The sequence below is a fragment of the Leucobacter chromiisoli genome (genome assembly GCF_016522505.1).
Taxonomy (GTDB): Bacteria; Actinomycetota; Actinomycetes; order Actinomycetales; family Microbacteriaceae; genus Leucobacter; species Leucobacter chromiisoli.
Window position 1 is genome coordinate 1 of sequence record NZ_JAEHOH010000005.1, and the last position, 57,464, is coordinate 57,464.

Annotated in this window: 53 protein-coding genes and 1 tRNA gene (1 of these 54 running past the window's edge); 16 read left to right on the forward strand and 38 right to left on the reverse strand. The window is 71.4% G+C overall.

Annotated features, from left to right (window positions below; all coding sequences use genetic code 11):
* The first annotated feature begins 90 nt into the window (after positions 1–90).
* The 4 genes from JD276_RS03690 (at position 91) to JD276_RS03705 (ending at position 3,342) form a co-directional block, all read left to right on the forward strand.
* A complete protein-coding gene (locus JD276_RS03690; protein WP_200114039.1) occupies positions 91–648 on the forward strand; it encodes a dihydrofolate reductase family protein in 558 nt (185 codons plus the stop codon).
* A gap of 90 nt (positions 649–738) precedes the next feature.
* Entirely contained in the window at positions 739–1,860 is a 1,122-nt protein-coding gene (locus tag JD276_RS03695; RefSeq protein ID WP_200114041.1) for a 1-phosphofructokinase family hexose kinase, read from the forward strand.
* Positions 1,857–2,609 (forward strand): 5'/3'-nucleotidase SurE, encoded by a 753-nt coding sequence (surE, locus tag JD276_RS03700; protein WP_200114043.1) that lies wholly within the window; start codon positions 1,857–1,859, stop codon positions 2,607–2,609. Before JD276_RS03695 ends, surE begins: the two co-directional genes overlap by 4 nt.
* An 88-nt stretch (positions 2,610–2,697) precedes the next feature.
* Positions 2,698–3,342: an SDR family oxidoreductase gene (locus JD276_RS03705; protein WP_200114045.1), complete on the forward strand. Its 645-nt coding sequence runs from the start codon at positions 2,698–2,700 to the stop codon at positions 3,340–3,342.
* A 29-nt stretch (positions 3,343–3,371) separates the two neighbouring features.
* Here JD276_RS03705 and JD276_RS03710 read toward each other — a convergent pair whose 3' ends face one another.
* Positions 3,372–3,833, reverse strand: a complete 462-nt coding sequence (locus tag JD276_RS03710) for a peroxiredoxin (RefSeq protein WP_200114047.1) — start codon at positions 3,831–3,833, stop codon at positions 3,372–3,374.
* Positions 3,834–4,108: 275 nt separating this feature from the next.
* On the opposite strand from JD276_RS03710, the gene aceE reads away from it, so the two are divergent.
* The 7 genes from aceE to JD276_RS03745 all read left to right on the forward strand — a co-directional run bounded on the left by aceE (position 4,109) and on the right by JD276_RS03745 (position 12,785).
* Complete coding sequence (aceE, locus tag JD276_RS03715) at positions 4,109–6,835, forward strand: pyruvate dehydrogenase (acetyl-transferring), homodimeric type (RefSeq protein WP_200114049.1); 2,727 nt, start codon at positions 4,109–4,111, stop codon at positions 6,833–6,835.
* Between the two features lie 22 nt (positions 6,836–6,857).
* On the forward strand, positions 6,858–8,057 hold the full coding sequence (locus JD276_RS03720) for a PucR family transcriptional regulator (RefSeq protein ID WP_200114051.1): 1,200 nt from the start codon (positions 6,858–6,860) through the stop codon (positions 8,055–8,057).
* Between the two features lie 99 nt (positions 8,058–8,156).
* Positions 8,157–9,077, forward strand: a complete 921-nt coding sequence (locus JD276_RS03725) for an ACP S-malonyltransferase (protein ID WP_200114052.1) — start codon at positions 8,157–8,159, stop codon at positions 9,075–9,077.
* A gap of 42 nt (positions 9,078–9,119) precedes the next feature.
* Positions 9,120–10,124, forward strand: coding sequence for a beta-ketoacyl-ACP synthase III (locus JD276_RS03730; RefSeq protein ID WP_200114053.1), 1,005 nt, complete (start codon positions 9,120–9,122; stop codon positions 10,122–10,124).
* 74 nt (positions 10,125–10,198) lie between these two features.
* The gene (locus tag JD276_RS03735) at positions 10,199–10,447 is read left to right on the forward strand and encodes an acyl carrier protein (protein ID WP_017794148.1); all 249 of its coding nucleotides are present in this window, start codon (positions 10,199–10,201) and stop codon (positions 10,445–10,447) included.
* A 115-nt stretch (positions 10,448–10,562) separates the two neighbouring features.
* Complete coding sequence (locus JD276_RS03740) at positions 10,563–11,801, forward strand: beta-ketoacyl-[acyl-carrier-protein] synthase family protein (protein WP_200114054.1); 1,239 nt, start codon at positions 10,563–10,565, stop codon at positions 11,799–11,801.
* A 162-nt stretch (positions 11,802–11,963) separates the two neighbouring features.
* Positions 11,964–12,785: a glutamine amidotransferase gene (locus JD276_RS03745; protein WP_200114055.1), complete on the forward strand. Its 822-nt coding sequence runs from the start codon at positions 11,964–11,966 to the stop codon at positions 12,783–12,785.
* Between the two features lie 106 nt (positions 12,786–12,891).
* Here JD276_RS03745 and JD276_RS03750 read toward each other — a convergent pair whose 3' ends face one another.
* The 3 genes from JD276_RS03750 to JD276_RS03760 form a co-directional block, all read right to left on the reverse strand.
* Complete coding sequence (locus JD276_RS03750; RefSeq protein ID WP_200114056.1) at positions 12,892–13,281, reverse strand: hypothetical protein; 390 nt, start codon at positions 13,279–13,281, stop codon at positions 12,892–12,894.
* 137 nt (positions 13,282–13,418) lie between these two features.
* Positions 13,419–13,492, reverse strand: a tRNA-Ile gene (locus JD276_RS03755).
* A 175-nt stretch (positions 13,493–13,667) separates the two neighbouring features.
* The gene (locus JD276_RS03760) at positions 13,668–14,216 is read right to left on the reverse strand and encodes a DUF6328 family protein (protein WP_233615300.1); all 549 of its coding nucleotides are present in this window, start codon (positions 14,214–14,216) and stop codon (positions 13,668–13,670) included.
* A gap of 132 nt (positions 14,217–14,348) precedes the next feature.
* On the opposite strand from JD276_RS03760, the gene JD276_RS03765 reads away from it, so the two are divergent.
* The gene (locus JD276_RS03765) at positions 14,349–14,999 is read left to right on the forward strand and encodes a DNA-3-methyladenine glycosylase (protein WP_200114057.1); all 651 of its coding nucleotides are present in this window, start codon (positions 14,349–14,351) and stop codon (positions 14,997–14,999) included.
* Positions 15,000–15,005: 6 nt separating this feature from the next.
* Here the strand turns inward: JD276_RS03765 and JD276_RS03770 are convergent, their stop codons facing one another.
* From JD276_RS03770 to efp, 12 genes are all read right to left on the reverse strand, one after another.
* On the reverse strand, positions 15,006–16,031 hold the full coding sequence (locus JD276_RS03770) for a DMT family transporter (protein WP_307866430.1): 1,026 nt from the start codon (positions 16,029–16,031) through the stop codon (positions 15,006–15,008).
* A 79-nt stretch (positions 16,032–16,110) separates the two neighbouring features.
* Positions 16,111–17,043, reverse strand: a complete 933-nt coding sequence (gmk, locus tag JD276_RS03775; protein ID WP_233615301.1) for a guanylate kinase — start codon at positions 17,041–17,043, stop codon at positions 16,111–16,113.
* Between the two features lie 36 nt (positions 17,044–17,079).
* Entirely contained in the window at positions 17,080–17,934 is an 855-nt protein-coding gene (pyrF, locus tag JD276_RS03780) for an orotidine-5'-phosphate decarboxylase (protein ID WP_200114059.1), read from the reverse strand.
* On the reverse strand, positions 17,931–21,227 hold the full coding sequence (carB, locus tag JD276_RS03785) for a carbamoyl-phosphate synthase large subunit (RefSeq protein ID WP_200114061.1): 3,297 nt from the start codon (positions 21,225–21,227) through the stop codon (positions 17,931–17,933). Before carB ends, pyrF begins: the two co-directional genes overlap by 4 nt.
* Before the next feature lie 6 nt (positions 21,228–21,233).
* Positions 21,234–22,421 carry a glutamine-hydrolyzing carbamoyl-phosphate synthase small subunit gene (gene carA / locus JD276_RS03790; protein WP_233615310.1) on the reverse strand — a complete coding sequence of 396 codons (1,188 nt, stop codon included), beginning with the start codon at positions 22,419–22,421 and terminating at the stop codon, positions 21,234–21,236.
* 17 nt (positions 22,422–22,438) lie between these two features.
* Positions 22,439–23,038, reverse strand: a complete 600-nt coding sequence (locus JD276_RS03795; RefSeq protein WP_200114064.1) for a PH-like domain-containing protein — start codon at positions 23,036–23,038, stop codon at positions 22,439–22,441.
* A complete protein-coding gene (locus JD276_RS03800) occupies positions 23,035–24,435 on the reverse strand; it encodes a dihydroorotase (protein WP_200114065.1) in 1,401 nt (466 codons plus the stop codon). The genes JD276_RS03795 and JD276_RS03800 overlap by 4 nt, the downstream gene beginning before the upstream one ends.
* Entirely contained in the window at positions 24,432–25,388 is a 957-nt protein-coding gene (locus tag JD276_RS03805) for an aspartate carbamoyltransferase catalytic subunit (RefSeq protein ID WP_200114066.1), read from the reverse strand. Before JD276_RS03805 ends, JD276_RS03800 begins: the two co-directional genes overlap by 4 nt.
* On the reverse strand, positions 25,385–25,912 hold the full coding sequence (pyrR, locus tag JD276_RS03810; RefSeq protein WP_200114067.1) for a bifunctional pyr operon transcriptional regulator/uracil phosphoribosyltransferase PyrR: 528 nt from the start codon (positions 25,910–25,912) through the stop codon (positions 25,385–25,387). Before pyrR ends, JD276_RS03805 begins: the two co-directional genes overlap by 4 nt.
* 76 nt (positions 25,913–25,988) lie before the next feature.
* Positions 25,989–26,195, reverse strand: coding sequence for a helix-turn-helix transcriptional regulator (locus tag JD276_RS03815; protein ID WP_233615302.1), 207 nt, complete (start codon positions 26,193–26,195; stop codon positions 25,989–25,991).
* Positions 26,196–26,337: 142 nt separating this feature from the next.
* Positions 26,338–26,763: a transcription antitermination factor NusB gene (gene nusB / locus JD276_RS03820; RefSeq protein ID WP_200114068.1), complete on the reverse strand. Its 426-nt coding sequence runs from the start codon at positions 26,761–26,763 to the stop codon at positions 26,338–26,340.
* Positions 26,764–26,777: 14 nt separating this feature from the next.
* Complete coding sequence (efp, locus tag JD276_RS03825; RefSeq protein ID WP_200114070.1) at positions 26,778–27,341, reverse strand: elongation factor P; 564 nt, start codon at positions 27,339–27,341, stop codon at positions 26,778–26,780.
* 145 nt (positions 27,342–27,486) lie between these two features.
* Between efp and JD276_RS03830 the strand changes: the two genes are divergently transcribed.
* Complete coding sequence (locus JD276_RS03830; protein ID WP_200114071.1) at positions 27,487–28,050, forward strand: thioesterase family protein; 564 nt, start codon at positions 27,487–27,489, stop codon at positions 28,048–28,050.
* Between the two features lie 30 nt (positions 28,051–28,080).
* On the opposite strand, the gene JD276_RS03835 is transcribed toward JD276_RS03830, so the two are convergent.
* Together JD276_RS03835 and JD276_RS03840 are read right to left on the reverse strand one after the other, a co-directional pair.
* Positions 28,081–29,001 carry a hypothetical protein gene (locus JD276_RS03835; RefSeq protein ID WP_200114072.1) on the reverse strand — a complete coding sequence of 307 codons (921 nt, stop codon included), beginning with the start codon at positions 28,999–29,001 and terminating at the stop codon, positions 28,081–28,083.
* Between the two features lie 28 nt (positions 29,002–29,029).
* Positions 29,030–31,021, reverse strand: coding sequence for a vWA domain-containing protein (locus tag JD276_RS03840; RefSeq protein WP_200114073.1), 1,992 nt, complete (start codon positions 31,019–31,021; stop codon positions 29,030–29,032).
* A 66-nt stretch (positions 31,022–31,087) separates the two neighbouring features.
* Between JD276_RS03840 and JD276_RS03845 the strand changes: the two genes are divergently transcribed.
* Positions 31,088–32,605, forward strand: a complete 1,518-nt coding sequence (locus JD276_RS03845; protein WP_200114074.1) for an AAA family ATPase — start codon at positions 31,088–31,090, stop codon at positions 32,603–32,605.
* Between the two features lie 65 nt (positions 32,606–32,670).
* Here JD276_RS03845 and JD276_RS03850 read toward each other — a convergent pair whose 3' ends face one another.
* The 14 genes from JD276_RS03850 to JD276_RS03910 form a co-directional block, all read right to left on the reverse strand.
* Positions 32,671–33,918: an HNH endonuclease signature motif containing protein gene (locus tag JD276_RS03850; RefSeq protein WP_200114075.1), complete on the reverse strand. Its 1,248-nt coding sequence runs from the start codon at positions 33,916–33,918 to the stop codon at positions 32,671–32,673.
* Positions 33,919–34,504: 586 nt separating this feature from the next.
* Complete coding sequence (locus JD276_RS03855) at positions 34,505–34,726, reverse strand: helix-turn-helix transcriptional regulator (protein ID WP_307866431.1); 222 nt, start codon at positions 34,724–34,726, stop codon at positions 34,505–34,507.
* A 6-nt stretch (positions 34,727–34,732) separates the two neighbouring features.
* Positions 34,733–35,524: an ABC transporter permease gene (locus JD276_RS15835; RefSeq protein ID WP_307866445.1), complete on the reverse strand. Its 792-nt coding sequence runs from the start codon at positions 35,522–35,524 to the stop codon at positions 34,733–34,735.
* A 70-nt stretch (positions 35,525–35,594) separates the two neighbouring features.
* Positions 35,595–36,647 carry an ABC transporter ATP-binding protein gene (locus tag JD276_RS03860; protein WP_307866432.1) on the reverse strand — a complete coding sequence of 351 codons (1,053 nt, stop codon included), beginning with the start codon at positions 36,645–36,647 and terminating at the stop codon, positions 35,595–35,597.
* 90 nt (positions 36,648–36,737) lie between these two features.
* The gene (aroB, locus tag JD276_RS03865; RefSeq protein WP_200114077.1) at positions 36,738–37,829 is read right to left on the reverse strand and encodes a 3-dehydroquinate synthase; all 1,092 of its coding nucleotides are present in this window, start codon (positions 37,827–37,829) and stop codon (positions 36,738–36,740) included.
* Positions 37,826–38,692, reverse strand: coding sequence for a shikimate kinase (locus JD276_RS03870; protein ID WP_200114079.1), 867 nt, complete (start codon positions 38,690–38,692; stop codon positions 37,826–37,828). The genes aroB and JD276_RS03870 overlap by 4 nt, the downstream gene beginning before the upstream one ends.
* Positions 38,689–39,885 (reverse strand): chorismate synthase, encoded by a 1,197-nt coding sequence (gene aroC / locus JD276_RS03875; protein WP_200114086.1) that lies wholly within the window; start codon positions 39,883–39,885, stop codon positions 38,689–38,691. The genes JD276_RS03870 and aroC overlap by 4 nt, the downstream gene beginning before the upstream one ends.
* Positions 39,886–39,976: 91 nt before the next feature.
* Entirely contained in the window at positions 39,977–40,888 is a 912-nt protein-coding gene (locus tag JD276_RS03880; RefSeq protein WP_307866433.1) for a shikimate dehydrogenase family protein, read from the reverse strand.
* A complete protein-coding gene (gene mltG, locus JD276_RS03885) occupies positions 40,858–41,952 on the reverse strand; it encodes an endolytic transglycosylase MltG (protein ID WP_200114088.1) in 1,095 nt (364 codons plus the stop codon). The genes JD276_RS03880 and mltG overlap by 31 nt, the downstream gene beginning before the upstream one ends.
* Entirely contained in the window at positions 41,949–42,446 is a 498-nt protein-coding gene (gene ruvX / locus JD276_RS03890) for a Holliday junction resolvase RuvX (RefSeq protein ID WP_200114090.1), read from the reverse strand. The genes mltG and ruvX overlap by 4 nt, the downstream gene beginning before the upstream one ends.
* Position 42,447: 1 nt before the next feature.
* Complete coding sequence (gene alaS / locus JD276_RS03895; protein WP_200114092.1) at positions 42,448–45,102, reverse strand: alanine--tRNA ligase; 2,655 nt, start codon at positions 45,100–45,102, stop codon at positions 42,448–42,450.
* Between the two features lie 83 nt (positions 45,103–45,185).
* The gene (locus tag JD276_RS03900; protein WP_200114093.1) at positions 45,186–45,407 is read right to left on the reverse strand and encodes a hypothetical protein; all 222 of its coding nucleotides are present in this window, start codon (positions 45,405–45,407) and stop codon (positions 45,186–45,188) included.
* Positions 45,408–45,577: 170 nt separating this feature from the next.
* The gene (rpsD, locus tag JD276_RS03905) at positions 45,578–46,207 is read right to left on the reverse strand and encodes a 30S ribosomal protein S4 (RefSeq protein WP_200114095.1); all 630 of its coding nucleotides are present in this window, start codon (positions 46,205–46,207) and stop codon (positions 45,578–45,580) included.
* Positions 46,208–46,462: 255 nt separating this feature from the next.
* Entirely contained in the window at positions 46,463–47,959 is a 1,497-nt protein-coding gene (locus JD276_RS03910; RefSeq protein ID WP_200114098.1) for a replication-associated recombination protein A, read from the reverse strand.
* Between the two features lie 116 nt (positions 47,960–48,075).
* On the opposite strand from JD276_RS03910, the gene JD276_RS03915 reads away from it, so the two are divergent.
* Together JD276_RS03915 and JD276_RS03920 are read left to right on the forward strand one after the other, a co-directional pair.
* Entirely contained in the window at positions 48,076–49,311 is a 1,236-nt protein-coding gene (locus JD276_RS03915; RefSeq protein ID WP_200114262.1) for a DUF349 domain-containing protein, read from the forward strand.
* Between the two features lie 130 nt (positions 49,312–49,441).
* Positions 49,442–50,020 carry a hypothetical protein gene (locus JD276_RS03920; RefSeq protein ID WP_200114099.1) on the forward strand — a complete coding sequence of 193 codons (579 nt, stop codon included), beginning with the start codon at positions 49,442–49,444 and terminating at the stop codon, positions 50,018–50,020.
* A gap of 238 nt (positions 50,021–50,258) precedes the next feature.
* On the opposite strand, the gene JD276_RS03925 is transcribed toward JD276_RS03920, so the two are convergent.
* The 6 genes from JD276_RS03925 to ruvA form a co-directional block, all read right to left on the reverse strand.
* On the reverse strand, positions 50,259–52,523 hold the full coding sequence (locus tag JD276_RS03925) for a RelA/SpoT family protein (RefSeq protein ID WP_200114100.1): 2,265 nt from the start codon (positions 52,521–52,523) through the stop codon (positions 50,259–50,261).
* Positions 52,524–52,614: 91 nt separating this feature from the next.
* The gene (secF, locus tag JD276_RS03930) at positions 52,615–53,664 is read right to left on the reverse strand and encodes a protein translocase subunit SecF (RefSeq protein ID WP_200114101.1); all 1,050 of its coding nucleotides are present in this window, start codon (positions 53,662–53,664) and stop codon (positions 52,615–52,617) included.
* Positions 53,665–53,666: 2 nt separating this feature from the next.
* Positions 53,667–55,481, reverse strand: a complete 1,815-nt coding sequence (gene secD / locus JD276_RS03935) for a protein translocase subunit SecD (protein ID WP_200114103.1) — start codon at positions 55,479–55,481, stop codon at positions 53,667–53,669.
* A gap of 125 nt (positions 55,482–55,606) precedes the next feature.
* On the reverse strand, positions 55,607–56,023 hold the full coding sequence (yajC, locus tag JD276_RS03940; protein ID WP_307866434.1) for a preprotein translocase subunit YajC: 417 nt from the start codon (positions 56,021–56,023) through the stop codon (positions 55,607–55,609).
* A 60-nt stretch (positions 56,024–56,083) separates the two neighbouring features.
* Positions 56,084–57,082 (reverse strand): Holliday junction branch migration DNA helicase RuvB, encoded by a 999-nt coding sequence (gene ruvB / locus JD276_RS03945; protein WP_200114105.1) that lies wholly within the window; start codon positions 57,080–57,082, stop codon positions 56,084–56,086.
* Positions 57,079–57,464 carry the 3' portion of a Holliday junction branch migration protein RuvA gene (ruvA, locus tag JD276_RS03950; protein WP_200114106.1) on the reverse strand. Its footprint extends 265 nt past the window's final position, so the window shows 386 of its 651 coding nt (coding positions 266–651); its start codon lies off the right edge, out of view; its stop codon occupies positions 57,079–57,081. The genes ruvB and ruvA overlap by 4 nt, the downstream gene beginning before the upstream one ends.

Below are 57,464 nucleotides of genomic sequence, written 5' to 3' on the forward strand. Positions count from 1 at the left end.
CCGCCGGCCCCCCCCCCCCCGCCCCCCCGGCGGCCCCCCCCCCCCCGGGCGCCCCGGGGGGCCCCCCCGCCGCGGACCTACACTCCCCTCATGGGACTCTTGACCTTCGGCATCAATGTCGCCCTGGACGGCTGCGTCGACCATCGGGAGGGGATCGCCGACGACGAGACCCACGCCTTCTTCACCCGTCTCATGGACGAGGCCGGGGCGATGCTGTGGGGGCGCGTCACCTACGAGATGATGGAGGGCTACTGGCCGGCGGTCGCCCGCGGCGACGAGGAGGCGCCGCCGGCGTTGCGCGAGTGGGCCGTGAAGCTGGAGGCCAAGCCGAAGTACGTCGTGTCCTCCACGCGCCGGGACTTCCCCTGGACGGGCAGCCACCGCGTCGCCGGCGATCTGCGCACCGGCGTGCAGGAGCTCAAGGAGGCGACCCCGGCCGGCGTGCTCCTCGGCAGCGTGGGACTCGCAGCCGAACTGGAGCGGTGGGACCTGATCGACGAGTACCGATTCCTCGTCCACCCCAGGATCGTCGGCCACGGCCCCACCCTCTACGAGAGCGGGCTGCCCGGTGCCCGACGGCTCGAGCTGGTGTCGGCGGAGCCGCTCCGCAACGGCGCGATCGCCGTGCACTACCGACGCGCGCGCTGAGTCGCGGAACCCCGCGTCGCGCTTACCCTGCTCGGCCGCCCCGTGGCAAGGGGATATCCGCCCCGATCGCGGTGACCTATGCTCGCGGCCATGAACGAGGTCACGATCTTCGCCCCCTCTCCGACCCTCACCATCACCGTCGAGGAGCGCGGCGACGACGCGGAGATACACCTCCACGCCGGCGGGCAGGGGGTCTGGCAGGCGCGGATGCTGCGACGCCTGGGGATCGGGGTCAGGATGTGCTGCACGCTGACCGGGGAGCCCGGTCCCATCCTGCGCCATCTCCTGGAGGACGAGGGCTTCGCCGTCTCCGGCGTCGAGCGGCCGGGCCGGGCGTCGGCCTACGTGCACGACCGCCGCGGCGGCGAGCGGCGCGTGATCGCCGAGACGGAGGGCGAGCCCCTCAGCCGGCACGATCTCGACGAGCTGTACGGCGCGACGCTGCGCGAGGGTCTGGAGGCCGGGCTCGTCATCCTCAGCGGCCCCTCGGGCGAAGAGTCCCTTCCCGCCGACACGTATCGCCGCCTGGCCTCCGACCTCCGGGAGGGCGGCGCGGTCGTGGTCGTCGACCTCGCGGGCGAGCGCCTCGAGGCCGCCCTGGCGGCCGGTGTCGACGTGCTGAAGGTGAGCCACGAGGAGCTGCTCGACGACGGCCGCATCGACGACGCGTCCTCCGAGAGCGTACGGGCCGCGATGCGAGAACTGCGCTCGGAGGGCGCCGAGACCGTGATCGTCTCGCGGGCGAGCGAGCCGCTGCTCCTCCTGGACGCCGACGGATTCCTCGAGATCGGGAGCCCGAGGATGGCGGCGGTGGAGACCCGTGGCGCGGGCGACTCCCTCACCGCCGGCGTCGCGGCGGGCATGGCGCGCGGCGAAGCCCCTCGCGAGGCGGTTCTCACGGGCGCCGCGGCCGGGGCGCTCAACGTCACGCGGCACGGACTGGGCACCGGGAATTCCGAGACGATCGAGCGTCTCCGCGAGACGCTGAGCGTGCGCGCGCTCGACGACGACTCCGCCGGAGCGGAACCGTCCGAGGGCGCCCGGGTCAGCCCCGAAGGGCTCGCGGCGCTCGCCCGACCCCCGGAAGACGACGCCGGCGGGGACGAGCCCCGGGACGGCGAGACCCGCGAGGATGATCCTTCGGCCGAGGCGGCTGACGCGGCGGAGGCGGATCGAACGGACGGCCAGGAGCGACGGGAGGACCCGCTGTGACCCGCGCACTCATCACCAACGACGACGGCATCGACTCCCCCGGCGTCCTCGCGCTCGCCGTCGCGGCGCGCGAAGCCGGCCTCGAGGTCGTGGTCGCGGCTCCGATCCGGCAGTCGAGCGGCGCGAGCGCCTCGATCATGGCGGCGGAGGAGGGGGGCCGCATCGCGATCGAGCGGCGGGAGCTCGAGGGTCTCGAGGGGGTCGCCGCCTACGCGGTGCGCGGCGGGCCCGGCCTGATCGCGCTCATCGCTGCGCGCGGCGCGTTCGGCGAGCCCGCCGACCTCGTGCTCTCGGGCGTCAACCACGGCGCGAACGTGGGGCGCGCCGTCCTCCACTCCGGCACGGTGGGCGCCGCGCTCACGGGCGGCCTCAACGGCGCGTGGGGCGCGGCGGTGTCGCTCGACGTCGGCATGCACCCCTCGGAGTTCCACTGGGGCGCAGCCGCCGACGTGGCCGTGAGCCTGCTGCCGTTCCTGCTCGAGCGGCCGCGCGGCACCGTGGTCAACGTCAACGTGCCGAACGCTCCGGAGAACCGCGGCGTGGTCGAGGCGTCCCTCGCCCCGTTCGGCATCGTGCAGACGACCCTCACCGAGCAGGGCGCCGACCATGTGCGCCTCGCCGTTGAGGATCTGCCGAACCACCCCGAGGAGGGCAGCGATGCCGCCCTCCTCGCCGCGGGATGGGCGACGCTGAGCGGCCTCGACGCGGTGACGCACGTACCGCTGAGCTACCGCCCGGCCGAGGGCTGAGGCCTCCGGCGCGCGAGCCCGACGCCGCCCCGCGCCGAACCGCTCGGTTCCTGATCCGACGCCCAGCTTGCCGACGTACGATCCCCGCATGTCACGGATCATCATCATCGGCGGGCACGGGAAGATCGCACGGCTCCTGGAGCCCGAACTCGTCCAACGGGGCGACCGGGTCACCGCGGTGATCCGCAACCCGGATCACGCGTCGGACATCGAGAGCACGGGCGCGACCCCGGTCGTCGCCGACGTCGAACGGCTCGACACGGCGGCCATCGCCGAGATACTCGACGGCCATGACGCCGTCATCTGGTCGGCGGGAGCGGGCGGCGGCGATCCGGAGCGCACCTACGCGGTGGATCGGGATGCGGCGGTGCGCACCATGGAGGCCGCCGAGCGGGCCGGGGTGAGGCGCTTCGTCATGGTCTCCTACTTCGGGGCTCGACCCGACCACGGAGTGGACCCCGAGAATTCCTTCTTCCCCTACGCGGAGGCGAAGGCCGAGGCCGACGAGCGGCTGCGGGCCTCGACCCTCGACTGGACGATGCTCGGGCCGAGCAGGCTCACCCACGGCGACGTCACCGGCCGCATCGACGCGGACGCGCCGGAGGCGGACAGCGTGTCGCGCGCGAACGTCGCGCTGACGATCATGTCGGTGCTCGACGACGATTCGACGATCGGCAGGACCATCCGCTTCAACGACGGCGACATCCCTGTCGCCGAGGCGATCCGCCTCTGAGACCGCCCCGCCCGGCCTCCTCGACGAAGCTAGCGGGCGGCGTCGATCGCCGCGCGGTAGGCGGAGAAGTCGCGCGCCTCGCCGGGCGAGGTCTCGAAGGAGGCCAGCACCCTGCGGTTCTCGCCGATCAGCAGGGTCGCGCGCGTCGCGATGCCCCGCTCCTTCACGAACGCGCCGTACGCCTGCGCCACCGCGCCGTGCGGCCAGAAGTCGGAGAGGATCGAGAATCCGTAGTCCTCCTGCTCCGCCCACGCCCTGAGCGCGTGCACCGAGTCGACGGAGATGCCGAGCAGCCGCACCCGGCGGTCCTCGAAGACCGCCAGATTGTCGCGCAGTTCGCAGAGCTCCCCCGTGCAGATGCCGGAGAAGGCGAGCGGGAAGAACACCAGCGCGACGGGCCCCTCGGCCGTCAGCTCGCTCAGCGTCAGCTCCTCCCCGTACTGATCGGAGAGCGTGAAGTCGGGGGCCTGCCTACCTGCTTCGAGCACCAACGAGGGCTCCTTCCCGGCGCGACCGCGCCCGTTTCCGTCGAGTATCCGTCCCCTCCACAGTAGTGAGGAGCGGCGACAATCTCCGGCGGGCAGGGCCGCAGGCCTGGAGCGATACGACACCCCCGACAATGAATCGCCGGAATTCGTCGTGGGTTTTCGATAGTCTGAACGCGGACCCGCGGACCCGCGAGGCCCCGCTTTGTGCTGTTGCCCGCTCGTCGCCCATAGGCGAGGAGCGCGGGCGGAGCACGGATCATGGTGATTGGAGCACAATCGTGGCTGTGAACACACAGGACCCCTACGCGCCGGATCAGGACGATCTGGATCCGCAGGAGACGGCCGAGTGGAAGGAGTCGCTCGACGCGGTCGTCGACGAGCGAGGACCCGGCCGCGGCCGCGAGATCATGACGAGCCTGCTGGCTCGTTCGCGCGAGCTGCACCTGAGCGTTCCGCAGGTTCCCACCACCGACTACGTCAACACCATCGCCTCGGAGAACGAGCCCGACTTCCCCGGCAACGAGGAGCTCGAGCGCCGCTACCGCTCCTGGATCCGCTGGAACGCCGCCATGACCGTGCACCGCGCGCAGCGCCCCGGCATCGGCGTGGGCGGCCACATCTCGACCTACGCCTCCGCCGCCTCGCTGTACGAGATCGGCTTCAACCACTTCTTCCGCGGCCAGGACCACCCGGGCGGCGGCGACCAGATCTTCTTCCAGGGCCACGCCTCTCCCGGCATGTACGCCCGCGCATTCCTCGAGGGCCGGCTCTCGGCCGATCAGCTCGACGGCTTCCGGCAGGAGAAGTCGCACGCCGGCGGCGGCCTCCCCAGCTACCCCCATCCCCGTCTGCTGCCCGACTTCTGGCAGTTCCCCACGGTCTCGATGGGGCTCGGTCCGATCAACGCGATCTACCAGGCGCAGGCCAACAAGTACCTCACCAACCGGGGCATCAAGGACTGCTCCGACCAGCACGTCTGGGCCTTCCTCGGAGACGGCGAGATGGACGAGGTCGAGAGCCGCGGCCAGCTGCAGGTCGCCGCGAACGAGGGCCTCGACAACCTCACCTTCGTGATCAACTGCAACCTGCAGCGCCTCGACGGCCCGGTGCGCGGCAACGGCAAGATCATCCAGGAGCTCGAGAGCTTCTTCCGGGGCGCCGGCTGGAACGTCATCAAGGTCATCTGGGGCCGCGAGTGGGACGACCTGCTGGGCCGCGACGCCGACGGCGCGCTGCTGAACATCATGAACACCACGCCCGACGGCGACTACCAGACCTACAAGGCCGAGAACGGCGCCTTCGTGCGAGAGCACTTCTTCGGTCGGGACGAGCGCGCGCTGAAGCTCGTCGAGGACTACACCGACGACCAGATCTGGGGCCTGCGCCGCGGCGGCCACGACTACCGCAAGGTCTACGCCGCGTTCAAGGCCGCGACCGAGCACACGGGCCGCCCCACCGTGATCCTCGCGAAGACGATCAAGGGCTACGGCCTCGGCCCCCACTTCGAGGGCCGCAACGCGACCCACCAGATGAAGAAGATGACGCTGGAGGATCTGAAGCTCTTCCGCGACACCATGCACATCCCGATCTCGGACGCGCAGCTCGAGGCCGATCCCTACCTGCCCCCCTACTACCACCCCGGGGAGCAGGACGAGGCGATCCAGTACATCCACGAGCGCCGCCGCGCCCTCGGCGGGTACCTCCCCGAGCGCCGCACCACTCACGTGGATCTCGCGCTGCCGGAGGAGAAGAGCTACGCGATCGCGAAGAAGGGCTCGGGCCAGCAGGAGGCGGCGACCACGATGGTCTTCGTGCGCCTGCTCAAGGACCTGATGCGCGACAAGGGCTTCGGCTCGCGCTTCGTGCCCGTCATCCCCGACGAGGCCCGCACCTTCGGCATGGACTCCTACTTCCCCACGTCGAAGATCTACAACCCCAACGGGCAGAACTACATCTCGGTGGACCGCGACCTGCTGCTCGCCTACAAGGAGAGCCCGCAGGGCGTGCTGGTGCACGTCGGCATCAACGAGGCCGGCGCGGCGGCCGCGTTCACGGCGCTCGGCACCTCCTACTCGACGCAGGGCCAGCCGCTGATCCCGATCTACATCTTCTATTCGATGTTCGGCTTCCAGCGCACCGGCGACGCGATCTGGGCCGCCGGCGACCAGATGACCCGCGGGTTCATGATCGGCGCGACCGCCGGCCGCACAACGCTGACGGGCGAGGGCCTCCAGCACGCCGACGGCCACTCGCTCACGCTGGCCTCGACGAACCCCGCGGTGGTGGCCTACGATCCGGCCTACGGGTACGAGATCGGGCACATTGTGCGCTCGGGCATCGAGCGCATGTACGGCGGCGAGCACCCCGATCCCAACGTCATGTACTACCTCACGGTCTACAACGAGCCGATCGTGCACCCGGCGGAGCCCGAGAACGTGGACGTCGAGGGCATCGTGCGCGGCATCCACCGCGTCAAGCCCGCGCTCATGGGCAACCACCGCGCCCAGATCCTCGCGTCGGGCGTCGCGGTGCCCTGGGCCATCGAGGCGCAGGAGCTGCTGCTGCAGGACTGGGACATCGCCGCCGACGTCTGGAGCGTCACGAGCTGGTCCGAGCTGCGCCGCGACGGCGAGAGCGCCGAGCGCCACAACTTCCTGCACCCGGAGGAAGAGGCCCGCACCTCCTATCTCGCCGACAAGCTGCGGGGCGCCGAGGGCCCCGTCGTCGCCGTGAGCGACTGGGAGACCCAGGTGCCGGATCAGATCCGCCCGTTCGTCCCGGGCGACTACTCGGTGCTCGGGGCCGACGGCTTCGGCTTCTCCGACACGCGGGCCGCCGCCCGCCGCTTCTTCGCGATCGACCGCGAGTCGGTCGTGGTGAAGGTGCTGCAGCGCCTCGCGGCGCAGGGCAAGATCGAGGCCGACATCCCCCGCCGGGCCGCCGAGAAGTACCGTCTGCTCGACGTGAACGCCGGCACGACCGGCGGTGCGGGCGGCGAGGCCTAGGGCCCGGGTCGCCGAGCATTCGATGGACCGTTCGAAGGAGCAGGAGCTCGCCTGGCTGCGCACCATCACCGGTGAGCTCGCCACGCAGACGATCACCCGCCTCGACGAGACGCTGCCCTGGTACGGCGACATGCCGCCGGGGCGGCGCTCCGCAGTCGGGCTGGTCGCGCAGACCGGCATCAGCTCGTTCATCCAGTGGTACGAGGATCCGAGCTCCACGCCGTGGATCGCCTCCGACGTGTTCAGCGCCGCGCCGCGCGAGCTGCTGCGCTCGATCAGCCTCCAGGAGACCCTGCAGCTGATCCGCGTGGTGGTCTCGGTCGTCGAGGAGCGCGTCGCCCCGAGGAGCGAGGCGCTCCGGGAGGCCGTGCTGCACTACTCGCGTGACGTCGCGTTCGCCGCAGCCGACGTCTACGCCCGCGCCGCCGAGGCGCGGGGCCTGTGGGACGCCCGGCTCGAGGCGCTCGTCGTCGACTCGATCCTCACGGGCGAGTCCGACGACGAGCTGCCCAGCAGGATCGCCGCGCTCGGCTGGCACGGCGACGGCGAGGCCGCGGTGCTCGTCGGCACCTCCGAGCGGGTCGTCGACGTCGATCACATCCGCCGCACGGCCAGGCACTCGGGCGCCGACGTGCTGATCGGCCTGCAGGGCACTCGCCTGGTGCTGGTGCTCGGGCGCGCCGACGAGCAGCCGAGGGATCCGGGGGCGCCGCAGCCCGAGCCGCTCAGCTTCCTGGAGATCGCGACCCGGCTGGCCGACGGCTTCTCGGACGGCCCGCTCGTGCTCGGGCCGACGGTCGAGAACCTGGTCGAGGCCTCGCGCAGCGCTCGGGCCGCGCTCGCCGGCATCGCCGTCGCGAGGTCGTGGCGCAACGCCCCCCGTCCGGTCCCGGCCGACGACCTCCTGCCCGAGCGCGCGCTCGCCGGCGACGGCCTCGCCAGGCGCACGCTCATCGAGCAGATCTACGAGCCGCTCATGGCGCACTCGAGCGAGCTGATGGAGACGCTGTGGTGCTACCTCGACAACGGCCGCTCGCTCGAGGCCACCGCCCGCGAGCTGTTCGTGCACCCCAACACCGTGCGCTACCGGTTGAAGAAGGTCTCCGAGGTCATCGGCTGGAACGCGACCGGCGCCCGCGAGGCCCTCATCATCCAGTCGGCGCTCATCGTGGGGTCGATCGCCCAGCACGGCCCGCGGAGGAGCGCCAAGCCCAGAAAATAGCCGGATCCGACAAGCCAATCCGGCTTACACAGTCGAAACCGTGCAAAACACGTCCCCCATATCCCGAATCCTTCGCACCGATCTGAGACACTGTAGAGCGTGATTGTTATCGCCTGCCCTGGACAGGGCTCCCAGACCCCCGGATTCCTGAGCGAGTGGCTCGAGGATCCCGCGGCCAGAGACTTCCTCGGTCAGGCCTCCGAGACCCTCGGCGTCGACCTCGTCGCGCACGGCACCGAGAGCGACGCCGAGACGATCCGCGACACCGCGATCGCCCAGCCGCTCATCGTCGCGGCCAGCATCCTCGCTCGGCGCGCGCTCGAGCAGCGCGTCTCGATCGACGCGGCGGGCGTCGCGGGCCACTCGGTGGGCGAGTTCGCCGCCGCGGCCGCCGCGGGCGTGCTGTCCGACGCCGACGCCCTCTCGCTCGTGGGCGTGCGCGGCCGGGCCATGGCGGAGGCAGCGACGGCCGCCGACACCGGTATGTCGGCGGTCGTCGGAGGCGTGGAGGCCGACGTGCTCTCCACGATCGAGGCGCACGGCCTCACCCCGGCCAACCGCAACGGCGGCGGCCAGGTCGTCGCCGCGGGCGCGATCGACAGCCTGGCGGCGCTCGCGGAGGACGCGCCGCGAGGGGCCCGGGTCATCCCGCTGCAGGTCGCCGGCGCCTTCCATACCGAGTACATGGCGAGCGCCGTCCCCGCGCTGCGCGAGGCCGCCGAGCAGGTGAGCGTCTCCGATCCGGTGCGCCCGCTGTGGACCAACGCCGACGGCTCCCGGGTGAGCGACGGCTCGCGATTCCTCGAGCTCCTGGTGTCGCAGATCGCGAATCCCGTGCGCTGGGACGCGTGCATGGAGGGCTTCCGGGAGGCCGGGATCACCGGGCTCATCGAGCTGACGCCGGCCGGTGCGCTGACGGGGATCGCGAAGCGGGCGCTCAAGGGCGTGCCGGCGGTCGCGGTGAAGTCCCCCGCCGACCTCGACGCCGCGGTTCAGCTCATCACCGACTCGGCCGCCTGATCCGGGCCGGTCCCCACGCACGCACGACAGAAGGAACAGCACATGGCGACGCTTGTTCAGCCCACGGGCCCCGCGCACACCAGGATCCTCGCCGTGGGCGCCGCCCGCGGCGACCTCGACGTTCCGAACGACGACCTGGTGGGGCCGATCGACTCGTCCGACGAGTGGATCAGACAGCGCACCGGGATCATTCAGCGGCGTCGCGCGAGCGCCGATGTGCTGGCCGTGGATCTCGCCGTGGGGGCGGGCGAGGAGGCGCTCCGTCGCGCCGGCATCGACCGCTCCGAGGTCGACGGCGTGATCATCTCGACGATCTCGAACGTCGCCGTGACCCCCTCGATGGCCTCCCTCGCGGCTCACCGCCTCGGCCTGACCCCTGCGGCCGCGTTCGACATCTCCGCCGCCTGCGCCGGTTACGTCTACGGCGTCGCCCAGGCCGACGCGCTCGTGCGCGGGGGGATCTGCAGGAACGTGCTCGTGATCGGCGCCGAGAAGCTCTCCGACCTCGTCTCCCCCACCGACCGCTCGATCTCGTTCCTGCTGGCCGACGGCGCGGGCGCCGTCGTGGTCGGCCCGAGCGACCGCACCGGCATCGGCCCCACCGTCTGGGGATCCGATGGCGAGAAGTGGGAGACGATCGGCATGACCTCCTCGTTCGAGCAGTACCGCCACGGGGAGGGCCAGGTCGCGTGGCCGACGCTGCGCCAGGACGGGCAGACCGTCTTCCGCTGGGCCGTCTGGGAGATGGCGAAGGTGGCCCGGCGCACGCTCGAGCTCTCGGGCGTCGAGGCCGGCGATCTGGCCGCGTTCATCCCGCACCAGGCCAACATGCGCATCGTCGACGAGTTCGCGAAGCAGCTGAAGCTGCCGGAGTCGGTCGCCATCGCCCGCGACATCGAGATGCAGGGCAACACCTCCGCGGCGTCCGTGCCGCTGGCGATGCACCAGCTGCTCGAGGATCGACCGGAGCTCTCGGGCGGGCTCGCGCTGACGATCGGCTTCGGAGCCGGCCTCGTCTACGGCGCGCAGGTCATCGAACTGCCGTAGCCGCGGCTTCGTGGCATGCTAAGTCTCTAGGTTTTATCGACGTCACCACCCCAACCCAACACAAGGAGAAACAGATGGCATTCAGCAACGAAGAGGTCCTCGCAGGTCTTGCGGAGCTCATCAACGACGAGACCGGGATCGCGGCCGACGTCGTTGCGCTCGACAAGTCGTTCACCGACGACCTCGACATCGACTCGATCTCGATGATGACCATCGTGGTCAACGCCGAGGAGAAGTTCGACGTGAAGATCCCCGATGAGGAGGTCAAGAACCTCAAGACCGTCGGCGACGCCGTCGACTTCATCGTCAAGGCTCAGGCCTAGGCACCCTGCGGCTGGGGAGAGGGAGCGGACCCCCCTCCCTCCTCCCCCGGCCCACAGATTTTCCCGGCCCGGATCGCCCGAGGCCGCACCTTCCACACACCACGCGGAGCAGGCAATGAATACTCAGAAGATCGTCGTGACCGGCATCGGCGCCTCCTCGCCCATCGGCGGGACCGCAGCCGACAGCTGGCAGGCCCTCCTCGCCGGCGAGTCGGGTATTCGCACACTCGACAACGACTGGGCCGAGCAGTACGGCCTCGCGGTGAACTTCGCCGGCACCGCGAAGGTCGACCCTGCGGAGGTGCTGGAGCGCCCCGTCGCCAAGCGTCTCGACCCCTCGAGCAGGTTCGCCCTCGTCGCCGCGCTCGAGGCGTGGGCCGACGCGGGCCGGCCGGAGGTGCCCGGCGAGCGGCTCGGCGTCGACTGGGCGACCGGCATCGGCGGTCTCTGGACGCTGCTCGACGCCTGGGACACGCTCAAGGAGAAGGGCCCGCGGCGGGTGATGCCCCTGACGGTCCCCATGCTGATGCCGAACGCGCCCGCCGCGGCCGTGTCGATGCACCTCGAGGCCCGCGCCTTCGCGCGCACGGTCGCCTCCGCGTGCGCCTCCAGCACCGAGTCGATCGCCAACGCGTACGAGCACCTGCAGTTGGGGCTCGCCGACGTGGTGATCGCGGGCGGCGCGGAGGCGGCGATCCACCCCGTGACGCTCGCGTCGTTCAACTCGGCCCAGGCGCTGTCGAAGCGGACCGACTCCCCCGAGACGGCCTCCCGCCCCTACAACATCGACCGGGACGGCTTCGTGATGGGCGAGGGCGCAGCGGCCCTCGTCCTCGAGACCGAGGAGCACGCCCTCGCGCGAGGCGCCAGGATCTACGCCGAGGTGGCGGGCGGCGGCGTCACGGCCGACTCGTACCACATCACCGCGAACGACCCCGAGGGCCGAGGCGCTGCTCGCGCCGTCGAGCTCGCGCTGGCGCAGGCGGGCGCCACCGTCGACGAGGTGACCCACATCAACGCCCACGCCACCTCGACGCCCGTCGGCGACATCGCGGAGTACACCGCGCTGCACCGCGTCTTCGGCGACCGGGTGAAGGAGATCCCCGTCTCCGCGACGAAGGCGGCGACCGGCCACCTGCTCGGCGGCACGGGCGCGCTCGAGGCCGTGTTCTCGGTGCTCGCGGTGCATCACCGTATCGCCCCGCCGACGATCAACCTGACCGAGCAGGATCCCGAGATCCCGCTCACCGTCTCGGGAGAGCCGATGCCGCTCGGCGACGGGCCGCAGCTCGCGATCTCGAACTCGTTCGGCTTCGGGGGCCACAACGCCGTCGTCGCCGTGCGCTCGGTCTAGGTCGTCGGAGACCGGTCCGGCCCCACCCCGTCGCCGCGGCCTCCGACGCCCTCGCGGCGTCGGAGGTCGTTCCGCGTGCGGCTCGGCCCTGCGGCGATCCTTCTGTGACACCAGATGAAGCGCGAATGAGCGCGTTCCCCGATCCCGCGCTACGGTGAGACTGTGAAACCGTTCCTCCTCATCACCACCCGCGGCGAGCACGTCGCCGCCGCCGAGGAGCACGCCCTGTACTGCCATCTCACGGGCCTGCTGCCCGAGGATCTCGAGTGGCTCCGCGTCGATCAGGCGCCGCTCGGCGCCGTCGACTTCGACCGGTACTCCGGCATCATCCTCGCCGGCAGCCCGTTCACGGTGAGCGAGCCGGAGGAGGCGAAGTCGGCCACCGAGCGGCGCGTGGAGCGCGAGCTCGCCGCGCTGCTCGACGAGGTGATCGCGCGCGACTTCCCGTTCCTCGGCGTCTGCTACGGCATCGGCACGATCGGTGCGCACCAGGGCGCGCGCGTGGACCGCACCTACGGGGAGACCTCGCAGGCGGCGCGCATCACGCTGAACGAGGCGGGTCGGCAGGATCGGCTGTTCACCGAGCTGCCCGACGAGTTCGACGCCTTCGTCGGGCACAAGGAGGCGATCAGCGAGGTGCCCGCGCACCTGACGGTGCTGGCGAGCTCCGCGACCTGCCCCGTGCAGGCGCTGCGGGTGGGCCGCAACGTGTACGCCACGCAGTTCCACCCCGAGCTCGACGCGCGGGCGTTCTCGGATCGGGTGCGCACCTACGCGAACCACGGCTACTTCCCCGCGAGCGAGGTCGACCGCATCATCGAGCGAGTCTCAGCAGCCGACGTGCGCGCCTCGCACATGGTCCTCGGCCGCTTCATCGAGGAGTACCTCTCGTCGGCGCCGGTGCCTGCGCGTTCGTCCGAGACTCCGGATCCCGCGACGCCCGGATCCGTGCAGCGCTCCGCTCGGGCGCCCGTCGCCGCCTGAACCGTCCCGGATCGGATGGGAATCGACGGGGATTCCGGGCCGACGGAGCTCCCGAACCGCAGCACGAGGAGGAGCGTCGCGAGGGGGAATCCGGGTGCGTCTCCCCCTACTTCCGGTGCGTGGACTCCTCACCCGAGCCGTCCTGCACCATCACCGCGCCCAGCGCATCGTTCCCGGCGGCCCCGTACTCGAACACGTCGTCGGCGAGCTCGTCCCGCTCCTCCGCGGTGAGCGTCTGCTCCGTGACGACCCGGATGGTGTCGGCCGAGACGTCCTCGTATCGACTCACCGCGTGGAGGAGGCTGGAGTCGGGAACCTCGGCCAGGGCATCCTCCACCTGCATCTCGATCTCCTCCGCGAGGCCCGTGCCGTCCTCCGTCATCTCCTGGACCTCCCCGGATCCCTCCGTCGGGATCGCGGTGCACGCCACCGCGCCGGTGGTGAGGGCGAGCGCGAGCGCTCCGGACGCCGTGACTGCGAGTGCGTTGTTTCTCATGCCGCCGAGGCTAGGCTCCGTGCCCTCCTCTGCGGGAGGGGCTTGACTTCGCGAAGGCGCATGGGATCGCAGCGGATCCGCCCCGATGCCGCACCGTCAGGGGTGCCGATCGGGCTTCAGGGGAGGGCGAAGAGCGGTGGGGCGTGCGGGGCTTGAACCCGCGACCGACGGATTATGAGTCCGCTGCTCTAACCGGCTGAGCTAACGCCCCTGGGCAACTGCTCCATCCTATCGGAACGGACCGACCCGCTTCGCCTGCCCACCCCCGGCGCCGCGCCTCGGCAGCCGTGCACCCGGCCTCCGCAGTTGCATCGGAACCGCGGTGGTGTCGATGCAGCCACGGAGGCTCGATGCCTGGGCTCGGCATCGCGTCCCGCGAACCGAGGTCATCGTGGAGGGTCGCCCGCGCGGGATCGCGCGATGTGACCCTCACCGTTGCCGGCGTCGCCGGCGACCATGTGCCGGGCGCTCACGCGCGGGACGAGCGTCCACAGCGCGGCGACGACGAGCACGCCGCACGCGAGGGCGATGAACCCCGCCGCGCGGCTGACCGTGAAGTCGAAGATGAGGCTCGTGACCCCGACTGCCAGCGCCGCGACGGCCGCGAGGTCGGCCACGAGCAGCCGGTTGCCCACGCGCACGATGCGCTCCTTCTGGCCGCGCCCGAAGTACATGCGGTGCAGGCTCACGGGTGCGAGCCCGAGTGCGGTCGCGAGACCCGCGAGGCCCACGAGCACCAGGTACAGGTCCCGCTGGTACGCGTCCAGCTCGGTGAATCGGGGCTGGAACGCCACCGCGAGCAGGAATGCGGTGAGGATCTGCGTGCCGGTCTGGGCGACGCGGAGCTCCTGCAGGATCTCGTTCCAGTTGCGATCCGCTCGTTCGTTCGGAGTCTCGGCCCGACCGTCGTCGGGCAGCGCGTCGCTGTGCACCATGTCGTCATCGTACTCGTCGTCCGACCCCGGCATGATCGGGTTGCGCCCGGGTCGCGGCGCGGAGTAGGAGCGGGGCCCGGCCTATCCGCGACGGGCGGCTCCCGCACAGGGCGCCGATGCCATACTGGTCGGGTGGTTCGCGAACTCTTCTCCTCGCACGCGCTCGACGTGGCGCCGAACCTGCTCGGCGGCCTCCTCACCCTCGACGGAGCCGGCGGACCGGTCACGGTGCGCATCACGGAGGTCGAGGCGTATCACGGCGTCGGCACGCCGGGGCCGTACGACCCCGGATCCCACTCCCGGGATCGGCGCACGGAGCGGAACGCCTCCATGTTCGGCCCGCCCGGGCACGCCTACGTGTACTTCAGCTACGGCATGCACTTCGCCCTCAACATGGTCTGCTCCCCCGAGGGCGTCGCCTCCGGGGTGCTCATCCGGTCGGGAGAGGTCGTCGCGGGCGCGGACATCGCACACGCCCGTCGCGAGGCGAAGCGCGGGACCGTCGCGGCGCCGATCCCCGACCGCATGCTCGCCCGAGGACCGGGCAACCTGGCTGCCGCGCTCGGGATCACCCGTCCCGAGCACGACGGGCTCGATCTGCTCGCGGCCCCGTTCGCCTTCCGGCCGGGGCAGGGTCCGGTGCCGGTCGAGACGATCGCGAGCGGCCCCCGCGTCGGCGTGGCGGGCGAGGCCGGCGGCCCCGCCTTCCCGTGGCGGTTCTGGATCGCCGGCGACCCGACGGTCTCGGCGTTCCGCCCCGGCCGCGGGGCTCCCCGGATCTGACCGGACTCAGCCGTCCTCGCCGGCCCGCTCCTCGGGCACCGGGACCCGGCCCGTCACCGCCGGCAGATGGGACTTGCCGACCTGGGGATGATGCTTCGCCAGTCCGAGCACCCCGACCACGGCGACGGCTCCCGAGACGACGAAGGCCGCGATCGCGAGCCCCGAGGCGCTTGCGGCCTCGCCGAGGACGACGATGCCGATGAGCACCGCCACGATCGGGTCGATGACCGTGAGCCCCGCGACGACGAGGTCGGGCGGGCCCGAGGAGTACGCGTTCTGCACGAAGACCATGCCGAGCAGCGCCCCCAGCACGAGGGCCAGCACGCACGCCCACGTCAGCCACTCGAACTCGCCCTGCTGGAGCCGGCCGATCACCGACTTCGCGAACGTCGCCACGAACCCGTAGAGCACGCCGGATCCCACGATGTAGATCAGGGCGACGCCGCGGTGGCGGAAGAGCACGAAGAGCACGAGCGCGAGCAGGAACACCACGCCGAACGCGATGAGGATCGTGATGAGCTTCGCGTCGGTGACGGGCCGGTCGGCCGCGCTGAAGGCGGCGATGGTGACGAAGGCGACGATGCCGCCCACCGCGAGGGCGACGGAGAGCTGCGCCCGACGCCCCAGCCGCACCCCGCTCATGCGGGAGTTGAGCACGGCGGTCACCACGAGCGCCACGACGCCGATGGGCTGCACGACGATGAGGGGGGCGAAGGAGAGCGAGCCGATCTGGAAGACCACCGCGAGCCCGAGCAGCAGCGTGCCGATGACCCAGGAGGGCCGCCGCAGCATGCTCAGGATATGACGGAGGGACAGACCCGAGCCGGCGCTCTGCCCGACGATCCTCTCGACCTTGTTCAGCCCCCGCGACTGGTACTGGGCGCCGAAGGAGAGCAGCACGGCGCCGACGAGCGCCATCGGGATGCCGATCAGCTGTCTGCCGTTCATCGAGGCGACCTCCGCGAGGTCGCCGTCGGCGCTGAGCAGCCCGGTCAGCACCGGGCCCGCGAGCAGAACCTGACTCAGAAGCACAGACATACGTTACCCCGAATCCCCGGCCGTCGCCGCCGGCCATGCGGGTCTCGCCGATGATCGGTACCGAGGTACTACGTCACCGCTCCCCGCGCATCAGTTCGACGAGGCGCGCGGCGGCGCGCGGCACCTCGTCGTTGATGATCACCTCGTCGAACTCCTCCGCGGCGGCGAGTTCGACCTTCGCGGTCTCCAGCCGGCGGTCGCGCTCCTCGGCGTCCTCGGTGCCCCGACCGACGAGGCGGTTCACCAGTTCGTCCCAGCTGGGGGGCGCGAGGAAGACGAGCCGTGCGGCGGGCATGCTGGCCCGTACCTGGCGCGCGCCCTGCAGATCGATCTCGAGCAACACGAGTTCGCCCCGCTCGGCGGCCTGGACGACGGGGCCGCGCGGGGTGCCGTAGCGGTACTTGTTGTGCACCGTGGCCCACTCCAGCAGCTCGTCGGCGGCGAGCATGCGGTCGAAGCGCTCGTCGTCCACGAAGAAGTAGTGGACGCCGTCGATCTCCCCGGGCCTCGGCCGTCGCGTGGTCGCGGAGACGGAGAGCTTCACCTCGGGGAAGTGCTCCCGGATGTAGGCCGCCACCGTCCCCTTGCCCACCGCGGTCGGTCCGGCGAGCACGGTCAACGGGGGCCGGTCGCCGGCCGCGTCGGTGCCGAGACGCCGCCGCACGAACCCCTCGAGGCGCGTGCGCTGCTGGCGCCCGAGGCCGCCGAGGCGCTTCCGGTCCGAGATCGCGAGCTCCTCGAGCAGCCGTTCGCTCTTGACCTGGCCGATGGAGGGGAAGGAGAGCAGGAAGTCGGTGATGCGCAGCGACGCCGCCGGGGTGCCGGGCGTCTGAGCCTGCTCCAGCACCTTCAGCGGGGAGGTCTCGCCGCTGCGCAGGCGGTGCTTCAAGTCCGCCCGCGCTCGTCGCGCCGCGATCGCCGCGCGGTTGGCCGCGGCGCGATCCACCTCGGGCATCGGGGCTCCCTGCGTCGCCCGCTGCTGCGTCTTCCGGGTCTCCTCGCTCATTGCTTCCCTCCTCACAGGCGCACCTGTTGACATCGGCTACAGCGCCTCGGCGATGGCCGAGGCCCGGTCGCGGATGCGGTCCGCGAGCCCCTCGGATCCGCCCGCGAGCACGCTCCGCGACTCGTTCGCGAGCAGCGCCCGGCCCAGCCTCCCGAACACGGCGTCCGCGTCCTCCACGCGGGCGCCCTGGTGCCCGAAACCGGGCGCCAGCACCGGCAGCGCCGGGCCGGGCTGCCGCTCCCCCGTGTCGATGCCGAAGTCGGCGAGGTCGAGCGTGGCGCCCAGCACCACCCCGACGGATCCCACGGCCGACTCGGGCTGCGCGTCGGCGTTCCACGCCTCGGCGTCGGCGACCATGGCGGCCGCGACGCTCGCACCGTCGGCCCGGACGGCGGTCTGCACGGGTCGGGCCTCGGGGTTCGAGGTCGCCGCGAGCACGAAGAGGCCCTTGCCGTGGGCGCGGACGTGCGCGAAGGCGCCCTCGAGCGTGCCGAAGCCCTGATACGCCGCGACCGTCATCGCGTCGGCCTCGAGGGGCGAACCGGGCGAGAGCCAGGCGTCCGCGTACGCGGCGAAGCTCGAGCCGATGTCGCCGCGCTTCACGTCGGCGATCACGAGCAGCCCCGCCTCGCGCGCGTCGGCGAGCACCCGCTCGAGCGCCGCGTACCCGGCCGCGCCGAAGCGCTCGAAGAACGCGACCTGCGGCTTCACGCAGGCCGCGACGCCCGCGGCCGCGGCGACGACGTCGCGCCCCATCCGCTCGGCGCCGGCGGCGTCGTCCGAGAGGCCCCAGTCCGAGAGCAGCGGCGCGTGCGGGTCGATTCCGGCGCAGAGGTGGCGCCCCGCCGCGAACTCCGCGGCGAGACGGTCCCCGAAGGTTGCGGCGCTCATCGAGTCGCTGCCTCCCTGGCGACCTCGCGATCCGCCTGGTACTCCTGCAGCGACTTCACGTCGAAGGTCTCGACCTGCGCCGAGAGCGCGCCGACGGCCGCCGACAGCTCGGAGACCGTCGTGAAGATCGGCTTGTCGGCCGCGACGGCCGCCGCGCGGATCTCGTACCCGTCGGCGCGGGCCGAGCTGCCCGAGGGCGTGTTCACGATCATGTCGATCTCGCCGCGGTTGATGAGATCCACCACCGTCTCGCCTTCCGCCTGTAGCGAGTGCTTGCGCACGGTCTCGGTCCGGATCCCGTTGCGCGCGAGCACCACCTGGGTGCCTTGGGTCGCGACGAGACGGTAGCCGAGCTCCTGGAGACGCAGCGCGGGCAGCACGATCGAGCGCTTGTCGCGGTCCGCGACCGACAGGAACACCGTGCCCGAGGAGGGCAGGGTGCTGCCCGCGGCCGACTGGCTCTTGGCGAAGGCCCGCGGGAAGTCGCGGTCCATGCCCATGACCTCGCCCGTGGAGCGCATCTCGGGGCCGAGCAGCGAGTCCACGACGAGTCCCTCGTGGGTGCGGAAGCGCTTGAACGGGAGCACCGCCTCCTTCACCGCGATAGGCGCGTCGATCGGGGCGCGCGAGCCGTCTCGCTCGGGCAGGAAGCCCCCGTCGACGAGCTGCTGGATCGTCTCGCCCGCCATGACGCGGGAGGCCGCCTTCGCGAGCGGGATCCCGAGCGCCTTCGACACGAACGGGACCGTGCGCGACGCGCGCGGGTTCGCCTCGAGCACGTAGAGCACGCCCTGCCCGATCGCGAACTGCACGTTGAGCAGGCCGCGCACGCCGATGCCCTCGGCGATGCCCTGCGTCGCCTCGCGCACCGCGGCGATCTGGTCGTGGCCGAGCGTCACGGGCGGCAGGGTGCAGCTCGAGTCGCCCGAGTGCACGCCCGCCTCCTCGATGTGCTCCATGACGCCGCCGACGTAGAGCTGCTCGCCGTCGTAGAGCGCGTCGACGTCGATCTCGATGGCGTCGTCGAGGAACCGGTCCACGAGCAGCGGGTGGCCGGGGCCGACGAGGGCGTGGCCCTCGATGCGCTCGAAGTAGCCGCGCAGCGAGGGGGTGTCGTAGACGATCTCCATGCCGCGGCCGCCGAGCACGAACGAGGGACGCACGAGCACCGGGTACCCGATCTCCTCGGCCACGCGGATCGCGCCCTCCTCGTCGATCGCCGTGCCGTTGCGGGGCGCCATGAGGCCCGCGCGCTCGAGGATTCCGGCGAAGGCGCCGCGCTCCTCGGCCAGGTCGATCGCCTCGGGGCTCGTGCCGAGGATCGGCACGCCGGCGTCCTTGAGCGGCTGCGCGAGACCGAGCGCGGTCTGCCCGCCGAGCTGGACGACGACGCCGACGAGCTCGCCCGAGGCCTGCTCGGCGTGGATGACCTCGAGCACGTCCTCGAGCGTGAGCGGCTCGAAGTAGAGGCGGTCCGAGGTGTCGTAGTCGGTCGACACGGTCTCGGGGTTGCAGTTGATCATGATCGTCTCGTACCCGGCGTCGGCCAGCGCGAACGAGGCGTGCACGCAGGAGTAGTCGAACTCGACGCCCTGACCGATGCGGTTGGGCCCGGAGCCGAGGATCACGACCTTCTTGCGGTCGGAGGGCTGCACCTCGGTCTCGAGGTCGTACGAGGAGTAGTGGTAGGGCGTGAGCGCCGGGAACTCCCCCGCGCAGGTGTCCACCGTCTTGAACACGGGGCGGAGGCCGAGCCCGTGCCGCAGGCCGCGCACCTCGGACTCGGAGATGCCGCGGATCGCGGCGATCTGCGCGTCGGAGAATCCATGGTCCTTCGCCTCGCGCAGCACGTCGAGCGAGAGCTGAGGAGCGGAGGCGACGCGCTCGGCGACCTCGTTGATGAGCGCGATCTGGTCGAGGAACCAGGGGTCGATCGCGGTCGCCGCGTAGACCTGCTCGATCGACGCGCCGAGGCGCAGCGCCTGCTGGACGTCGACGATGCGGCCGTCGGTGGGCCGCCCGATCGTCTCGAGCAGCGACTCGAGGGGGCGATCCTGCGGTCCCCAGTGGAAGGAGCTGCCGCGCTTCTCGAGCGAGCGCAGCGACTTCTGCAGCGCCGTCGTGAAGTTGCGGCCGATCGCCATCGCCTCGCCCACCGACTTCATGGTGGTCGTGAGGGTGTCGTCGGCGGCCGGGAACTTCTCGAACGCGAAGCGCGGCGTCTTGACCACGACGTAGTCGATGGTCGGCTCGAAGCTCGCGGGGGTCTTCTGCGTGATGTCGTTCGGGATCTCGTCGAGGCGGTAGCCGAGGGCGAGCTTCGCCGCGATCTTCGCGATCGGGAAGCCGGTCGCCTTCGACGCGAGCGCGGAGGAGCGCGACACGCGCGGGTTCATCTCGATGACGATGATGCGGCCCGAGACCGGGTCGATCGCGTACTGGATGTTGCAGCCGCCGGTGTCCACGCCCACGCGCCGGATGATGTCGATGCCGATGTCGCGCAGCTTCTGGAACTCGCGGTCGGTCAGTGTCAGCGCGGGCGCGACGGTGATCGAGTCGCCCGTGTGCACGCCGACGGCGTCGACGTTCTCGATCGAGCAGACCACGACCGTGTTGTCGGCCGTGTCGCGCATGAGCTCGAGCTCGTACTCCTTCCAGCCGAGGATCGACTCCTCGAGCAGCACCTCGCTCGTCGGGCTGTAGTGCAGACCGTCGCCCGCGATGCGCACGAGGTCCTCCTCGGTGTAGGCGAAGCCGGAGCCGAGGCCGCCCATCGTGAAGGAGGGGCGCACCACGAGCGGGTAGCCGAGGTCCTTCGCGAACTCCTTCGCCTCCTCGAGCGTGTGGGCGATATGCGACCGGGCCACGTCGGCGCCCGCCGCGATCACGAGGTCCTTGAACAGCTGGCGGTCCTCGCCGCGCTGGATCGCCTCGACCTTGGCGCCGATGAGCTCGACGTCGTGCTTCTCGAGGATCCCCTGCTCGTGCAGGGCGATGGCGGCGTTGAGCGCGGTCTGGCCGCCGAGGGTGGGCAGGATCGCGTCGGGCCGCTCCTTGACGATGATCGACTCGATCACCTCGGGGGTGATCGGCTCGACGTAGGTCGCGTCGGCGAAGTCGGGGTCGGTCATGATGGTCGCCGGGTTCGAGTTCACCAGGATGACGCGGACCCCCTCCTCGCGGAGCACGCGGCACGCCTGCGTGCCCGAGTAGTCGAACTCGCAAGCCTGGCCGATGACGATCGGGCCGGAGCCGATGACGAGGACGGAGTTGATGTCTGAGCGCTTGGGCATTGTGGTCTAGGCCTCCGAACCGGGGGTGGAGTGCGCGCGGTCCTTGACCAGCGCGCGGAAACGATCGAAGAGATAGAAGGCGTCGTGCGGGCCCGCCGCCGCCTCCGGGTGGTACTGCACCGAGAACGCGGGGATGTCGAGGCACTCGAGCCCCTCGACGACCTGGTCATTGAGGCTGTAGTGGCTCACCTGCACGCGACCGAGGCCCGCGGGCGAGTCGAGCTCGCCCTCGATGGGGGCGTCGACGGCGAAGCCGTGGTTCTGGGAGGTGATCTCGACGCGGCCGGTGCGCTTGTCGAGCACGGGCTGGTTGATGCCGCGGTGGCCGAAGGGCAGCTTGTAGGTGCCGAAGCCGAGCGCTCGGCCGAGCAGCTGGTTGCCGAAGCAGATGCCGAAGTAGGGCAGCCCGTCGCGCAGCAGCTCGCGCAGCAGCTCGACCTGCAGGTCGCTCGCCGCGGGATCCCCCGGCCCGTTCGAGTAGAAGAGCGCGTCGGGGGCGATCTCGCGCACCTCGGCGAGCGTGGTCGTCGCGGGGAGCACGATCACGTCGAAGCCGTGCTCCGACAGGTACGTGATCGTCGCCCGCTTGACGCCGAGGTCGAGCACGGCGATCGACCCGATGCGCTCCACGCCCTCGGCCGCCGGCACGTCGTAGCGCTCCTCGGTCGTCACCTCCGCGGAGAGGTTCTTGCCCGCCATCGACGCCTGCTCCGCGACGAGGCGCAGCTGCTCCTCGTCGGAGAGGCTCAGCGCCTCGCCCGAGAAGACGCCGGCGCGCATCGCGCCGGCCGAGCGGATGTGACGGGTGACGGCCCGGGTGTCGATGCCCGAGATGCCCACCACTCCGTCGGCCACGAGGTCCTCGTCGAGCGAGCGCTCGGCGCGGAAGTTCGAGATGCGGCGCGCGGGGTCGCGCACGACGAAGCCCGCGACCCAGATCTTGCGGGACTCCATGTCGGCGTCGTTCGCGCCCGTGTTGCCGATGTGCGGAGCGGTCATGAGCACGATCTGACCGGCGTAGGAGGGGTCGGTGAGGGTCTCCTGGTATCCGGTCATCCCCGTGGCGAACACGACCTCGCCGAGGGTCTGGCCCGTGGCGCCGTAGGCGCGGCCCTCGTAGCGGGTGCCGTCCTCGAGTACGAGTACGGCGGCGCCCGTGGGGCGGGCCTGCGCCGGGGGCACCGTCGATGCCAACTGGGCTGTCTTCGTGGTCACGCATCCTCCTGGGTGGTGTGTTCGTTCGTCTGTGTGCGGTCGGCGGCGGCCGCGCCGTCGCCCGGGACGATCTCGGCGATCGCCTCCTCGAAGGCGCGGTGCTCCGCCGGATCCGCGAAGCGGAAGCTCGACTCGAGGGATCGGGGCTCGGATCCGGCGGCTGCGCCCCGGGAGGCCGCCGTGCCGGGTCCCGCCGGTGCGAGGGACTCCCAGCGCAGCAGCGCCAGCCCGTCGCGCTCGACGGCCTTGCCGACGCGGGCGCGCGCCGATCCCGCGCCCCGCAGCTGGCCACGGCCGAGATGCACCGGCTCCTCGCCGGCCACGGCGATGCTCACTCCATCGCGGCGCACCGAGAGGCTGGCCGGCCCGCGATAGCGCAGGCCGCGCACGGCGACGCGCACGAGGGGCTCGCCCACCGGCGTCGTCGAGACGTAGCCGACGCGGGGGAACTCGGCGAGCAGCTCGCCGCGGGGCGCCTCGCCGGCCGTGCCGACGCCGGCGTCGCGGCGCGCCCGGGCCCGCCACGCGAACCACATCGCCGCGAAGAGCGGGATGACGAGCGCGCCGAAGATCAGCGCGAGCGCGTACTTGCTCATCGGGCTTCCGCCAGGGCGGCGGACGCGTTGCCGGCCACCGTCTCGGGATCGACGAGCGCACCGTCGTCGAGGGTGTGGTACCCGCGCCGGATCGTCGTGTGCACCCTGCCGGGCAGCTCCATGCCGAGGAAGGGCGAGTTCACGCTCTTGCCGTGCAGGCGGGCGACGTCGAAGACGCTCGAACCGCTGGGGTCGACCAGCACGACGTCGGCCGGCTGCCCCGCCTCGAGCGCCGTCGGATGCCCCTCGAGCCTGCCGATCTCCGCGGGCTTCCGCGAGAGCAGCCGCTCGAGCTCGGCCCAGCTCGCGTGGCCCTCGTCGATCAGCGTGAGCTGGGCGATCGGCAGCGCCGACTCGAGCCCGACCATGCCGAAGGCCGCGGCGTCCCACTCGCACTCCTTCGCCTCCACCGGGTGCGGCGCGTGGTCGGTCGCGATGATGTCGATGACGCCCTCGGCGACCGCGCGGCGCAGGGCGCGCACGTCGCTGTCGCGGCGCAGCGGCGGGTTCACCTTGTAGCGGGCGTCGTAGCTGCGGGCGAGCTCCTCGGTGAGGATCAGGTGGTGCGGGGTGACCTCGGCGGTGACCTGCACGCCGCGGGCCTTCGCCCAGCGCACGACCTCGACCGAGCCCTCGGTCGAGAGGTGGCAGATGTGCAGGCGGGCGCCGATGTGCTCGGCGAGCAGCACGTCGCGGGCGATGATGGACTCCTCGGCGACGGCCGGCCAGCCCTTGAGGCCGAGCTCGCTCGACAGGGCGCCCTCGTTCATCTGGGCGCCCTCGGTGAGCCGAGGATCCTGCGCGTGCTGCGCGACGACGCCGTCGAAGGTCTTCACGTACTCGAGCGCGCGGCGCATCAGCAGCGGGTCGTGCACGCACTTGCCGTCGTCGGAGAACACGCGCACCCGGGCGCGGGACTGGGCCATCGCCCCGATCTCGCTGAGCCGCTCCCCGCCGAGATCCTCGGTCACGGCCCCGATGGGGCGCACGGTCGCGTAGCCCGCAGCGTCGCCGAGGGCCTGCACCTGCTCCACCACGCCGGCGGTGTCGGAGACGGGCATCGTGTTCGCCATCGGGAAGACGGTGGTGAAGCCGCCCGCGGCCGCCGCACGGGTGCCGGTGAGCACCGTCTCGGACTGCTCGAAGCCCGGCTCGCGCAGATGGGTGTGCAGGTCGACGAGCCCGGTCAGCGCGATGAGCCCATCGGCTTCCACGATCCGCTCGCCCTCGCGCGGCTCCAGCCCGCCCTCGGCTCGCGCCGCGCGCTCGACGATCGTGCCGTCGGCGATGCGCAGGTCGACCTGGGGTGCGCTCGCGACGTCTCCGCCGCGCTCGGTGAGGTCGGCGGCCAGGCGCGCGCCGAGGATCAGGATGCCGGGCAGGGACGTGGTGATCATGCGTGCTCCGTTCGGTCGCCGGAAAGAAGAAGGTAGAGGGCGGCCATGCGCACGGAGACGCCGTTGGCCACCTGCTCGAGCACGGTGGCGCGCTCCGAGTCGGCCGCCCCCGAGGAGATTTCGAGCCCCCGGTTCATGGGGCCGGGGTGCATGATGATCGCCCGCTCGGGCAGCACTGCGAGCCGGTGGTCGTCGAGCCCCCAGTTGCGGGCGTACTCGCGCTCGTTGGGGAAGAAGGCGGCGTGCATGCGCTCGCTCTGGATGCGCAGCATCATCACAACGTCCGGCCGCTCCTCGCGGATCGCGGCGTCGAGGGAGTGGTGGATCCTCACCGGCCACTCGCGGGTGCCGTAGGGCAGCAGCGTCTCGGGCGCCACGAAGGCGACGTGCGCGCCGAGCGCGTTCAGCAGCCACAGGTTCGAGCGGGCGACGCGGGAGTGGGCGATGTCGCCGACGATGACGACCGAGACGCCGTCGAGGTCTCGACCGCGGCTCGCCTCGCCGAAGAGGCGGCGGCGCATCGTGAACGCGTCGAGCAGCGCCTGCGTCGGGTGCTCGTGAGTGCCGTCGCCCGCGTTCAGCACGCCGGCGTCGATCCAGCCGCTGCGGGCCAGGCGCTCGGGCGCACCCGATGCCGGATGCCGGATCACGACGCCGTCTGCGCCGATCGCCTGGAGCGTCTGCGCGGTGTCCTTCAGCGACTCGCCCTTGGAGACCGAGGAGCCCTTCGCGCTGAAGTTGATGACGTCGGCCGAGAGCCGCTTGGCGGCGGCCTCGAAGGAAATGCGGGTGCGGGTCGAATCCTCGTAGAAGAGGTTGACCACGGTCTTGCCGCGCAGCGTCGGCAGCTTCTTCACCTCGCGCTGCTGAGTCGCGGCCATGTCCTCCGCGGTGTCGAGGATCAGGATCGCGTCTTCGCGCGAGAGCGTGCGGGTGTCGAGCAGGTGCCTCACGAGATCGTCACCGCGTCCTCCCCGTCGAGCTCCTCCATCAGCACGGAGATGCGCTCGCTCTGCGCGCTCGGCAGGTTCTTGCCGATGTAGTCGGCGCGGATCGGCAGCTCGCGATGGCCGCGATCGATGAGCGCCGCGAGCCTGACCGCCCGCGGACGGCCGTGATCGTTCAGCGCGTCGAGCGCGGCGCGCACCGTGCGCCCCGAGTAGAGCACGTCGTCGACGAGCACCACCGTCGCGCCGTCGATGCCGCCCACCGGCATCTCGGTCGGCTGCGGGGCGCGGGTCGGGTTCTTCGCGAGATCGTCCCGGTACATCGTGACGTCGAGGCTGCCCACGGGAACCTCGGCCCCCTCGATGCGGGAGATGTTCTCGGCGATCCGCCTGGCGAGCGCTACGCCGCGGGTGGGGATGCCCACGATCACCAGTCCGTCGACGCCCTTGTTCGACTCGATGATCTCGTGCGAGATGCGGGTGAGCGCCCGCGAGATCTCGGCGCTCTCGAGCACCGTCCGCGCATTCAACGCTTCGCCCCCCTTCTCCGCCTCACGGGACGGTCATTAAAGAAAAGCTGCAACCCTTCCAGTCTAGCGCATGGAACTACTCCCTCGGCTCCCACACTGGCGCGAGCAGCTCGTCCAGGCCGACACCGAGCGCTCGAGACAGCTTCAACCAGGTCTTCAGATCGCCGTGGTACTTGCCGGAGCCCAGGTTCAGGATCGTTTGCCGGCTCACACCGGAGCGCTCCGAAAGCTGCTCGATCGTGAGACCGGCTCGGACCCTGGCCCGCCCGATCACCACTTTCATCCCGCCCGATCACCACTTGCACATGCCGAAAGGCGGAGAACGCAGGCGGTTCCCGGGGATCGCCTGCGTTCTCCGCCTTTCGAGGGACTTCGCGAACTCTCGCATCGCGGCCTTCCACCTCGCGAGAGGCGCGGAGCCGCCGCTACTGCCGTGCCGCGCCGGCGTACTCGGCGATGCGTCCCAGCACCCCGTTCACGAAGCGGCCGGAGTCGTCGGTCGAGTACTCCTTCGCGAGCTCCACCGCCTCGTCGATCGCGACGGCGGCGGGAACCTCGTCGTTGTGCAGGATCTCCCACGTCGCGAGGCGCAGCAGCGCCCGGTCGATGTTGGGCATCCGCTCGAGCGTCCACCCCTGGGCGTAGCTCGCGATGAGCTCGTCGATCTCCTCCCGGTGATCCTGCACCCCGTCGACGATCTCGCGGGCGTACAGCCAGGAGGCCATGCGGTCGGGTTCTCCGGAGGCCCGGTCGGCCTCGGCGTTCACGATCGCGGAGAGACGCTCGTCGCGGACGTCGGCCTGGTAGAGCATGTCAAGCGCCCGCTTGCGGGCCTTGGTGCGTGCACTCATCGAGGAAGCGCCGGCTAGTCGTTGACGCGGCCGAGGTAGTCGCCCGTGCGGGTGTCGACCTTGACCTTCGTGCCGGTCTCGAGGAAGAGGGGCACCTGGATCTCGGCGCCGGTCTCGACGGTCGCGGGCTTGGTGCCGCCCGTCGAGCGATCGCCCTGCAGGCCGGGCTCGGTGTAGGTGATCTCGAGCACCACGGAGGCGGGCATCTCGACGTAGAGCGGCTCGCCCTCGTGCAGCGCGATCTGCACCTGCTGGTTCTCGAGCATGAACTTCGATGCGTCCCCAACGACGGTGCCCGACACGGTCAGCTGGTCGTAGTCGGACTGGTCCATGAAGACGAAGTCGGCGCCATCCTGGTACAGGTACTGGTAGTCGCGGCGGTCGACGAGCGCGGTCTCGATCTTGGCGCCCGCGTTGTAGGTCTTGTCGATGATCTTGCCCGAGACCACGTTCTTCTGCTTGGTGCGCACGAACGCACCGCCCTTGCCCGGCTTGACGTGCTGGAACTCGACCACGCTCCAGAGCTGACCGTTCTCCTTGATGACGGTGCCGTTCTTGATGTCGTTCGAGGTTGCCATGCAGCTGTTCTCCGGTTCTATGCGGTTCGGGCGCGAAATTGCGCCCCATCATCTTACATGCACCCCGCGGCGGAGGCTCAGCCCATTTTGCAGGCCTCCGACAAAGGATCGGCTCTCCCACGCTGCTCCCCCTAGGCTGCCCAGCATGCACATGATCTTCCGCACGCTCTGGCACCTGTGGTTCGTCGGCCGCCGCGGCCCGAGGCTCGGGCTGGAGGACGTATCGCGATCCCGGTTCCGCGTCTGGCCCACCGACCTCGACGTCCTGAGGCACATGAACAACGGGAAGTACCTCTCCATCATGGACATCGCGCGTTTCGACCTGATCCAGCGCAACGGGCTCCTGGCGGTGCTCGAGCGCGAGAAGTGGTACCCCGTCGTCGTCGGGCAGACCATCTCGTATCGGAAGTCGCTGAACCCCTGGCAGCGGTTCTGGATCGAGTCCAAGCTGCTCGGCTTCGACGAGCAGGCCGTCTATCTGGAGCAGCGCTTCGTCCGCCCGGACGCTCGTCGCCGCCCCGAGATCCACGCCCGGGCGGTGGTGCGGGCGAGGATCCTCCGGCGCTCCGGCGGCGTCGTGCCCGTCGCGGAGATCCTGGAGCGCACGGGCGCCGACCCCGACCGCCTGCGCGTGCCGGAGGAGGTGCTGGCGTGGGGCCGGTCCTCGCGACTGCCCTCGACCCGCGGGGAGGCGACGAGCACCTGGTAGCCCTCGGAGGGGGTCGCGACCGCCGCGTTCTCAGCCGACCGGCGGGCGGGCGCCGAGGTGCGGCCCCTGGTTCCCGGTCTCGCGCACGCTGATCCGCACGGCCCTCTCGCCCGCGTCGTACACGTGGCGTGCCGCGAGCCGGCCCTCGGCGAGCACGCCGGCAAGCCAGGTGAAGGTGTGCGCGTCGACGGGATCCTCGCCCGCCTCCAGGCGCATCAGCTGCAGCATGAGCATCTCGGGGAGGGAGACGTGCGGGCCGTGCGCGAAGCCGAGCCCGGCCACCGGCGGGGCGTCGCCCGCGGGTACGAGGCGCAGCGTCCACACGACCTCCTCCCCCGGAGTCGCTCGCCCAGGGGCGGCGCCGCCCGCTCCCGCGGCTCGCACCCGGGGCACCCCGGCATCGTGCACTTCGTCGAGCACCGGGAACCCCCTCAGTACCTCGGTGGCGAGCAGCAGCGCGACCGGATCGCGCCCCGCCTCCCCGCCGGTCGCCCGGTCGAACAGCGAGAGCCACCCCTCGGCCCCGAGCCCGTGCGGCGCGGGGACGGGGACGAGCGCGGCGTCGCCCGCCGCCGAGGCGCCGAGCGCGGCGAGGTCGACGCCGGCGTCGGCGAACAGCTCCGGCTCGGGCAGCCGCAGGCCGGCCCGCGCGACGGTCTTCCGTGCCGCGGCGAAGGCCCGTTCGAAGCGGGATCGCGCCGCGTCGTCTGCGATCTCGCCGAACGCCGCCCCGGCCGTGCCACTGCGCCGCAGGCCCGCAGCCTCGCGATCGAGCCAGGCGTCGAGGGAGTCCTCGCGGCCGTCGACGCCGTCCCCTCCCTCGCGCCTCCCGGTCCGGTTGCGCCCGTACGCGGCGTCGACGCGCGCGGCCAGCTCGGGGAAGAGCGCTCGTGCGAGGTCGAGGTCGACGCCGCCCTCCCCGGCTGCGGTCCGCGATCGCTCATCGGTCATCTCGACCCCCTCACTCCCGTCGATCCTGTCACACCGGCAGCTCTCGCTCGATCAGCTCGCCCAGCACCTCCGGCAGGCGCCGCGGGTCGTCGACGCGCGTGCTGCCCGGGGCGAAGCGGTGCACCACCTCGTCGCCGCCGACGCCGATCCCGAACACCGTGACGCCCGCCGCCCGCAGCCTCCTCAGCTCCGCCGCCGTCGCGACCGGGTCGTTCGAGCCGCCGTCGCTGACGAGCACGACGATTCTGCGTCGTTCGACCCCGTCCCTTGCGGGAGCCGCGAGCGGGTCCGAGCCCGGCCCCGCGACCACACCCAGCTGCTCGGCGGCCGCGCGGAGGGCGGCGCCGTCGTTCGTGGATCCCCGAGGGCTTCTGACCTCCGCGTGGAGGGCCCGGCGCGAGGCGTCGTCGAGCGCTCCGGCGAGGGGCTTCACGACGACGGCCGAGGCGTCGAAGACGATGAGCGCGGTCCGGATCTCGAGATCCAGCTCGACGCCCGACGCGAGCTCGGCCTCCGCGATGTCGCGCTCCACGCCGGCGAGCGCCTCGAGCATCACGAGGGCGGCGTCTGCGGCGGCCTCTGCGGGCAGCCCCTGCATCGACGCGGAGCGATCCACCAGCAGCACGTAGTCGGTGCTGCCGGCTCTCCGCGTTCGCCTCAGCCGTGCCGCACGCCGACGGAAGGCGTCCGGTCTCCGCACTCCGGAGACCACCTGCGCGACGGTGGAGGCGAGCGTCTCCGTGTCGAGGGTCTCCCCCTCGGGCTCTGGGCGCCTCGCGAGCACGGGACGCGGCGCGACCCGCTCCGCGATGATGCGCTGCCACACCTCCCGCATGCGCTCGATGTCGGGTGCGTGCCGGGACACGCGGTCCCGGTAGGCGCTCATCGCGACCGAGGCCGCACCGGTGCCCGGCCCCGAGAACTCTCCGGGTCGGAGGTCCGCGGAGCCGCCGCTCTCGACCGGGAGGTCGGGGAGCGCGTCGACGAGACTCTGCGCCGGGAGGGGCGTCGGAAGCACGGCGCTGACGAAGCCCGCCTGCTCGGCCGCGAAGAGGTCGGCCCCTTCGGAGGTATCGCGCCGATCGCCGGCGCGGGCGCTCTGCGCGTCGGGATCCGGCGGGGCGCTCTCGGCTTCGGGGCCCGCCTCCCCCTCGCCCTCTGCGGCGCTCTCGTCCCCTGCGCCGCCTCCGGCGAGGTCGGCGCTCAGCTCTGATCCGGGATCGGCTCCGTCCGCCTCCGGGGCATCAGCCCCGCCCTCGGCGATGCCGCGCTCGGCGGCGTCGAGGGCGAGGAGTCGCAGGTACGGCGGCATCAGCAGCGCGAGCGCCCGCTCGAGACGGTGGAGCGGGGTGCGGGCCGGGTCGGGCGCGGTGACACGCCTCAGCGCGTCGGCGGAGTCTCCGCCGAGTTCGTCGAGGCGGCGCAGCTCGGCCGTCACCGCGTCGTCGCTCAGGATCTCCGCCCCCGGCGACAGGCTCCGGCGCAGCAGCGCGCCGATCCACTGCAGGTGGCGGGGCCACTGGCGGAGCTCGGCGGGCACGCGTCTCACCGCAGCCAGCGCCAGATGCCCGCGGATCGCGGGCATCGTCGCGAGCAGCTCCCCCGCGGCCTGGAGGCGGTCGACGGCGGCGAGCAGCGGTTCGAGCTCGGGGCGCCGCGCCGCGAGCGCGATGCGGCGGCGCCGGCGCAGCGGCGCCGCCCTCGGATCGCGCACGGACGTCCACAGATCGAGGAGCGCGAGCGCGATCGCCTCGTCCGGCCCATGCCCCTGGGCGGCGTAGAATCCCAGGCCGACGCGGACGCCCGTCTCGTCCGCGGCCCACTCGGCGTCGTCCGTGACCGCGATCCGCACCCCGAGCAGACTCCCCGCCGCCGTGAGACGGGCGCGCAGCTCAGGATCCGAGCCGCGGCGCTCGGCGCGGCGATCCTCCGATCCGCGGTGAGCCGTGCTGCGGTGACCCGTACCGTCGCCCGTGCCGTCGTAGCCCGTGCCGTGGTGACCCGTGCCGTGGCGTTCCATGCCTCACACCCTATCCCCGCCGCTCGGCCCCGCGACGATCGCCTGCGGGCCTGATAGCGTGACGGCATGCTGCCCATCGACGCGGACCCGGTGCTCATCGAGGCGCGCGCGATCGCCGTCGAGTTGCGGCATTCGCGCCGTGCGGTGCTCGAGGACTGCCGCCGTCTCCGGGGCGAGGAGGCGGCGGACCGGCTCCGCTCGGCGCTCGGCTCGGCGCTCGGCTCGGCGTCGGCGTCGGAGATCGAGAGGGTGGTGGCAGGGCTCCCCGACGAGCTGGCGCCGGGGGTGCGAGACGTCACCGCGCTGCAGGATCGCATGACCGCGCTGCTCCGCCGGCCCGCTCACCGCGAGCTGGTGGACCGCGCCCTCGCCGAGCGCGCGCTCGTGCTCCGCACGGCTGCGCGCGTGCGCCGGGAGGACGGGGAGCGGGCGGCGCGGGATGCGGCGATCGACGCCATCGCAGGATCGGCCTCCGCGTCGGGCCGCGCACTCACCGCCGCCGAGGAGCGGCGGATCGCACGGTTGCGACGGGAGCCCGAGTGGCACGAGTGGGAGGGCGCGGTCAGATCGGAGGCGATCCGCGACGGCGCGCTCGTCGCGCTCGCCCGAGTGCGGTTGCGCGAGGCCCGCGCTCAGCTCGAGAGCGGCCTGCTGCTCACCGATCAGATGCGCGGCATCATCTCGGAGGCGCTGCCCGCGCTGCGCCGGGGCGACCCGCTGCTGCTCGTCGGCGAGACCGGCGGCGCGAAGACGGCCCTCGCCGAGTACCTGTCGGAGCGGGAGTTGGGGCGCGAGCCGGAGTTCGTCTCGGGGTACGGGGACATCACCAGTTCGCAGGTGATCGGCGCGCACGAGCTGCACGCGGTCGAGGGCGCCACGATGAGCGAGTTCGTTCCCGGGCCGCTGCTGCGCGCCATGACCTCGGGGGCGCCGGTGATCCTCGACGAGGTGAACGCCATGCCCGCGGAGTTCCTGAAGCGCCTCAATCGCATCCTGCAGCTGCGGCCCGGGGATGTCTACGCGGTTCAGGAGAACGGGGGGCGTCGGGTGCGCGTGGCCCCAGGCTTCGCCGTGCTCGCGACGGCGAACGAGCAGACGCCGCATCGCTACCGAGGGCTCGACCGACTCAGCGCCGAGCTCGTCAACCGCTTCGGAGCGAACAGCTACCGTGTGCGCTATCCCGACGCGGGACGGCCCTACGCCCAGTTCCCGCGGGAGAACGCCCTGCTCGCCGCCGCCGCGGTGGTCGACCGCGACGGTGACCTGCCCCGGGGCGTGAGCGCCGAGCAGATCGGCAGGGTCGCCCGCGCCGCGTTCATCAGCCAGCAGGTCTTCGCCGGCGAGCACGGCGAGGGCTTCGCCGACTACGTCAGCACCGAGCGGGAGATCGACGGGCGCCCGGGACTCGAGGAGTCGGTGCTCGCGCCCCGTACCCTCGTGTCGATCCTGCGCAAGACGGTCGGCTCGGCGGGCGCGGTGACGCTCGATCACGCGCTCTCCCGCTTCGTCGAGGGGGTCATGCACCGCGAGGACCGGCGAGTGCTCACGCTCATCCTGCAGGGACAGGGCTTCCGCATCTCCTGAGGCGCCGCGGGATGCGAGGGCGTGCTGCGCGCGGCGTGCGACGGCAGCGCGGGGGGAGCGCGGCATCAATAGGGCGGAGCGAGCGAGCGCAAAGCAGGCGGACGCAGAGCCGTACCCGGTGATGGATGTCTCGGTTCGTCTCGTCGCGCGGACGGCGCCGGCCTTCGCCCCTCCTCTTCATGACGATCCGGTTCGGGCGAGCCGATCGGCCTGAACATCACCCGCGACACGGGGGCGTCGCGACACCTGCTCCCCAGCGCGGAGACCCACTCGAGCATGCCCCTGGCGCTCTGCTCGACGGTGAATCCGGTGTGGTGCTTCATCACGTGGTGCCGACGGCAGAGGATGGCGAGATTCGAGATCGAGGTCGCTCCTCCGAGTGCGGCGTCGAGGGTGTGATCCCGATCGGCGCGATGCGCGACCACGTTGCAGCCCATGAACCTGCACTGCATGTCTCTGGCGGCGATGAAGCGCGCGATCTCGGCGCTCGGCCGGTACCGATCCACGCTCAGCACGTCGCCGGTGACCGGGTCGCATGAGATCCGATCCCACCCGGCCTGAAGACCCGCGAGCAGCCGAGCGGTCGCGGCGTCGATCGGGCCGTGCCCCGCCAGAGCGGCCGCACCCTGCAGACCCGCGATGCCCAGATACCGCCGGGCACCACCCGGGTTATCCGCACCGCCGGCAGCAGCAGCACCGGCGGCAGCAGCATCTGCGACCGCACCAGCGTCGACCGCATCGGCACCGGCCGCATCGGCACCGGCCGCGCTATCCACGTCCTCCGCAGTGTCCGCGTCGCGCAGCAGCGAGAGCACCGGCACGGTCACCTGCACGCGGGCACGGATGCCGCTCAGATCGATCTCGCCCGCACCGTTCGACGGGACTCCGTTCAACAGGATGTCGGCGGCGAGGTCGGCCCGGATCCCGTCCAGCGGACGCACCCCCGGCACCTCGCCCGGGCGCCCCGCAGCGGCGCGGGTCCTCGCCTCGGCCGCAGTCGCGCGCTCGGCATCCTGCACGACCCTGGCCTGCCTGCAGAGACGATCGTAGATCGTGTGCGCGCTGGTGGCGTCCATGATCGCGCGAAGCTCGGCCATGCCGTCGTCGAGGTCGGTGACGGACACCGCCCGACGATCCCGGGCCGAGGCATGGCGCTCCTCGAACGTGCGGTACGCGTGCTTCTCGGCCAGCACCTTCGCCATGCGGCGGGTGCGATTCGGAGACTCGCCCTCGGCGTACCGCAGGATCTCGGCCTCGTACGCACGGCGCATCCGACCGCCCTCGACCACGAGGCCGGCCTCGATGATGCCCACCGTGTGCCGTCGTGATGCTGCCCGCCGCGAGCGAGGCGTGCACGGCGGGATACTCGCGCACGACCCGGTCGGCGTGATCCATCTCTCTCGCCACCGCCCGATCCGAGAGGCCGAGCGCGCAGGCCACCTCTGACTCCGCGGCACGGTGGGTCAGCGCGGTGTGCGCCGTGCCGAGCCGGCGCCCCTCCGTGGCCGCCTCCGCGGCGGTCGCGTCGGCATCCTCCTGGGCGAGGCGACGCACCCGAGCGAGCTGCCGCATTCTTCGCGCCTCGAGCCGCCGGATCCGCTGGTCGGTCTCCACGAGCTCGGACACGGCGGCGCCGAGCGTTCGCCATCGTTCGGCGCCGGCGCGGAAGGGGGTGCTCATGTCCATCAGTATCACCGGCACCACCGACATCGAGGATCCGCAAATCCGCGGAATCATGCGGTTTCCGCGGGTCTCCCCGGAAAAAGTTACCGGCAGTTCTTTGGAGGAAAGATTGCTTGGTCGGGCGGCGATGATGTGCGTCTGTGGAGAACACCGGTTATCCACAGCTGAGACACCACGGCAAGAGCGAGCGGAGACTCTCCGTCACCCGCGAGGGCGTCACGCGATCCTGGGGAACTCCCGCGTCGAGAACACGACCTCGACGGGCACCTCGAAGTGCTCGGCGATGCGGAGCGCCAGATAGAGGCTCGGGCTGAACTCGCCCCGCTCCAGGTACCCGATGGTCTGGTAGTGCACGCCGACCGCGTCGGCGAGCTCGCGCCGGGACATTTTGCGCTCCGCGCGCAGCATCGCGATCCGGTTGTGAACGACCTCTGCCACTCGCCCCTACACTCCCATGACCTCGTGCATGCTCTGCCGCCGCGCGGCGAGCGTCGAGCCCGACTCGCGCCGCGCCATTCGTCCGAGCAGCTTGGGCGCGAGCACGAGCCCCGCGACGGCCCAGGCGGCGAGCACGATGAACACCCACTCGATCCGCCACGAGCCCGCGACCTCGACCGAAGCCATGCTATCGGGCAGCAGGGACGCGCGCATGCCGAGCCCGAACCAGTAGAGCGGGAAGGCTTGGGCGACGGCCTGCAGCCAGGCCGGCATCACCGCGAGCGGGAAGAAGATGCCCGACACCGCGATGAGCCCCATCATCGGCATCATGACGAGGCCCATGTACTTCGGGTTGTTCATGAGGGCCCCGAGCACCGCGCCGATCGCCAGCATCGCCACCAATCCCAGGAGCGTCACTGCGGTGAACAGCGCCCACCGCCACGGCGTGTCGAAGACCAGATCGTCGAAGATCATGAGGCCGACGGCGAGCACCAGCACGGTCGACAGCAGCGTCACCATCGCGTTGGCCGTGATCTCGCCCACGAGGTAGCCGGTGGTGCCGCGGGGCACCGACTTCGAGCGCAGCAGCGTGCCGTTCGTGCGGTCGAGCGCGAGCAGGCTCACGATGCCCATCACGGCGCTGAACAGCGCGCTCATCGCGAGGATGCCGGGCAGCGCCATCGTGCCGGCGCCCACTCCGAGATCCTCGACCTCGAAGCGCTGCATCCAGATCAGCACGCCGATGAGGATGGCGATCGGCACGACGGTGCCGAGGATCTCCCCCGGCGTCGTCATCATCAGCCGCGCCGAGATCAGGCCGCGGCGCAGCCCTGTGCGGTAGGCGTTGAGCTTCGGGTTCGTCCGCGGCTCACGTCGCTGCACCACCGCCCGCGCGTCGTCGGCTCCCGCCGCCCGCGCGTCGTCGGCTCCCGCCGCCCGCGCATTGCCGGTCCCCGCCGCGCGTCCCTCCGCTCGTGCGTCGTCGCTCATCGTGCCTCCTCCTGCAGCTGCATCTCCCCGAACTCGCCGCCTCGACGGCCTGCCCCGCTTCGAACCGCTCGACGATCGAGAGGTAGGCGTCCTCGAGCGTGCCCCGCTCGATCTCGAGCTCGGTGACCGGCTCGCCCTCGCGGGTCAGCAGCTCGCGCGCGAACTCCGTCGCGTCCTTGCTCGCGTGCACGTGCCGCTGCCCGCCGCATACCCACCGCACCTCGGCGAGCCGCGAGACGGCGCGGGTCAGCTCGTAGGGCGAACCGTCGGCGATGACGCCCCCTCCGGCGAGGATCACGATGCGGCTCGCGAGCTTCTCCGCCTCGCTCAGATCGTGCGTCGTGAGCAGGATCGTGATCCCCTCGAGATCGCTGAGCCGGTGCACGAGTTCGTGGAAGTCTCGACGGGCGCGCGGGTCGAACCCGGTGGTCGGTTCGTCCAGGAACAGGAGCGAGGGTCGCCCGACGATGCCCAGCGCGACGTCGAGCCGTCGGCGCTGACCGCCCGAGAGCGTGCTCAGTTTCTGACCTGCCTGGCCGGTGAGGCCGACGAGCTCGAGGAGCTCGTCCGCCGGCCAGGGGTCCACGTAGGGCCGGTAGTAGTCGGCGATGTGGGCGAGCAGCTGGCGGGGGCGCCACTTGGCGTGGTCGCTCGACGTCTGCAGCATCACGCCGATCTGCGAGCGCCAGCCGTCGTCGCCCTTCGCGGGATCGACCCCCAGCACCGACACCTCTCCCGCAGACGGGACGCGGAACCCCTCGAGGATCTCGATCGTCGTGCTCCTGCCGGCTCCGTTGGGGCCGAGCAACGCGACGACTTCTCCGGAGTGGACGGTGAGGTCCACGCCGTCGAGCACCTGCGTGTCGCCGTAGCGCATCTGCAGGCCCGATGCGGAAATCACGGCTGCGCCCGGGGGTTGCGGTCGACTCACGTCTCACTCCATCCGATCTCAACTCCAGAATGCAGCATTCATACTACATACACGAGCACAGACAGGCAATGACCGCGTGCACCCGGCCTTCTAGCTCGCGATCTCCTGGTACGCGAACTGCAGCACCGAATCGTCGACGCCGGCCAGCACGCGCGGCTTCGCGATGTCGTCGAGCACGATGAAGCGCAGCATGCCGGCCCGCGCCTTCTTGTCGCGCTGCATCGTCGCCAGCAGGCCGGGCCAGCGACCGGCCGGGTATGAGAGCGGGAGGCCGAGGAGCGTGAGCACCCTGCGGTGCCGCTCGACCGCCTCGTCGGAGAGCGACCCGGCCATGCGGCCGAGCTCGGCGGCATACATCATGCCGATCGCCACGGCCACGCCGTGCCGCCACTGGTAGCGCTCGGCGTGCTCGATCGCGTGGCCGAGGGTGTGGCCGTAGTTCAGGATCTCGCGCAGGCCGCCCTCGCGGAAGTCCTCGGAGACGACGCGCGCCTTCACCGCGATCGCGAGCTCGACGGCGCGCCGGAACTCGGGCGTCGCGGGATCGGTCGCCCGGTCGGGATCGGCCTCGACGATGTCGAGGATCTCCGGCTCCGCGATGAAGCCGGCCTTCACCACCTCCGCGAAGCCGGCCAGGATCTCGTTCTTCGGCAGCGTCTCGAGCAGGTCGAGGTCGCAGAGCACGGCGTGCGGAGCGTAGAAGGCGCCCACGAGGTTCTTGCCCTCCGCGGTGTTGATCCCGGTCTTGCCGCCGACGGCGGCGTCGACCATGCCGAGCACCGTGGTCGGCACCTGCACGAGACGCACCCCGCGCAGCCAGGTGGCGGCGACGAAGCCGGCCAGGTCGGTGACCGCGCCGCCGCCGAGGCCGACGACGGCGTCCGTGCGCGTGAAGTCGGCCTGCCCCATGATCTGCCAGCAGAACGCCGCGACCTCCACGCGCTTGGCCGCCTCCGCGTCGGGCACCTCCGCGAGCAGCACCTGTCCGAAGCGCTGCTGCAGCGACTGCCGCAGCTCGTCCGCCAGGCGGCCCACGGTCGGCGTGTGCACGATGAGCACCTTGGCCACCCGGTCCCCCAGCGCGTCCGCGACGCGCCCCTGCAGGCCTCGGCCCACCGTGATCGTGTAGTCCGCGTCTCCGGTCACCCGGATATCCGTCGGGGCGTCGGCCTTCTCGCTCATTCGCTCGGGTTCTCCTTCGTCTTCCTCGTACTGGTTCGTCCCTGGCGTGCACCGCCGGCGCGGGCGCCGCCGGCCCGCGCGCCCCCCTGCCGATTGCTCCGGCCCCCGCCCTGCCGGCCGCCGCTCGTCCCGGAACCCGCGCCTCGGCCCTGCGTGCGCACCCACTGGGTGACGCGCACGGCGAGCTGATCCTTCGTCGCACGGTCGGTGCGGTACGTCACGTCGGCCACGGCCTCGTAGAGCGGCTTCCGCTCCGCCAGGATCCTGCCCCACGCCTCGGGATCGTCGCGCAGCAGCGGGCGACGGGAGATGTTCGCGGTGCGCAGCACCGCCTCCTGGGTCGTCATCAGCAGCACGACGGGGTGCTCCGACAGCAGTGCGCGCGTGCGCTCGCTCAGCACGGCGCCGCCGCCGAGCGCGAAGATCCTCGCTCCCGGCTTCGCCAGCTCCTCGGCGATGACCTCGGCCTCGATCCGCCGGAACTCCTCCTCGCCGTGCGCCGCGAAGAAGTCGACGATGGGGCCGTGCGCCTGCACGAAGAGCGCGTCAGAGTCGACGAAGGGGATGCCGAGCTCCCGCGCGACCCGCTTGCCGAGGCTGGTCTTGCCAGCGGCCATCGGGCCGACGAACACGATCGCCCGGTCGGGCAGCCGATTGCCGCGCCGTCTGCGCCTGCCGCGCTTGCGCGACGGCTGTGAGCGCTCGCCCTCGCCACCTCCCGCGCCAGCCTCGTGACGGTTCCCCGAGGGCCCCACCACCGGGATCGCCTGTGTGATCGGACCCGACTCCGGCTTCGGCGGCGCGGGCACCGGGCGGGCGGCGGGCGGCCCGGCCTCGCGGCCGGCGCGCCTCGAGGTGCTCACGACTCGATGGCGGTTGTCAGCCGTTCGGGGATCGCCGCCAGATACGATTCGAGGTTGCGCCGGGTCTCGGCGAGACTGTCGCCGCCGAACTTCTCGGCGACGGCGTCGGCCAGCACGAGCGCCACCATCGCCTCGGCGACCACGCCCGAAGCGGGCACCGCGGTGACGTCGCTGCGCTGGTGATGGGCCTTCGCCTCCTCGCCCGTCGCGACGTCGACGGTCGGCAGCGCGTGGGGCACGGTGGCGATCGGCTTCATGCCGGCGCGCACGCGGAGCACCTGCCCGGTCGTCATACCGCCCTCGATGCCGCCGGCACGGGCGGTCTCGCGCGCGATCCGACCGCCCGCGATGTGCAGCTCGTCGTGCGCCGCAGAGCCGCGGCGGCGGGTCGTCTCGAAGCCGTCGCCGACCTCGACGCCCTTGATCGCCTGGATGCCCATGAGCGCGCCCGCGAGCCGCGAGTCGAGACGGCGATCCCAGTGCACGTACGAGCCGAGCCCCGGCGGGAGCCCGTAGGCGAGCACCTCGACGATGCCGCCGAGGGTGTCCCCGGACTTCTTCGTGTCGTCGACCTCCTCGACCATGCGGGCGCTCGTCTCGGGATCGAAGCAGCGCAGCGGATCCGCGTCGAGCGTCGCGACGTCGTCGGGGGTCGGGATCGGCGAGCCCGCCGGCACCTCGACGGGGCCCATGGAGATCGTGTGGCTGACGAGCCGGATGCCGAGCCCCTCGAGGAAGGACCGTGCCACGGCGCCGAGCGCGACGCGCGCCGCGGTCTCGCGCGCGCTCGCGCGCTCCAGCACGGGTCGGGACTCCGAGAAGCCGTACTTCTGCATGCCCGCGAGGTCGGCATGACCGGGACGCGGGCGGGTGAGCGGCGCGCCGCGGCCGCGGGAGCGCTCCGACAACTCGGTGGGCTCAGCGCTCATCACCTCGACCCACTTGGGCCACTCGGTGTTGCCGATGCGGATCGCGACGGGGCCGCCGATGCTCACGCCCTGCACCACGCCGCCGGAGAGGTGCAGCTCGTCCTGCTCGAACTTCATGCGCGAGCCGCGGCCGTAGCCGAGCTTGCGACGGGCGAGATCCTCGCGGATCGCATCGAGGGAGACGGGCACGCCGGCGGGCAGCCCTTCGAGAACGGCAATGAGTTCGGGGCCGTGGGATTCTCCGGCCGTAAGCCAACGCAGCATAGGGTCTATCCTCCCACACCGCGCCGCGACCCGGCGCAGCGGTTCGTCGGGTCGAGGAGCCGCGATGCCGGTCGTTCGCGGAGGGTCCCGCTCAGCTGCGGGAGCCGGCCGCGCGATGCATCGCCGCGAGCACCCGCTCCTCCGCCTCGAGCGGAAGACCGGGATCCCCGTTCGCGAAGACCCGGATCTGCAGGAGGGCCTGCTCGACGAGCATGTCGATGCCCGCGTGGGCGGTGCCGCCCGCCGCGCGCCAGCGCTCCGCGAGCGGGGACGGCCAGGGGTCGTAGGCGACGTCGAAGAGCGGGATCCGCATCAGTGCGGCGGGCAGTTCGAGCTCGCGCCCGGCGGGGCCGGGGAGGGTCGAGATGACGAGCGTCGCCTCCAGCGCGGGGTGCAGAGCGACATCGAGCGCCTCCGGGTGTCGCAGGCTCGTCCCCTCGACGTGCAGCCTCAGCTGCGATCCCGGCTCGTGGGAGTCGGCGAAGCGCGCCACGAGATCGCTCGTGGCGCGGATGTTCCTTGCCAGGATCGAGACGTGCTCGGCCCCCAGGCTCCGCGCCGCGAGGATGGCCGACACCGCCGTCGCGCCCGAGCCGATGACCGCCGTGCGGGTGGCGTCGAGTCCGGCCTTGCGGACCGCCTCGGCGAGCCCGCCCACATCGGTGTTGAACCCGGCCCAGCGCGGGGTGCCCGGGCCGGACAGGCGCAGCAGTGTGTTGACGACGCCGCTCTCCATCGCCGCCGGGTCGAGGGCCGCAGCGACGCGGTGCGCCTCCTCCTTCAGCGGCATCGTGAGCGAGAACCCGCGCCACCCGGGGCCTCGGCCGTCGAGGAACGGTGCGAGGCCGTCCTCGCCGACCCGGATGCGGGTGTAGCGCCACGACAGGCCGAGCTCCTCGTACGCCGCCGCGTGGATGAGTGGGGACTTCGAGTGCGCGATCGGCGAGCCGAGGACGGCCAGCTTCTCCCCCATCAGCAGCCGCTGTCCGGCGTCGCGGAGCACCAGTCCCGGTACTCCTGCACCGCGGCCTCGTGCGACTCCGAGTCCGAGCTGAAGGTCGACGCCCCCGTGCCACCAGGAGAGACGACGAAGTAGAGCCAGTCGCCGGGCGTCGGCTCGAGGGTCGCGGCGATCGCGTCGCGACCTGGATTCGCGATCGGCCCGGCCGGCAGCCCCGAGTGCACGTAGGTGTTCCAGGGGTTGTCGTCGGCCAGGGCCTCGTCGGTGGACCAGACGCTGCCGTCGTCGTGCTCCTCGGCGCCGTACTGCGCGGTCGAGTCCATCTGCAGCAGCATGCCGTGGTCCAGCCGGTTGTGGATCACGCGGGACACCTTGCCGAAGTCCTCCACCGTGCCGCTCTCGCGCTGCACCATCGCGGCGATCGTCAGCACGCGCTGGCGATCCTGCTCGGCGACCCCGAACTCGTCGAGCACGGCGTTCTGCTGGTCGACGAGCCGCGCGATGACGTCGTGCGCCGTGGCCCCGAACTCGAACTCGTAGGTGGCGGGGAACAGCCATCCCTCGAGCGAGTCCACGCCCTCGGGCACCGCGTACGCCGATGGGTCGGCGGCGGCCTCCTCCAGCTCCTCGAGCGGGATGTCCGTGCCGCTCGAGACGATCTCGAGCGTCTGCGCGAGCGTGCTGCCCTCCGGGATCATCGCCGAGAGCTGCACCCGGTTCTCGGGATCCTGCAGCGCGGCGAGGGCCGAGGCGGAGCTCATCTGCTGCCGCAGCTGGTACGCGCCCGGCTGGAACTCGACCGCGGGCTCCTGCTGCAGCAGCAGTTCGTAGAATGCGTCGGAGGTCTTCACGACGTCGTGCTCGGCGAGCGAGCGCGCCACGTCCTCCCCGATCTCGCCCTCGGTGATCTTGACGATCACCTCGCCGGAGCCCTCGCCCTCGTAGTCGTTCGACGTCCATCCGAGGGCGAGCGAGACGCGGTCGCCGAACTGCGACCAGAGGTAGCCGCCCGCGGCGGCGAGGCCTCCGAGCAGCAGCGCGGTGACGGTCAGCACCACCGCGACCCGCCTCCCGTTCCCGCCGCGGCCGTTCTTTCGAGCGGTCATCCTTCGGTGTCTCCTTCGTCCGTCCGTCCGAGCTCGATCTCGTCGCCGGCGGGCGCGCCCTGCGCGCGTTCGCTGTCGAGCGCGTGCTGCAGGATCACCACGGCCGCGGCCTGGTCGATCACCGACCGGCTCTGCTTCGTCTTCCGCCCGGCCTGGCGGAGCTGCCCGTGCGCAGAGACCGTCGAGAGCCGCTCGTCGACGAGGCGCACGGGAACGCCGCGGCTGCGGAGGCGCGCGGCCAGCCGTCGCGCGAAGCGCTCGGCGTCCTCGGTCGAGGGCGTCCGCTCGCCGCGGAGGTTCAGGGGCAGCCCGACGACGGCCTCCACCGCGCCCTCCTCGGCCGCGATCTCCTCGATGCGGGCGAGGTCGAGATCTCCGCTGCGATCCCTCGGCACCGTCTCGACCGGGGTCGCGAGCATGCCGTGCAGGTCGCTGCGGGCGACGCCCACGCGGGCCTTGCCCACGTCGACGCCGAGGCGCACGCCGCTGCGCACGCTATCCGCCCAGGCTCCGTCGGATCTCGGCGAGCGCCTCGCCGATCTTCGAGGGGTCGGTGCCGCCGCCCTGGGCCAGGTCGGGTTTGCCGCCCCCGCCGCCGCCGAGCACCTTCGCACCGAGCTTCGCGAGATCGCCCGCGCGCACGCCGCTGTCGCGGCCCGCCGCTGTGGTGGCCGCAATGACGACGGGCTTGCCGTCGGCCTCGCCGGCCAGCACGACCGCGCCGGCGGCGGAGCCGAGCTGCTCGCGCAGCTGCAGCGCGAGCCCGCGCAGGTCGTCGGCGGATCCCACGCGGCCGAGCGACGCGAGCACCACCCGCAGACCGCCGATCTCCTCCGCGCCGGCCAGCAGCTCGGGCACCCGCTGGGCGAGCCGCTCGGCCTCGAGCGCGGCGATCTTCTTCTCGGCCGCTCGGAGCTGCGCGCTGAGATCCTGCACCTTCGAGACCAGCTCGACGCGCGGCACCTTGAGCCCGCTCGTCAGCTGCTGCACGATCGTGCGCTCCGCCGCGAAGTTGCGGAAGGCCTCGAGGCCGACGAGCGACTCCACGCGCCGGTTGGTGGAGCCGACGGAGCTCTCCGACACGAGATTGATCATGCCGACCTCGGCCGAGCTCGAGACGTGCGTGCCCGCGCAGAGCTCGCGCGACCACGGCCCCCCGATGTCGACCACCCGCACGCGGTCGCCGTACTTCTCGCCGAAGAGGGCCATCGCGCCGAGGGCCTTGGCCTCGTCGAGCGCCATCTCGCGGGTGACGACCTCGTAGTCGGAGCGGATCGCGAGGTTCGAGATCTCCTCGATCTCGCTCTTCGTCTCGGCGCTCAGGGCGTCGGAGTGGGTGAAGTCGAGGCGCAGGTACCCGGCCTTGTTGTAGGAGCCGGCCTGGTGGGCGTTCGGGCCCAGCACGTCCCGCAGCGCCGCGTGCACGATGTGCGTGCCGGAGTGCGCCTGGGTGGCGCCGCGACGGTAGTCGGCGTCGACGCGGGTCTCCGCCCGGGCGTCCAGCCCGACCGTGCCGACGGTCACGCGAACGGTGTGCACGACGAGGCCGGGGACCGGCCTCTGCACGTCGAGCACCTCGGCCTCGAAGCCGTCGCCCACGATGACGCCCTGATCGGAGTCCTGGCCCCCCGACTCGGCCCACAGCGAGGTCTCCGCGAGCACCAGCTCGGCGACGTCGCCCTCGCGCGCCTCCGTGGCGGGAGCGCCGTCGACGACGATCCCGAGCACCCGGCTCTCGTGGACGAGCTCGTCGTAGCCGGTGAACACCGTCTCGCCGAGCCCGCGCAGCTCCTTGTACACCGAGAGGTCGGCGCGCTGGCCCTTCTTGGCCTTCGCGTCGGCCTTCGCCCGATCGCGCTGCTCCTGCATCAGGGTCGTGAAGACGCCCCGGTCGACCGCGACGCCCGCCTCCTCGGCGATCTCGAGGGTCAGCTCGATCGGGAAGCCGTGCGTGTCGTGCAGCAGGAAGGCGGTGTCGCCGGCGACGGCGGCGCTCGCGCCCTTCGCGGTCTCCACCGCGGTGTCGAGGATCTGGATGCCCGACGCGAGGGTGCGCAGGAACGTCTTCTCCTCGGCGTAGGCCGCCCGCGAGATGAAGTCGAAGTCGCGCTCCACCTCGGGATAGCCGCCCTTCATCGCATCGCGCGAGACCGGGAACAGCTCCGCGAAGCTCGGGCCGTCGACGCCGAGCAGGCGCATCGACAGGATCACCCGGCGGAGCAGGCGGCGGAGGATGTAGCCGCGCCCCTCGTTCGAGGGGGTGACGCCGTCGGCGATGAGCATCAGGCCGCTGCGCACGTGATCCGCGATGACGCGCAGCCGCACGTCGTCGGCCTCGTTCTCGCCGTAGACCTTGCCCGCCAGTTCGGCGGCGCGGTCGAGCACGGGGCGCACCTGGTCGATCTCGTACATGTTCTCGACGCCCTGCTTGATGAAGGCGACGCGCTCGAGGCCGAGACCCGTGTCGATGTTCTTCTTCGGCAGCTCGCCCACGATCGTGAAGTCGGTCTTCGACTTCACGTCGGTGATCGCGTACTGCATGAACACGAGGTTCCAGATCTCGACGTAGCGGTCGTCGTCGGTGGCGGGGCCGCCGTCGATCCCGTACTCGGGGCCGCGGTCGAAGAAGATCTCCGAGCAGGGGCCCGCCGGCCCCGGCTGACCCGTGGACCAGTAGTTCGTGTCCTTGCCGAGACCCTGGATCCGCTCGTCGGGCAGGCCTGCGATCTCGCGCCACAGGGCCCGCGCCTCGTCGTCCTCCTCGTAGACGGTGACCCACAGGTCCTCGGGATCGAAGCCGAGGCCGCCCTCCTCCTCGCTCGCCGTCAGCAGCTCCCAGGCGAAGCGGATCGCCCCCTCCTTGAAGTAGTCGCCGAAGGAGAAGTTGCCGCACATCTGGAAGAACGTGCCGTGCCGGGGGGTCTTGCCGACCTCCTCGATGTCGTTGGTGCGGATGCACTTCTGCACGCTCGTCGCCGAGGGATAGGGGGCGGGGACGAGCCCGGAGAGGTAGGGCACGAACGGAACCATGCCCGCCACCGTGAACATCAGGCTGGGATCGTCGCTGACGAGCGATGCCGACGGCACGACGGTGTGACCGCGCTTCTCGAAGAAGTCGAGCCAGCGGCGATGAATTTCAGCGGTCTGCATCAGAGAACGTCGATCCTTATCAATCGTGAACGGGGGTGCGCCGCGCTGCGGACGCGCGCTGCGCGGGGAAGGGCGGCCGGCGCCTATTTCTCGTTGAGTTCGCGGAGGGCGCTCTCGACCTCGTCGAGCGCCTCCTCCCCCGCGGACTCGGCGGCGCGGTAGCCCGCGGCGAGGGCGTCGCCGAACTCCCGCGTGCCCCGGTTCACCCGCTCGAAGAAGCGGCGACCCTCCGGGGACTGGTTGACGAAGTGGGCGGCGACGAAGCCGAGCACGACTCCGAACAGCAACCAGAACAGCTTGCGCATTCCCTCATCCTTCCGCCTGAACGCTCCCGACCCGGGAGCCGAGGCAACGATGCCCTCCAGTTTAGTCGGAGAGCATGGGCGCCCGCTCAGCGGACCCGCCGCGGGTCGGCCCCGAACGACGAGAAGGGGGTGCCGCGAACGACACCCCCTTCTTCACACCGTCTCGGCGATCAGCGGCCCGAGTAGTACTCGACGACCAGCTGGACCTCGCAGGTCACGGGAACCTCGGCGCGCTTCGGACGACGCACCAGGCGCGCCTGCAGCTTGTCGAGCTCGACCTCGAGGTAGCCCGGGACGTTGGGCAGGACCTCGGCGTGGCCGCCGGCGGCAGCGACCTGGAAGGGCTCGAGGCTCTCCGAACGCTCCTTGACGTGGATGAGCTGACCCGGCTTCACGCGGAAGGAGGGACGGTCGACGATCTTGCCGTCGACGAGGATGTGGCGGTGCACGACGAGCTGACGGGCCTGCGCCGTGGTGCGGGCGAAGCCGGCGCGCAGCACGAGGGCGTCGAGGCGCATCTCGAGCAGCTCGACGAGGTTCTCACCGGTCAGGCCGTCCTGGCGACGAGCCTCGTTGAACGCGATGACGAGCTGCTTCTCGCGGATGCCGTACTGGGCCCGCAGACGCTGCTTCTCGCGCAGACGCACGGCGTAGTCGCTGTCGCTCTTGCGCTTGGTGCGGCCGTGCTGGCCGGGGCCGTAGGGGCGCTTCTCGAGGTAGCGCGCGGCCTTCGGGGTCAGGGCGATCCCGAGCGAGCGGGAGAGGCGGGTCTTCGAGCGGGTACGCGACGTAGTCGACACGTGGGTCCTTTCGGGTTTCTGTCTTCGTTGCCGCGGTTCAGGGTCGAACCGCGTGTTCTCTCGGCCAGGCTGCGCCCGCATCGTATGCTCTCGCACCCGATGCACGCGACGCAGCGAACCGCTATCGGTGAGGGAACGACCAGTTGCAGAAACCCGGCTACAGGGCGACTGCCACCTGCTCCCCGCCTGCAGCCAGCGGCGGGGCGGTGTTGGCCAGCGAACAGTCTACCAGACGACCGGCAGAGCTGCGGCCCATCAGCCCCGTGTGATGCGGCGGATCTTCTCGAGGCGCTCCGAGATCTCGCGCTCGTTGCCGTGCTGGGACGGCGAGTAGTAGACGCGATCGACCAGCTCGTCGGGGAGATACTGCTGCCGCGACACGCCTCGGGGGTCGCTGTGCGGGTAGACGTACCCCCTGCCGTGCCCCATGCGCTTCGCACCCGGGTAGTGGGCATCGCGCAGATGCTTCGGCACCATCCCGAAACGGCCCGCCTTCACGTCGGCGATCGCCGAGTCGATGGCGACGATCGCCGCGTTCGACTTCGGAGCCGTGGCGATGTATATCGTCGCCTCCGCGAGCGGGATCCGCGCCTCCGGCAGCCCGATGAGCTGCGTTGCCTCCGCAGCGGCCACGGCGATGGGCAGCGCCTGAGGATCGGCGAGACCCACGTCCTCGGCGGCGTGCACCATCAGCCGCCGCGCGATGAACCGCGGATCCTCGCCGGCCTCGATCATGCGCGCCAGGTAGTGCACCGCGGCGTCGGGATCGGAGCCGCGCAGCGATTTGATGAAGGCGCTGATCACGTCGTAGTGCTGATCACCGTTGCGGTCGTAGCGCAGCAGCGCCCGATCGACGGCCTTCGACACGATCTCCGCCGTGATGACCGGGACGGAGCCCGCATGGCCGCCCTCTCCCTCGGGGCGCCCGCCGTCACTTGCGCCCGCGTGCCCGTCGTGGCTCTCCTGCTCGCCGGGGCTCTCGTGCTCACCTGAGTCCGCTTCTGCCGCTCCCTCTTCCCCGTCCTCCGTCTCTCCGCCGTCCTCCGTCTCTCCGCCGTCTGTGTCTGCGTCACCCGCGCTCGCGAGCGCCGATGCCGCGGCGGCCTCGAGACCGGTGAGCGCGCGCCGCGCGTCGCCCGACGCGAGCTGCACGAGCGCCTCGAGCCCCTCCTCCGACAGCCGCACCGATCCGCCCAGGCCCCTCGGATCCTCGACCGCGCGTAGCAGCAGCTGCCTCAGGTCGTCGTCGTCGAGCGGCTCCAGGGTCAGCAGCAGGGATCGGGAGAGCAGCGGGCTGATCACCGAGAAGGAGGGGTTCTCGGTGGTCGCGGCCACCAGGGTGACCCACCCGTTCTCGACGCCGGGGAGCAGTGCGTCTTGCTGGGCCTTCGTGAAGCGATGGATCTCGTCGAGGAAGAGCACCGTGGCGACGCCGTAGAGATCGCGGTCGTTCAGCGCGCGCTCCATCACCGTGCGCACGTCCTTGATGCCCGCCGTCACCGCCGAGAGCTCCACGAAGCGGCGGCCGCTCGAGTGGGCGATGGCCTGGGCCAGCGTGGTCTTGCCCGTGCCCGGAGGGCCCCAGAGGATGACGGACACGGCCCCCCTCGTGCCGTCCTCCGCCGCGGCCAGCACGCGCAGCGGCGAGCCCGCTCGCAGCAGGTGCCGCTGCCCCACGACCTCGTCGAGCGAACGCGGCCGCATGCGCACCGCGAGCGGCGCAGTCTGACCGGGAGAAGCCGAGGAGTTCATGCGGCCATGGTATCGAGCACCGCCGACACACACGGCTACTGCGCTGTGGCATAGTGGGAAGAGTCTATCCCGGTCGGCCTCCGAACCGACCCCACTATCGACAGGTGAGTAGCACGGTGAGCGAAGCGACGAACGAGACGCCCTGGGGACGAGTCGACGAGAACCGCACGGTGTACGTGCGGGAGGGCGACACCGAGCGCGCGGTGGGCGAGTTCCCCGACGGGACCCCCGAGGAGGCGCTCGCCTACTTCACCCGCAAGTTCGCGGATCTCGAGGGCCAGGTCTCCATCCTCGAGCAGCGCATCGCGCGCGGCACCGCGCCCGCCGATGTCGCCGACACCGTCTCGCGCCTGCAGGAGCAGCTCGTCGAGCCCGCCGCGGTGGGCGACATCGCCTCGCTCCGCGAGCGCGTCGCCAAGCTCGGCGGCAAGGCGAACGAGCTCAGCGAGAAGCAGCAGGCCGAGCGCGAGGCCGCCCGCAAGGAGGCGCTGGCCCACCGCGAGTCGATCGTCGCTGAGGCCGAGCGACTCGCGGCGCAGCCCGAGAGCTCGATCCGCTGGAAGGAGACGGGGCAGGCCTTCGAGCAGCTCTTCACCGACTGGCAGACCTCGCAGCGCACCGGCCCGCAGGTGCCGAAGTCGCAGGCCGACGCGCTCTGGAAGCGCTTCCGCTCGGCCAGGCAGACCTTCGACTCCGCGCGCCGCGCGCACTTCGCCCAGATGGACGCCAACAACAAAGAGGTGAAGCAGCGCAAGGAGCGCATCATCGCCGCCGCGGAGGCGCTCGCCCCGAAGGGCGTCGAGGGCATTCCCGCGTATCGCGGCCTGCTCGACGAGTGGAAGGCCGCCGGGCGGGCCAGCCGCAAGCTCGACGACCAGCTCTGGGCTCGGTTCAAGGCAGCCGGTGACGTGCTCTATCAGGCGAAGGCCGAGGAGGTGGCGCAGACGAACGAGGAGTACTCGGCGAATCTCGCCGCCAAGGAGGCGCTCCTCGACGAGGCCGAGCCCATCCTGCAGGACGCGGATCGGGTCTCCGCCAGGAAGAAGCTGACCGCGATCCAGCTGCGCTGGGACGAGATCGGCCGGGTGCCCCGGGAGTCCCTGCGGCAGGTCGAGGGCAGGCTCCGCAAGATCGAGGACCACGTGAAGGAGCTCGAGGACGAGCACTGGCGCAAGACCAATCCGGAGACGAAGGCCCGCAGCGAGGGTCTGCGCGGGCAGCTCGAGGCGTCCATCGCGGAGCTCACGGAGACCATCGATGCGGCGAAGGCCTCGGGCGACTCCCGCGCTCAGGCCGAGGCGGAGCAGAAGCTGGCCACTCAGCAGTCCTGGCTGGCGGCCATCGCCGACTGACGCCGGACGAGGCGCCATCCGTCCTCTGTGGATCCGTCCACAGGGGGCGTTTCGCATCTCTCAGCGGCGAGTCATACACATTCCCGCTCCTGGCCTGGCCGTCGCGTCTCGGGTGACCGATCATAGGGGCATGGACGACTCTCTCCTTCCCCCGCCGCACAGGGGCCCGCCGCCGCCCCGGCTCGACCTCTGGCCGGCAGCCCTCCGCTCCGCCGAGACGCTCCGCGGCTCGCTCGTGCGCTGCGGACCGGGCCACCGCTCCATCGGATGGCCGGAGACGCCGCGGGTGCGCGCGACGGCGCTCGCGCCCTGGCTCGACCGGGGGTACGTGGCCGCGTATCTCACGGCCGCATGGGTCTGGGGAGCTGCGCGGTCGCCCGGCTCCCCACTGCAGTTCAGCACTCCCGCCGGGGTGCGCAGACCGGACCGCTGCGCGGCGAACGAGCGGGTCCGGCAGCTGAGCCACACTCCCGCCGACGTCACCCGGTTCGGGGCGTTCGGAGTGATGACACCCGTGCGCACCGTCTCCGACCTCCTCCGCCTGCCGGGCCGCTTCCCGATCGAGCACGCCGTCGCCTGCCGACTGCTGTTCCGGAACATCCCCGGCGGTGCCGCCGCCGTCTCCGAGCTGCTGCGGTCCGGCCCGGCGAGACACCGCCGCATCGCCCTCGAACGGCTCGGACGGATATCGACGACCGTCGCGGCTTGAGCGGACACCGACAGCCGTCGCGGGCTCAAAGGAACACCGACGGGAACCGCGGCTCGAGCAGACACCGACAACCACCGCGGGCTCAAAGGAACACCGACGGGAACCGCAGCTCGAGCAGACACCGACAACCACCGCGGCTCGAGCGGACACCGACGACCACCGCGGGAGACCGCCGACCCGGCCGAGCAACCACCGCGGCTCGAGCGACGGCCGGCAACCGGGCCGAGCCGCCCCTCCCCTACCCCCCGCTGACGCGGTAGACGTCGTAGACGCCTTCGATCCGTCGCACCGCGCCCAGCACGCGCTCGAGGTGAGTGGAGTTCGCCATCTCGAACACGAAGCGACTGATCGCGAGGCGGGAGCTCGAGGTCTGCACCGACGCCGAGAGGATGTTCACGTGGTGCTCGGAGAGAACGCGGGTGACGTCCGAGAGCAGCCCGGACCGGTCGAGCGCCTCCACCTGGATCTGCACCAGGAAGACGCTCTTCGCCGTGGGAGCCCACTCGACGTCGACGAGCCGATCCGACTGGCTCTGCAGTGCGAGGAAGTTGTGGCAGTCCGTGCGGTGCACCGAGACGCCCTGGCCCTTGGTGATGAACCCCTTGATCTCATCGCCCGGCACGGGGGTGCAGCACTTCGCCAGCTTGACCAGCACGTCGGAGGCGCCCTTCACCGTGACGCCGCTGTTCGTGTCCGACTTGCCCGAGCGCGCGGGGCGAGAGGTCTGCGAGGCCACCGTGGTCGCCACGGCCGGTTCGGTCGAGGCCTCGTCGTCCGCGATGAGCGCGGTCACCTTCTCGATGACCGACTGCGCCGACACGTGCCCCTCGCCCACTGCGGCGTAGAGACCGGTGACGTCGACGTAGCGGAGCTGCAGGGCCACCTGCTGCAGCGACTCGGAGTTCATGATGCGGTGCAGCGGCAGGTTCTGCTTGCGCAGCGCGCGGGTGATCTCCTCCTTGCCGTGCTCGATCGACTCGTCGCGCCGCTCCTTCGTGAACCACTGGCGGATCTTGTTCTGAGCCCGCTTGCTCTTCACGAAGCTCAGCCAGTCCTGGTTGGGCCCGGCCTCCGGATCCTTGGAGGTGAAGACCTCGACCACGTCGCCGTTGTGCAGCTCCGTCTCGAGGGGCACGAGCCTGCCGTTCACCCGCGCGCCCATGGTGTGGTGGCCCACCTCGGTGTGCACGGCATAGGCGAAGTCGACCGTGGTGCCGCCCGCGGGCAACCCGATGACGCGCCCCTTCGGCGTGAAGACGTAGACCTCCTTGGCGCCGATCTCGTAGCGCAGGGCGTCGAGGAACTCGCCGGGATCCTCGGTCTCGGCCTGCCAGTCGGAGATGTGCGCGAGCCAGGCCATGTCGGTCTGCGGAGCCTGCTGCCCGCCCTGACCGCTCTGCTGCTTGTACTTCCAGTGCGCGGCGACGCCGTACTCGGCCCGCTGGTGCATCTCGAAGGTGCGGATCTGGATCTCCACCGCGCGACCGTCGGGCCCGATGACGGTCGTGTGCAGCGACTGGTAGAGATTGAACTTCGGGGTGGCGATGTAGTCTTTGAAACGGCCCGGGATCGGGGTCCACCTGGCGTGGACCGCGCCCAGCACCGCGTAGCAGTCCCGGATCGAGTTCACGAGCACCCGGATGCCGACCAGATCGTAGATGTCGTCGAAGTCCCGCCCGCGCACGATCATCTTCTGGTAGATCGAGTAGAGCTCCTTGGGACGTCCCGTGACCTCTCCGCGGATCTTCGCGTCGCGCAGGTCCGACTCGATCGAGTGGATCACGACGCCGACCAGTTCGTCGCGCTTCGGGTTGCGCTGGGTGACGAGGTTCTCGATCTCGGCGTAGAGCTTGGGCTTCAGCACCGCGAACGAGAGATCCTCGAGCTCGGTCTTGATCGACTGGATGCCGAGACGGTGCGCGAGCGGGGCGTAGATCTCGAGCGTCTCCTGGGCCTTGCGCTTGGCCGACTCGGAGGGGACGAAGCCCCACGTCCGCGCGTTGTGCAGGCGGTCGGCGAGCTTGATGACGAGCACGCGGATGTCCTTCGACATCGCGACGACCATCTTGCGCACGGTCTCCGCCTGGGCCGAGTCACCGTACTTGACCTTGTCGAGCTTGGTGACGCCGTCGACGAGCATCGCGATCTCGCCGCCGAACTCGGTCGTGAGCTGCTCGAGCGCGTACTCGGTGTCCTCCACCGTGTCGTGGAGCAGGGCTGCGGCGACCGCGACGGGTGCGACGCCGAGGTCGGCGAGGATCTGCGCGACCGCGATGGGGTGCGTGATGTAGGGCTCGCCGCTTCGGCGCTTCTGCCCGCGGTGGGCGCGTTCCGCGACGGTGTAGGCGCGCTCGATGACGGAGGTGTCGCTCTTCGGGTGGTTGCTGCGCACCGTGCGGATCAGCTGGTCGACGGCTCCCGGAGTGCCGGCGCGCGAGAAGATCCTCGGGACGAGGCGTCGAAGCGGGGTCGTGCTGTTGCCCGCGAGATCGCTTCCAGCCACGCGTCACCTCCTCAGCTCAGATGAATGAACGGTACACCACTCGAGCACGAGTTCACGAACCGGTGAGGCGCGCATCGCCGCATGTTCGCCGCTAGCGGTCCGAACCCGAGGAGTCGGCCGTCAGGGCGTCGGCCTCCGGGGCATCTTCGGCCTCGCCGCGGGCCCGCGCCTTCAGCACGCGCTCGTCGCGCTTGTGCACCGCCGGCTCCCGCTGGCGGAGCTGCGCGTAGAAGGGCGCGGCGATGAAGATGGTCGAGTAGGCCCCGACCAGGATGCCGATGAACAGCGCGAGCGAGATGTCCCGGAGGGTGCCCGCGCCGAGCACGAAGGCGCCGATGAAGAGGATCGCGGCGACGGGCAGCGCGGCGACGACCGACGTGTTGATGGAGCGCACCAGGGTCTGGTTCACCGCGAGGTTCACCGACTCGGCGAAGGTCCGCCGGTCGTTGAGCTCGCCCGGCGAGGTGTTCTCGCGGATCTTGTCGAAGACCACGACCGTGTCGTAGAGCGAGTAGCCGAGGATCGTGAGGAAGCCGATCATCGCCGCGGGGGTGACCTCGAAGCCGGAGATGCCGTAGACGCCGGCCGTAATGATCAGGTCGTGGAAGAGGGCCGCGAGCGCCGCGACGGACATCTTCCACGTGCGGAAGTAGATCGCCATGACGAGCGCGGCGAACAGGATGAACACGATGAGGCCAATCAGCGCCTGCTTGGTGACGTCCTGCCCCCACGCCGGTCCGACGAACGAGTAGGTGATGTCCGTCTCCTCGACGCCGTAGGCGTCGGCGAGGGCGGCGATGACCTCCTGGTTCTCGCGGTCGTCGAGCGCCTCGGTCTGCACGCGGAGATCGGTGGCGCCGACCTGGCTGACGCGGGGCGCGCTCGACGGCAGCACCTCGGCGACCGCGTCCTCGGCCACGGCCGGATCCCGATCCTGCGCGTCGGAGAGGTGCAGCTGGAACTGGCTGCCGCCCGTGAACTCGATCCCGAGGGTGAACCCGCCGCGCAGCAGCGGCCCCACGATCGAGAGCACGATCAGCACGGCCGCGATGGCGTACCAGATCTTCCGGCGCCCGATGAAGTCGATGGACTTCTCGCCGGTGTAGAGAGCGTTGCCGAACTCGGCGAATGAGCGAGCCATGCTTAGCTCTCCTTTCCGGCTGAGGTGCCCGCGGCCTCGGCCGCCTTCCGCTCAGCGATGGTCTGTCGGCGCTCGGCCTCGCGACGGCTCGCCTGCGTCTTCTTGCCCGCGCCGCGACCGGCGGTCACGGGAGCCCGGAACTGCGCACGGCCCCGGTAGACGGCTCCCAGCTGGCGGGGGTCGAGGCCCGAGAAGCGGTGACCCTCGCTGTAGAAGCGCGTGCGGGCGAGCAGCGCCATCATCGGGTGGGTGAACAGCGCCACGACGAGGATGTCGACGAGGGTGGTGAGGCCCAGGGTGAAGGCGAAGCCCCGCACATTGGCGATGGCGAAGATGAACAGCACGACCGCGGCGAGCACGTTGATGCCGTCCGACGCGAGGATCGTCCTGATGGCCTTCTTCCAGCCGTTCTCCACCGCCCCCTCGAGGGAGTGGCCGTCGCGCAGCGCGTCGCGGATGCGCTCGAAGTAGACGATGAACGAGTCGGCGGTGAATCCGACCGCGACGATGATGCCCGCGACGCCCGCGAGACTCAGGCGGTACCCCTGCCGCCAGGAGAAGAAGGTGAGCAGCAGGTAGGTGAGCACCGCGGCGATCGCGAGGGAGGCGATCGTGAGCGTGCCGAGGGTTCGGTACTGGAAGAGCGAGTAGACCACCACGAGCAGCAGGCCGATGAGGCCCGCGAGCAGACCGGCCTGCAGCTGGTTCGAACCGAGCGTGGCGGAGATGTCCTCCTGGCTCTGCACCTCGAAGCTGAGGGGCAGCGCGCCGAACTTGAGCTGATCGGCCAGGGCCTGGGCCGAGTCCTGGGTGAAACCGCCGGTGATGGACGGCCGCCCGTTGAGGATCTGGGCGTTCATCTCGGGCGCCGAGAGCACCTGCCCGTCGAGCACGAAGGCGAACTGGTTCAGCGGCGGCTGCGCGCCGAACATCCGCGTGCTGATCTTGCCGAAGACCTCGGTGCCCTCGTCGTCCATGGTGATCTGCACGGCCCAGCCGCCGGTGGTGGCGCCCGTGGAGGTGGTCTCGGGCTGCGCCGTCGCGTCGGTGATGACCTCGCCGCCGAGCTCCACCGGGCCCAGGATGTACTTCACCGTGCCGCTGCTGTCGCACGCGATCAGCGGCCGGTCGGCCGGGGTCTCGTCGGCCGTCGGCGCCGCATTCGCCTCGCACGTGAAGTCGGTGAAGCGCTGCTGCAGCTCGGGCGTCACCCAGGCGAGGTCCCCCGCCTCCTCGGGGAGCGGGTCGGGATCCACCGCGGAGGTGTCCGCCTCGCCCTCGGCCGGCTCGGCGTCCGACGCGTCGGCGCCGCCCTCGGTCTCCCCCTCGGCGGCCTCCCCGCCTTCCGCGCCCTCGTCGGCTCCATCGCCGTTCTCCGCGGAGGCCTCGTCCGAGCCCTCCGCGCCCTCGGGCACCGGGGTGCCGATGTCCTGCATGAGCACCGGACGGAACTCGAGGCGGGCGGACGCCTCGATGCGCTGCAGCGTCGCCTCATCGGCCTTGCCGGGGATCGACACCGAGATGTTCTGGCTTCCCTGCGTCGTCACCTCCGCCTCGGAGACGCCCGACGCGTTCACGCGCTGCCGGATGATCGAGACGGCCTGCTGCAGCTGCTCGCCGCTGACCGCCTCGCCGCCGGTCTGCTGCGGTGCGAGCAGGATCTGCGTGCCGCCCTGCAGGTCGAGCGCGAGCTTCGGCGTCCAGGTCGCGTCGCTGCGGAACACGCCCAGCGTGATCAGCCCCACGAGCCCGACGATGATGACCAGCAGGAGGGTGAGGGAGCGTCGAGCTCTCCTCACGGCGGGTGTGGACGCCACGGATCAACTGCTTTCTCTTGGAGGGTGGGGGTGAGGCGAACCGGGCCGTCCACAGCCGACGAACTGGCGGTGCACGGAGCGCACCGCCAGTTCGAAAGGTCGGGAGGAGACCCGGTCCGGGTTCGTCAGGCCTTGGGCGGCTGCGTGTCGCCCGGCTCGTCCCCCTGGGTCGGGCGGTCGTCGATCTTGGGCTCCGCGATGGGATCCTCGTCGGTCAGGCGCTCGCCGAACGCCGGGTCGTCGTCGGGAGCCAGCCCGCCGCCGAGCTCCTCGGTCTCGCCCTCGACCGGCGCGACGATCTGCGCGACCGCGCTGCGGTGCGCGATCAGCGTGCTGGTGCCGCTGAGGATCGTCACGCGGTTCTGCTCCTCGTCCACGTTCTCGATCGTGCCGTAGATGCCCGACTGCAGCATCACCTCGGCGCCCGGGCGGAGCCCGTTCTGGAGCTCCTGCATCGCCTGCTGCCGCTTCTTGCCGTTGCGGAACATGAAGATGATGAGCACGCCGATGAGGGCGAGCATGATGAGCATTGTGGGATCCACAAGGGTCCTTTCGCTGGTGGGGCAGGGGTGCGCACGCCGGAGCGCACAAACTCCCTAAGACTATAGGGCATCCGGTACGGGGATACCTGTGTGCTCCCACCCCAGGCGGGTGGCCACCCGGCCCCGGGGCGTGCGCGTCATGAGGCCCGCCCGCACGAGGAACGGCTCGACCACCGACTCGATCGTCTCCGCCTCCTCGCCGACCGAGACGGCGAGCGTCGAGAGACCCACGGGACCGCCGCCGAAGCGCTCCACGACCGCCCGCAGCACCTCTCGGTCGAGGCGATCGAGCCCGTGCTCGTCGACGTCGTACAGCGCCAGAGCCGCGCGCACGCTCTCCGTGTCGCCGGGCACCTCGTGGACGAGGCTGTAGTCGCGCACACGGCGCAGGAGACGGTTCGCGATGCGGGGGGTGCCCCGGGACCGACCGGCGATCTCCTCGATGCCGCCCGCGGCGATGTCGAAGCGGAGCAGGCGAGCCGCGCGGCGCACGACGCTCTCCAGCTCGTCCTCGGCGTAGAACTCGAGGTGCGCCGTGAAGCCGAAGCGGTCGCGCAGCGGGTTCGGCAGCAGCCCAGCGCGCGTCGTCGCGCCCACCAGGGTGAACGGCGAGAGCTCGAGCGGGATCGAGGTCGCGCCCGCGCCCTTGCCCACCATGATGTCGATCTTGAAATCCTCCATCGCCAGGTACAGCATCTCCTCGGCGCTGCGGGCCATGCGATGGATCTCGTCGATGAAGAGCACCTCCCCCGGCGTCAGCGCGGAGAGCACGGCTGCGAGATCGCCGGCGTGCTGAATCGCCGGGCCGGAGGTCTGGTGCAGCGGCTTGTCGAGCTCCGCCGCGACGATCATCGACAGCGTGGTCTTGCCGAGGCCCGGGGGGCCCGCCAGCAGGATGTGGTCGGGCGTGCGCTGCTGGATCTGCGCGGCGTCGAGCAGCAGGCGCATCTGCCGGCGCACCTTCGCCTGACCGACGAACTCCTCGAGCGAGCCCGGTCGAAGAGCTCCCTCGTAGCCCAGCTCGGAGGGCGAGACCTGGGCGGACAGCTCGCCCGTCATCGCTTCGCGCTCCGTCCCGCAGCGGCGCCGCGGGCGCCGGGCCGGCCGCTCTGCAGCAGGGCGAGGGCCGCGCGCAGCAGACCGCCCTGATCGGAGGGCGCCCCGGCCTCGCGGGCATCGCGCACCGCCTGCGCCGCCTCGCTCTCCGCCCACCCGAGCCCCACCAGACCGATCTGCACGCTCTCGGCGACACCGTCGCCGGGATCGGCCGGGGCCTCGGGTTCGACCGCCTCCTCCGCGAAGGAGAGGGTCTGGATCTTGCCCGCGAGCGAGACCGCGATGAGCTTGGCCGTCTTCGGCCCGATGCCCGAGACCTGCTTGAACGGCTTCTCGTCCTCCGCGGCGACGGCCCGCACGATCTGGCCGGGGGTGAGCGCCGAGA

Bases quoted from the DNA above. Each gene is read 5' to 3' on its own strand.
- JD276_RS03690 (WP_200114039.1), top strand. From the start codon at position 91: ATGGGACTCTTGACCTTCGGCATCAATGTCGCCCTGGACGGCTGCGTC.
- JD276_RS03695 (WP_200114041.1), top strand. From the start codon at position 739: ATGAACGAGGTCACGATCTTCGCCCCCTCTCCGACCCTCACCATCACC.
- JD276_RS03705 (WP_200114045.1), top strand. From the start codon at position 2,698: ATGTCACGGATCATCATCATCGGCGGGCACGGGAAGATCGCACGGCTC.
- JD276_RS03720 (WP_200114051.1), top strand. From the start codon at position 6,858: ATGGACCGTTCGAAGGAGCAGGAGCTCGCCTGGCTGCGCACCATCACC.
- JD276_RS03730 (WP_200114053.1), top strand. From the start codon at position 9,120: ATGGCGACGCTTGTTCAGCCCACGGGCCCCGCGCACACCAGGATCCTC.
- JD276_RS03735 (WP_017794148.1), top strand. From the start codon at position 10,199: ATGGCATTCAGCAACGAAGAGGTCCTCGCAGGTCTTGCGGAGCTCATC.
- JD276_RS03740 (WP_200114054.1), top strand. From the start codon at position 10,563: ATGAATACTCAGAAGATCGTCGTGACCGGCATCGGCGCCTCCTCGCCC.
- JD276_RS03750 (WP_200114056.1), bottom strand. From the start codon at position 13,281: ATGAGAAACAACGCACTCGCAGTCACGGCGTCCGGAGCGCTCGCGCTC.
- JD276_RS03760 (WP_233615300.1), bottom strand. From the start codon at position 14,216: ATGGTGCACAGCGACGCGCTGCCCGACGACGGTCGGGCCGAGACTCCG.
- gmk (WP_233615301.1), bottom strand. From the start codon at position 17,043: ATGAGCGAGGAGACCCGGAAGACGCAGCAGCGGGCGACGCAGGGAGCC.
- pyrF (WP_200114059.1), bottom strand. From the start codon at position 17,934: ATGAGCGCCGCAACCTTCGGGGACCGTCTCGCCGCGGAGTTCGCGGCG.
- carB (WP_200114061.1), bottom strand. From the start codon at position 21,227: ATGCCCAAGCGCTCAGACATCAACTCCGTCCTCGTCATCGGCTCCGGC.
- JD276_RS03795 (WP_200114064.1), bottom strand. From the start codon at position 23,038: ATGAGCAAGTACGCGCTCGCGCTGATCTTCGGCGCGCTCGTCATCCCG.
- JD276_RS03800 (WP_200114065.1), bottom strand. From the start codon at position 24,435: ATGATCACCACGTCCCTGCCCGGCATCCTGATCCTCGGCGCGCGCCTG.
- JD276_RS03815 (WP_233615302.1), bottom strand. From the start codon at position 26,195: ATGAAAGTGGTGATCGGGCGGGCCAGGGTCCGAGCCGGTCTCACGATC.
- nusB (WP_200114068.1), bottom strand. From the start codon at position 26,763: ATGAGTGCACGCACCAAGGCCCGCAAGCGGGCGCTTGACATGCTCTAC.
- efp (WP_200114070.1), bottom strand. From the start codon at position 27,341: ATGGCAACCTCGAACGACATCAAGAACGGCACCGTCATCAAGGAGAAC.
- JD276_RS03830 (WP_200114071.1), top strand. From the start codon at position 27,487: ATGCACATGATCTTCCGCACGCTCTGGCACCTGTGGTTCGTCGGCCGC.
- JD276_RS03835 (WP_200114072.1), bottom strand. From the start codon at position 29,001: ATGACCGATGAGCGATCGCGGACCGCAGCCGGGGAGGGCGGCGTCGAC.
- JD276_RS03840 (WP_200114073.1), bottom strand. From the start codon at position 31,021: ATGGAACGCCACGGCACGGGTCACCACGGCACGGGCTACGACGGCACG.
- JD276_RS03845 (WP_200114074.1), top strand. From the start codon at position 31,088: ATGCTGCCCATCGACGCGGACCCGGTGCTCATCGAGGCGCGCGCGATC.
- JD276_RS15835 (WP_307866445.1), bottom strand. From the start codon at position 35,524: ATGATGACGACGCCGGGGGAGATCCTCGGCACCGTCGTGCCGATCGCC.
- aroB (WP_200114077.1), bottom strand. From the start codon at position 37,829: ATGAGCGAGAAGGCCGACGCCCCGACGGATATCCGGGTGACCGGAGAC.
- aroC (WP_200114086.1), bottom strand. From the start codon at position 39,885: ATGCTGCGTTGGCTTACGGCCGGAGAATCCCACGGCCCCGAACTCATT.
- mltG (WP_200114088.1), bottom strand. From the start codon at position 41,952: ATGACCGCTCGAAAGAACGGCCGCGGCGGGAACGGGAGGCGGGTCGCG.
- alaS (WP_200114092.1), bottom strand. From the start codon at position 45,102: ATGCAGACCGCTGAAATTCATCGCCGCTGGCTCGACTTCTTCGAGAAG.
- JD276_RS03900 (WP_200114093.1), bottom strand. From the start codon at position 45,407: ATGCGCAAGCTGTTCTGGTTGCTGTTCGGAGTCGTGCTCGGCTTCGTC.
- JD276_RS03910 (WP_200114098.1), bottom strand. From the start codon at position 47,959: ATGAACTCCTCGGCTTCTCCCGGTCAGACTGCGCCGCTCGCGGTGCGC.
- JD276_RS03920 (WP_200114099.1), top strand. From the start codon at position 49,442: ATGGACGACTCTCTCCTTCCCCCGCCGCACAGGGGCCCGCCGCCGCCC.
- secF (WP_200114101.1), bottom strand. From the start codon at position 53,664: ATGGCTCGCTCATTCGCCGAGTTCGGCAACGCTCTCTACACCGGCGAG.
- ruvB (WP_200114105.1), bottom strand. From the start codon at position 57,082: ATGACGGGCGAGCTGTCCGCCCAGGTCTCGCCCTCCGAGCTGGGCTAC.